Annotated in this window: 48 protein-coding genes (2 of these 48 running past the window's edge); 39 read left to right on the top strand and 9 right to left on the bottom strand. The window is 43.4% G+C overall.

The features are described from left to right. Positions 1-507: the 5' portion of an AraC family transcriptional regulator gene (locus tag AC0YN7_RS22260; RefSeq protein ID WP_475812219.1), read on the bottom strand. 357 nt of this gene lie to the left of the window's left edge; 507 of the gene's 864 nt are visible here — the first part of the coding sequence; its start codon is at positions 505-507; its stop codon lies off the left edge, out of view. 197 nt (positions 508-704) lie between these two features. Here AC0YN7_RS22260 and AC0YN7_RS22255 point away from each other — a divergent pair, with 197 nt between their 5' ends. From AC0YN7_RS22255 to AC0YN7_RS22240, 4 genes are all read left to right on the top strand, one after another. Beyond that, positions 705-1,880 carry a galactokinase gene (locus tag AC0YN7_RS22255; protein WP_475812218.1) on the top strand — a complete coding sequence of 392 codons (1,176 nt, stop codon included), beginning with the start codon at positions 705-707 and terminating at the stop codon, positions 1,878-1,880. A gap of 49 nt (positions 1,881-1,929) precedes the next feature. After that, positions 1,930-2,916, top strand: coding sequence for a UDP-glucose 4-epimerase GalE (gene galE / locus AC0YN7_RS22250; RefSeq protein WP_475812217.1), 987 nt, complete (start codon positions 1,930-1,932; stop codon positions 2,914-2,916). 50 nt (positions 2,917-2,966) lie between these two features. Further along, positions 2,967-4,535, top strand: a complete 1,569-nt coding sequence (locus tag AC0YN7_RS22245) for a UDP-glucose--hexose-1-phosphate uridylyltransferase (protein ID WP_475812288.1) — start codon at positions 2,967-2,969, stop codon at positions 4,533-4,535. Between the two features lie 203 nt (positions 4,536-4,738). Beyond that, positions 4,739-5,191 carry a hypothetical protein gene (locus AC0YN7_RS22240; RefSeq protein ID WP_475812216.1) on the top strand — a complete coding sequence of 151 codons (453 nt, stop codon included), beginning with the start codon at positions 4,739-4,741 and terminating at the stop codon, positions 5,189-5,191. 122 nt (positions 5,192-5,313) lie between these two features. Here the strand turns inward: AC0YN7_RS22240 and AC0YN7_RS22235 are convergent, their stop codons facing one another. Next, a complete protein-coding gene (locus tag AC0YN7_RS22235) occupies positions 5,314-5,538 on the bottom strand; it encodes a DUF1128 domain-containing protein (RefSeq protein ID WP_475812215.1) in 225 nt (74 codons plus the stop codon). Positions 5,539-5,721: 183 nt separating this feature from the next. Between AC0YN7_RS22235 and AC0YN7_RS22230 the strand changes: the two genes are divergently transcribed. The 11 genes from AC0YN7_RS22230 (at position 5,722) to tsaD (ending at position 16,721) form a co-directional block, all read left to right on the top strand. Further along, positions 5,722-6,585 (top strand): alpha/beta fold hydrolase, encoded by an 864-nt coding sequence (locus AC0YN7_RS22230; RefSeq protein WP_475812214.1) that lies wholly within the window; start codon positions 5,722-5,724, stop codon positions 6,583-6,585. Between the two features lie 57 nt (positions 6,586-6,642). Further along, a complete protein-coding gene (locus AC0YN7_RS22225) occupies positions 6,643-7,296 on the top strand; it encodes a DUF6483 family protein (RefSeq protein WP_475812213.1) in 654 nt (217 codons plus the stop codon). A gap of 10 nt (positions 7,297-7,306) precedes the next feature. Continuing rightward, on the top strand, positions 7,307-8,482 hold the full coding sequence (locus tag AC0YN7_RS22220) for a class I SAM-dependent methyltransferase (protein ID WP_475812212.1): 1,176 nt from the start codon (positions 7,307-7,309) through the stop codon (positions 8,480-8,482). Positions 8,483-8,614: 132 nt separating this feature from the next. Beyond that, positions 8,615-10,297, top strand: coding sequence for a histidine kinase N-terminal 7TM domain-containing diguanylate cyclase (locus AC0YN7_RS22215; protein ID WP_475812287.1), 1,683 nt, complete (start codon positions 8,615-8,617; stop codon positions 10,295-10,297). A 198-nt stretch (positions 10,298-10,495) separates the two neighbouring features. Then, entirely contained in the window at positions 10,496-11,578 is a 1,083-nt protein-coding gene (locus AC0YN7_RS22210) for an HD-GYP domain-containing protein (protein ID WP_475812211.1), read from the top strand. A 255-nt stretch (positions 11,579-11,833) separates the two neighbouring features. Beyond that, positions 11,834-12,700, top strand: coding sequence for a YitT family protein (locus AC0YN7_RS22205; RefSeq protein WP_475812210.1), 867 nt, complete (start codon positions 11,834-11,836; stop codon positions 12,698-12,700). A 24-nt stretch (positions 12,701-12,724) separates the two neighbouring features. Further along, positions 12,725-13,828, top strand: coding sequence for a thiamine-phosphate kinase (thiL, locus tag AC0YN7_RS22200; protein ID WP_475812286.1), 1,104 nt, complete (start codon positions 12,725-12,727; stop codon positions 13,826-13,828). A gap of 13 nt (positions 13,829-13,841) precedes the next feature. Next, complete coding sequence (tsaE, locus tag AC0YN7_RS22195; RefSeq protein ID WP_475812209.1) at positions 13,842-14,330, top strand: tRNA (adenosine(37)-N6)-threonylcarbamoyltransferase complex ATPase subunit type 1 TsaE; 489 nt, start codon at positions 13,842-13,844, stop codon at positions 14,328-14,330. Beyond that, positions 14,327-15,151 (top strand): tRNA (adenosine(37)-N6)-threonylcarbamoyltransferase complex dimerization subunit type 1 TsaB, encoded by an 825-nt coding sequence (tsaB, locus tag AC0YN7_RS22190; RefSeq protein ID WP_475812208.1) that lies wholly within the window; start codon positions 14,327-14,329, stop codon positions 15,149-15,151. Before tsaE ends, tsaB begins: the two co-directional genes overlap by 4 nt. Continuing rightward, a complete protein-coding gene (gene rimI / locus AC0YN7_RS22185; RefSeq protein WP_475812207.1) occupies positions 15,148-15,636 on the top strand; it encodes a ribosomal protein S18-alanine N-acetyltransferase in 489 nt (162 codons plus the stop codon). Before tsaB ends, rimI begins: the two co-directional genes overlap by 4 nt. A 38-nt stretch (positions 15,637-15,674) precedes the next feature. Then, positions 15,675-16,721, top strand: coding sequence for a tRNA (adenosine(37)-N6)-threonylcarbamoyltransferase complex transferase subunit TsaD (gene tsaD / locus AC0YN7_RS22180; protein WP_475812285.1), 1,047 nt, complete (start codon positions 15,675-15,677; stop codon positions 16,719-16,721). Between the two features lie 593 nt (positions 16,722-17,314). On the opposite strand, the gene AC0YN7_RS22175 is transcribed toward tsaD, so the two are convergent. Beyond that, positions 17,315-17,536, bottom strand: coding sequence for a hypothetical protein (locus AC0YN7_RS22175; RefSeq protein WP_475812206.1), 222 nt, complete (start codon positions 17,534-17,536; stop codon positions 17,315-17,317). A 178-nt stretch (positions 17,537-17,714) separates the two neighbouring features. On the opposite strand from AC0YN7_RS22175, the gene AC0YN7_RS22170 reads away from it, so the two are divergent. The 7 genes from AC0YN7_RS22170 (at position 17,715) to AC0YN7_RS22140 (ending at position 25,262) form a co-directional block, all read left to right on the top strand. After that, positions 17,715-19,271, top strand: coding sequence for a 2-isopropylmalate synthase (locus AC0YN7_RS22170; RefSeq protein ID WP_475812284.1), 1,557 nt, complete (start codon positions 17,715-17,717; stop codon positions 19,269-19,271). A gap of 600 nt (positions 19,272-19,871) precedes the next feature. Then, positions 19,872-20,618, top strand: a complete 747-nt coding sequence (locus AC0YN7_RS22165; RefSeq protein ID WP_475812205.1) for an ABC transporter ATP-binding protein — start codon at positions 19,872-19,874, stop codon at positions 20,616-20,618. Between the two features lie 58 nt (positions 20,619-20,676). Further along, complete coding sequence (locus tag AC0YN7_RS22160; protein ID WP_475812204.1) at positions 20,677-20,910, top strand: hypothetical protein; 234 nt, start codon at positions 20,677-20,679, stop codon at positions 20,908-20,910. Positions 20,911-20,958: 48 nt separating this feature from the next. Beyond that, positions 20,959-21,894, top strand: a complete 936-nt coding sequence (locus AC0YN7_RS22155; protein ID WP_475812203.1) for a polyprenyl synthetase family protein — start codon at positions 20,959-20,961, stop codon at positions 21,892-21,894. Between the two features lie 128 nt (positions 21,895-22,022). Then, a complete protein-coding gene (gene comX, locus AC0YN7_RS22150; protein ID WP_475812202.1) occupies positions 22,023-22,196 on the top strand; it encodes a competence pheromone ComX in 174 nt (57 codons plus the stop codon). 38 nt (positions 22,197-22,234) lie between these two features. Next, a complete protein-coding gene (locus AC0YN7_RS22145; protein WP_475812201.1) occupies positions 22,235-24,634 on the top strand; it encodes an ATP-binding protein in 2,400 nt (799 codons plus the stop codon). Then, positions 24,612-25,262, top strand: coding sequence for a response regulator transcription factor (locus AC0YN7_RS22140; RefSeq protein ID WP_475812200.1), 651 nt, complete (start codon positions 24,612-24,614; stop codon positions 25,260-25,262). Before AC0YN7_RS22145 ends, AC0YN7_RS22140 begins: the two co-directional genes overlap by 23 nt. Before the next feature lie 29 nt (positions 25,263-25,291). On the opposite strand, the gene AC0YN7_RS22135 is transcribed toward AC0YN7_RS22140, so the two are convergent. Together AC0YN7_RS22135 and AC0YN7_RS22130 are read right to left on the bottom strand one after the other, a co-directional pair. Beyond that, positions 25,292-26,233 (bottom strand): phosphotransferase family protein, encoded by a 942-nt coding sequence (locus tag AC0YN7_RS22135; RefSeq protein ID WP_475812199.1) that lies wholly within the window; start codon positions 26,231-26,233, stop codon positions 25,292-25,294. Between the two features lie 46 nt (positions 26,234-26,279). After that, positions 26,280-28,217 carry an ABC-F family ATP-binding cassette domain-containing protein gene (locus AC0YN7_RS22130; RefSeq protein ID WP_475812198.1) on the bottom strand — a complete coding sequence of 646 codons (1,938 nt, stop codon included), beginning with the start codon at positions 28,215-28,217 and terminating at the stop codon, positions 26,280-26,282. Positions 28,218-28,370: 153 nt separating this feature from the next. Here AC0YN7_RS22130 and AC0YN7_RS22125 point away from each other — a divergent pair, with 153 nt between their 5' ends. The 11 genes from AC0YN7_RS22125 (at position 28,371) to groL (ending at position 38,014) form a co-directional block, all read left to right on the top strand. Next, complete coding sequence (locus AC0YN7_RS22125) at positions 28,371-28,979, top strand: 5-formyltetrahydrofolate cyclo-ligase (RefSeq protein ID WP_475812197.1); 609 nt, start codon at positions 28,371-28,373, stop codon at positions 28,977-28,979. Positions 28,980-29,017: 38 nt separating this feature from the next. Further along, positions 29,018-29,497 carry a cyclic pyranopterin monophosphate synthase MoaC gene (moaC, locus tag AC0YN7_RS22120; RefSeq protein WP_475812196.1) on the top strand — a complete coding sequence of 160 codons (480 nt, stop codon included), beginning with the start codon at positions 29,018-29,020 and terminating at the stop codon, positions 29,495-29,497. Positions 29,498-29,524: 27 nt separating this feature from the next. Beyond that, positions 29,525-30,019, top strand: coding sequence for a MogA/MoaB family molybdenum cofactor biosynthesis protein (locus AC0YN7_RS22115; RefSeq protein ID WP_475812195.1), 495 nt, complete (start codon positions 29,525-29,527; stop codon positions 30,017-30,019). Then, entirely contained in the window at positions 30,016-31,071 is a 1,056-nt protein-coding gene (locus tag AC0YN7_RS22110) for a molybdopterin-binding protein (RefSeq protein WP_475812194.1), read from the top strand. The genes AC0YN7_RS22115 and AC0YN7_RS22110 overlap by 4 nt, the downstream gene beginning before the upstream one ends. A 53-nt stretch (positions 31,072-31,124) precedes the next feature. Continuing rightward, the gene (locus AC0YN7_RS22105) at positions 31,125-31,358 is read left to right on the top strand and encodes a twin-arginine translocase TatA/TatE family subunit (RefSeq protein WP_475812193.1); all 234 of its coding nucleotides are present in this window, start codon (positions 31,125-31,127) and stop codon (positions 31,356-31,358) included. Positions 31,359-31,488: 130 nt separating this feature from the next. Then, positions 31,489-32,241, top strand: coding sequence for a twin-arginine translocase subunit TatC (gene tatC, locus AC0YN7_RS22100; protein WP_475812283.1), 753 nt, complete (start codon positions 31,489-31,491; stop codon positions 32,239-32,241). A 148-nt stretch (positions 32,242-32,389) separates the two neighbouring features. Next, entirely contained in the window at positions 32,390-33,547 is a 1,158-nt protein-coding gene (locus AC0YN7_RS22095; protein WP_475812192.1) for a YhgE/Pip domain-containing protein, read from the top strand. Then, complete coding sequence (locus AC0YN7_RS22090; protein ID WP_475812191.1) at positions 33,544-34,134, top strand: TetR/AcrR family transcriptional regulator; 591 nt, start codon at positions 33,544-33,546, stop codon at positions 34,132-34,134. The genes AC0YN7_RS22095 and AC0YN7_RS22090 overlap by 4 nt, the downstream gene beginning before the upstream one ends. A 225-nt stretch (positions 34,135-34,359) precedes the next feature. Then, positions 34,360-35,604 (top strand): DUF2264 domain-containing protein, encoded by a 1,245-nt coding sequence (locus AC0YN7_RS22085; RefSeq protein WP_475812282.1) that lies wholly within the window; start codon positions 34,360-34,362, stop codon positions 35,602-35,604. Positions 35,605-35,916: 312 nt separating this feature from the next. After that, positions 35,917-36,198: a co-chaperone GroES gene (gene groES / locus AC0YN7_RS22080; RefSeq protein ID WP_475812190.1), complete on the top strand. Its 282-nt coding sequence runs from the start codon at positions 35,917-35,919 to the stop codon at positions 36,196-36,198. Positions 36,199-36,376: 178 nt separating this feature from the next. Next, complete coding sequence (gene groL / locus AC0YN7_RS22075; protein ID WP_475812189.1) at positions 36,377-38,014, top strand: chaperonin GroEL; 1,638 nt, start codon at positions 36,377-36,379, stop codon at positions 38,012-38,014. Positions 38,015-38,226: 212 nt separating this feature from the next. On the opposite strand, the gene AC0YN7_RS22070 is transcribed toward groL, so the two are convergent. The 3 genes from AC0YN7_RS22070 to AC0YN7_RS22060 all read right to left on the bottom strand — a co-directional run bounded on the left by AC0YN7_RS22070 (position 38,227) and on the right by AC0YN7_RS22060 (position 40,700). Further along, a complete protein-coding gene (locus AC0YN7_RS22070; protein ID WP_475812188.1) occupies positions 38,227-38,778 on the bottom strand; it encodes an IS110 family transposase in 552 nt (183 codons plus the stop codon). A gap of 746 nt (positions 38,779-39,524) precedes the next feature. Next, positions 39,525-39,923, bottom strand: a complete 399-nt coding sequence (locus tag AC0YN7_RS22065) for a hypothetical protein (RefSeq protein WP_475812187.1) — start codon at positions 39,921-39,923, stop codon at positions 39,525-39,527. A 39-nt stretch (positions 39,924-39,962) separates the two neighbouring features. Further along, the gene (locus AC0YN7_RS22060) at positions 39,963-40,700 is read right to left on the bottom strand and encodes a carbohydrate ABC transporter permease (protein ID WP_475812281.1); all 738 of its coding nucleotides are present in this window, start codon (positions 40,698-40,700) and stop codon (positions 39,963-39,965) included. 267 nt (positions 40,701-40,967) lie between these two features. Between AC0YN7_RS22060 and AC0YN7_RS22055 the strand changes: the two genes are divergently transcribed. Together AC0YN7_RS22055 and AC0YN7_RS22050 are read left to right on the top strand one after the other, a co-directional pair. Then, complete coding sequence (locus tag AC0YN7_RS22055) at positions 40,968-44,363, top strand: discoidin domain-containing protein (protein ID WP_475812186.1); 3,396 nt, start codon at positions 40,968-40,970, stop codon at positions 44,361-44,363. 998 nt (positions 44,364-45,361) lie between these two features. After that, positions 45,362-49,366, top strand: coding sequence for a glycosyl hydrolase family 95 catalytic domain-containing protein (locus tag AC0YN7_RS22050; protein WP_475812185.1), 4,005 nt, complete (start codon positions 45,362-45,364; stop codon positions 49,364-49,366). Between the two features lie 1,025 nt (positions 49,367-50,391). Here AC0YN7_RS22050 and AC0YN7_RS22045 read toward each other — a convergent pair. After that, complete coding sequence (locus AC0YN7_RS22045) at positions 50,392-51,369, bottom strand: tRNA dihydrouridine synthase (RefSeq protein WP_475812184.1); 978 nt, start codon at positions 51,367-51,369, stop codon at positions 50,392-50,394. A gap of 638 nt (positions 51,370-52,007) precedes the next feature. Between AC0YN7_RS22045 and AC0YN7_RS22040 the strand changes: the two genes are divergently transcribed. The 4 genes from AC0YN7_RS22040 to AC0YN7_RS22025 all read left to right on the top strand — a co-directional run. After that, entirely contained in the window at positions 52,008-53,777 is a 1,770-nt protein-coding gene (locus tag AC0YN7_RS22040; RefSeq protein WP_475812183.1) for a cache domain-containing sensor histidine kinase, read from the top strand. Between the two features lie 34 nt (positions 53,778-53,811). Next, complete coding sequence (locus AC0YN7_RS22035; protein ID WP_475812182.1) at positions 53,812-55,428, top strand: response regulator; 1,617 nt, start codon at positions 53,812-53,814, stop codon at positions 55,426-55,428. A 233-nt stretch (positions 55,429-55,661) separates the two neighbouring features. Next, positions 55,662-57,005 (top strand): ABC transporter substrate-binding protein, encoded by a 1,344-nt coding sequence (locus AC0YN7_RS22030; protein WP_475812181.1) that lies wholly within the window; start codon positions 55,662-55,664, stop codon positions 57,003-57,005. A gap of 87 nt (positions 57,006-57,092) precedes the next feature. After that, positions 57,093-57,671 carry the 5' portion of a carbohydrate ABC transporter permease gene (locus tag AC0YN7_RS22025; protein WP_475812180.1) on the top strand. It continues 312 nt past the right edge of the window, so the window shows 579 of its 891 coding nt (coding positions 1-579); it begins with the start codon at positions 57,093-57,095; its stop codon lies beyond the right edge, outside the window.

Below are 57,671 nucleotides of genomic sequence, written 5' to 3'. Positions count from 1 at the left end.
GCCGCTTAGCGCAAACAGCACGGATTTATATTCAGCCATCAGCAGATGCAAGTATCCAGCAGCCATCAAATGCGCTGCTGCACTACCGCTGCGGAATGTCTCATAGATCTGTTGATAATATTGTGCTGCTTGCTCACCGTCTGAGCAATATACGATTTGCTGCTCTGCGGTAAAGCCCGCCGTTTCAACGAGCTCGGCCGCTTGTGTGCCATTAAATGCGACCCAGCGGTAACGCCATGGCGATTCGCCATCCGATTCGTAGCTGATTAATTGTTCTGGTTCAATCAGAAAGGTGTGTCCGGCATGCAAGGAATGACTCTTTCCGTCACAGGTAAATACACCGCAGCCTTCGAGGACGATATGCATTAAATAGAAATCATACACCTTTGGTCCTAGCCGATGTAAAGGTTTAGTCTGGCTCTCACCAGCAAATATGACGTTCAAATGTCGATTCTCGCCATGCGCAATAATGGGGTTAGAGGCAACCGTATACATGTCCGGACGCATTGATCTTTACACCTCCTTCATATGTGATTGATTTCGAACGTAAATACAGCATTTTCAATATCATAGCATGTAAGAACAATAGTTTGAAAGTCACATTAATCCATATAATAAGCACTTGGCGCCATATCGTTTTTGAGTTTGTTACTTTATACTGAATAAGAAAATGACTCTATCAAAAAAAAGGAACGTGATAGCAAATGGCAAACATTGAGGCGCTAACACAGCAATTTATACAGCAATACAGCGGAGACGCGAGTGACATCGCAGTATTTCATGCTCCTGGACGTGTGAACTTGATTGGCGAGCATACCGATTATAATGGCGGCTACGTATTTCCTGCCGCATTGACGTTTGGAACGACACTGTTGATTCGCAAACGCGAGGACAACCTGCTTGGCCTGGCGTCGACTAACTTTTCAGCAACGAAGCAGTTTTCACTTGATACTATTGTATTCGACGCTTCGGATGATTGGATGAACTATCCAAAGGGAATCGTGAATGAATTACAGCGAAGCGGTGTGACATTCTCGAACGGCTTCGATTTGCTATACCATGGTGAAATTCCGAACGGCGCAGGCTTGTCATCATCAGCTTCCATTGAGGTCGTAACCGCGTACGCGCTGCTCTCCTTAGAAGGATTGCCGACGGATACTGTGAAAATCGCACTTCTATCACAAAAGTCGGAAAACGAATTCAATGGAGTTAATTGCGGCATTATGGACCAATTCGCTGTCGCGAACGGCAAGAAGGATCAGGCTATTTTGCTTATGTGCGATACGCTGGAATACGATTTGATCCCATTTGAATCCGGCAATTATAAGCTTGTTATCGGCAATACGAACAAGCGCCGCGGTCTGGTTGATTCAGCCTACAATGAACGCCGCAGCCAGTGCGAACAAGCTGTGAAGGATCTGCAAGCCGCATTTCCTGATCTAACGCTGCTTGGTCAAATTAACTTAGAGCAATTCAACTCCGCTAAACATCTAATCAAGGATGACATCGTACAGAAACGCGCGCAGCATGTTGTGGAAGAAATCGATCGCGTCCTTCGATCAATCAAAGCGCTTAAAGCTAACGATTTGGAGAAGTTCGGACAATTGATGAACGGCTCGCATGATTCGTTGCGCGACTTGTATGAAGTAACCGGAGACGAGCTGGATGCTATGGTTGCAGCAGCACGTCAAGTACCAGGCGTACTGGGCTCACGTATGACTGGAGCGGGATTTGGCGGCTGTACTGTATCCCTTGTTCATGAGGATAACATAGAGGCATTCAAAGCTGAAGTTGGACGCAGCTATTTCGAAGCAACCGGCTTAACGGCTGATTTCTATGTTTGTACGATCGGCAATGGCGTTGAACGTCTATCGGTATAAGTGAAAGTTTGTTTTAAATTATTTGTTCATAGGAGAGGGGAAATTTACAATGGCAGTACTCGTAACCGGCGGAGCTGGCTATATCGGATCGCATGCAGTGGCAGCCTTACAGGAGCGTGGCGAGGAAATTATCGTAATCGACAATTTGCAGCAGGGGCATCGTAAAGCGTTGTTAGGCGGGAAGCTATATGAAGGAGATCTACGTGACGCGGCATTTTTGGATACTGTATTTAAAGAGAATGAAATAGATGCCATCATTCATTTCGCGGCGAACTCACTCGTTGGTGAAAGCATGAAGGACCCAGGCAAGTATTATCACAATAATGTCTTCGGTACGCTTTGCTTGTTGGAGAAAATGAATGAATATAATGTTCGTAAAATTGTTTTCTCATCTACAGCGGCAACCTATGGTGAACCGGAAAATGTGCCGATTGACGAATTCGATCGTACGCTTCCGACAAATGCATATGGTGAAACCAAGCTTGCGATGGAAAAAATGATGAAATGGTTCGACATAGCCCATAACATCAAATTCATCTCGCTCCGTTATTTCAATGCTGCAGGCGCACATGAAAGCGGCAAAATTGGCGAGGATCACAACCCGGAAACGCATCTTATTCCAATCGTATTGGAAGCGGCACTCGGTCAGCGTCCACACATCTCCGTTTTTGGCGAAGACTACGAAACGCCGGACGGTACTTGTATCCGCGATTACATTCACGTCAGTGATCTTGCCGACGCGCATGTTCTAGCAGTAGACCGTCTCCGCAGCGGTGCGGATAGCGCCGTCTACAACCTTGGTAATGGTACGGGTTTCTCTGTAAAAGAAGTGATAGATATCGCTCGCAAAGTAACAGGCAAAGAAATTCCTGCAGTTATGGAAGCCCGCCGTTCCGGAGACCCGGCTATTCTCGTTGCATCATCGGAGCGTGCTCGAACTGAACTTGGTTGGAAACCGAAAAGAAATAAGCTGGAGGATATTATCCAAAGCGCTTGGAACTGGCAAGAAGCGAATCCAAACGGATATAACGATTAGGCTCGCTGCATATGTGAAAGGAGCTGCATCTCGTGGCCAATGAACGACAAATGCAGGCGTCAGCCGACGCCTTGCTTCAAATAGAACGACTGCTGCAATTCGCGTTGCAGCGCAGCCTCATACACACGCTTGATGTGAATGAGACGCGCAACTCGCTGCTTGACTTGTTCGGGTTTACCGAGCCTCTCGAAGGGAGCTTACCAGCGGAAAACGTGGAAAGCCCTGTTCAAATTCTTGAGCCGCTGCTCGATTATGGTGCGTTAATTGGACTTATTCCAGATAATACGATTACGTATCGTGATTTGCTTGATGCCCGTATCATGGGGCTATTGATGCCGCGACCGTCTGAAATTGCGGCTGCATTCGAGCGGACTGTGCGAGATAAGGGTCTTATGGCGGCGACAGACGCCTTCTATAGTCTAAATGTAGATTCCAACTATATTCGAATGGATCGCATTCGCAAGAACAAATATTGGCAGCATGATACAGACTTCGGCAAACTGGAAATTACAATCAATTTGTCGAAGCCGGAGAAAGATCCTAAAGAAATTGCTTTACTCAAAACGATGCCTCAGGCCCATTATCCAAAATGCTTGCTCTGTGTCGAAAATGTAGGCTATGCGGGTCGCGCTGATCATCCCGCGCGACAAAACTTGCGCGTGCTGCCGCTCACGCTGCAATCGGAGCAATGGTTTTTTCAATATTCTCCTTATGTGTACTACAACGAGCACAGCATTATCTTTAAGGGCGCTCACGAGCCGATGGTTATTTCACATTCCTCGTTTGCGAGACTTCTCGATTTTGTGGAGCAAATGCCGCATTATTTTATCGGGTCCAATGCTGATTTGCCGATCGTAGGGGGATCAATCTTAAGTCATGATCATTTTCAAGGCGGTAGACATGTGTTTCCGATGGAAATGGCATCTATAGATAAATGGTTTATCGATCCTCAGCTTTCAGGCGTTCGATTTGGCATCGTAAATTGGCCGATGTCTGTTGTCAGAATCAACGGTACTTCAAAAGCAGATGTTCAGCTCGCAGCTTGTCGCTTGCTTGATGAATGGCGGGGCTATAGTGATGAGTCAGCGGATGTGCTAGCCTTCACGAAGCAAGCGGACGGATCTCGTACGCCTCATAATACGATTACTCCAATTGCACGGCTTCGTGACAGCGGTGAATATGAGCTAGATCTTGTGCTTCGCAACAACCGCACAAGTAAGGAGCATCCGGATGGCATATTCCATCCACACCAAAACTTGCACCATATTAAGAAAGAAAACATCGGATTGATTGAAGTGATGGGACTAGCTGTGCTTCCCGGCCGTTTGAAGGATGAGCTTGAGCAAATTGCAGCTTATTTAACTGGCGAAACGTCAGTAAATGCCGAGCAGCTTAAGGATGCGTCTCATCCTTTGCATAAACATGCAGATTGGCTCTTGTCACTCGTCAAGCGATTTGGTTCAGAATGCTCTGCGGAGCAGGCAAAGACAATTGTAGAATCCGAAACTGGAGATATATTCCTTGATGTACTGAAGGATGCCGGCGTATACAAACGTACGGAAGCAGGCCTAGCCGCTTTTGAACGTTTCCTAACTATGATTGGTCTGCAGCAAGAATAATGAGTGAAAGCCTCCGTTTATACCACTTGCTGGTGTATGGCTGGAGGCTTTTTTTTCGTTAGAAGATAATACAATGAATAATCATGTATTGTGAAATTATATTAATTTGTAAATGGTCGATTTTTATGGTATTTTTTATAGGATAAAAAAATCATTCATCTAAAAAAATTATAAGTTATACACTATTCATCGGAGGGGTCAAAATGCCCGAAAAAATGTTGCCGTTAGATGAGTTTCTGCAGCTAAGCACGGATGATCAAGTTGAGAAGCTTAAGCGATGGAAGATGGATTATACGCTGAAGGATATTCGTGAAGCATGGAATTTTAAGCACTCTGCACAATATTATATGCTGCTAAAGAAGCTGCGTATCTACGAGAGAGTTGTTAACAAATCCGATAAGTTCTACCCTGTTCAAGATCAAGTCATTTCACAATCAGCTAATAACGGAGAGCGTAATTGGAGAAGTCAAAACTCATATATGCAACAGAATCCGCCATCTGACAGCTTCGATTATCATTTGAATACAATACTAAGCGGTCCGGAGCTGGCTGATAAGCTGGAGCGAATTGCTAATTTTTTGAAGGGCGAACAGAAAAATGTCGTCATTAAGCTGTCCATTGAAACGGCAGAAGAGCAAGTGGAAGAGCAGGAATAATCGCGATCCAAAATAAAGAACCGAGATTGACGATAGCGTCGCACTCGGTTCTTTATTTTTTGACGATTAATGAAAATTAATGTCTGTTTTTGGTATAAAATGTTTGTTAATATTAATAATTATTATAAACGAAGACTACCAAGCTCAGAAACGATTGCTTCTACTTCGCTGATGCTGAATTTATCTTTGGATGAAACAATGTCGTACAGCTCTTTGATATCGTCGTAGCGTTCAATGTTGAATTGAGAAGCTTGCATGGCAGCTGCGGAAGCCATTTTCAGCTTAGTTTTAATTGTATCGATCATAAATTCAACATTTTCTTGTGTTTGCAATTGTAAATTAGTCATGGAATGCCTCCTAATGGTTTTGCTTAGTGAATAAAAGATATCGTAAACAACGGGTATTGCTTAACGTTTGCTTTCTAAATAATTGTACCATGATTCAAACGGAAATAACCATAAATTGAACAGCACTTTAAAATTCGGTACAATTAAAGATAGTCAATAAACAAATTGAGGAGTGTGCGGCATATGACCAGAACAATGGACGATAGTATTGAATCGATCGCACAGCGCAGGCTGTTATTGAATAATGGCAATAAGCTAGCTTATTACGATTCACATCCGGATGATGGAGGTGCGGAAGCCGGAATCACAGAGGTGGTTGTACTATTGCATGGCTATTGCGGCAGTTCTGCTTACTGGGAGTATATCGTGGAGGATTTGGAGCAATATGTACGTGTTATAGCTCCTGATTTGCGCGGGCATGGACTAAGCAGCGCTCCTTCTGATGATAAATATACGATGGAATTATATGCGGAAGATATAGCTCAAATGCTAATCAAGCTGCAAATTAATAACGCGATATTGCTGGGGCACTCTTTAGGCGGCTATATTACGCTCGCTGTAGCGGAGAAGTATTCCAAGAAGCTGTCTGGCTTTGGTCTGATCCACTCTACTGCGCTAGAGGATAGTGAGGCGGCCAAAGAAAATCGTGATAAAGCTGTGGCGGCACTTGAACAAAATGGGATTGAGGTATTTGTTAATGGCTTAATTCCTAAGCTGTTTGCGCCTGCTCATTTAGAAGACATGACGACGAATGTGGAGCATGTCAAACAAATCGGATATGGTACAGCGTTGAATGGAGCAATTAGCACCGCAAAAGGAATGAAGGATAGACCAAACAGGGCTCACATTATCGAGCAATCCTCACTGCCGGTACTGATTGTTTCCGGAGCGAATGATCAAGTAATTCCAACTCAAAGTACGTTTGCAGCGGTTAATGGAGCAACGAAGAAGGTTGTACTTGATACAGCAGGACATATGGGAATGATCGAGCAGCCAATGGAAATGACCGAAGCGATTTTAAGTTTTGTAAAATCTGTGCGCGGATAATTAAAGTTGTTAAAAAAAGCATGACGCTTGAACAGTTGGATGAGGGGGGACAAGCGGATGTTTCAACGCGATTTTTTCATGAGAATGATTGAGCAGATGACCGAGGCTGTCGGTCAAATCATGAATTTGAAGCGACAGCATAAGCAGGAAGAGGCGCTTCTCGTTATCGACGACTTACTGGATAAGAGGTTTCGGATAAGCAGCAAGCTTATCCGCTCTTTAACAGATGAGGATTTAATGAAGGTTATGACGACAAACGGATTGGTTGAAACGGATCATTTGCAAGCAATCGCAATTTTGATGAAGCAAGAGGCTGAGCTTTATGATGAATTAGGCCGTGAGGACGAAAGCTTTGTCGCATATGTTAAATCGTTGCATTTGTTCATGAGATTATCGTTAGTCGGCGCCGAGCCAACGTTGGTTGAGCCACGCGAGCAAGTGGATGAATTGCTTGAACAATTGCGTCCTTATGAGCTGTCAGCACCTACGAAGCGTTTGCTTGTAGAGTGGTACGAAGCTGAGGGAAGGTATGATTTAGTGGAAAATGTTATTCATGAGCTGCTTGATGATGAAATGCTGTCCCCATCGGACGCAGCTGATGTATATAAGCGTATGCTGCTTCAAAGTGATGAGCGGCTGTTGGTCGGCGGCTTGCCGCGTGATGAAATTGAGCAAGGGCTTACCGCGCTTTTTGCAGCAGAGAAGGAATGAGGGATAAGTTATGATGGAGCAATGGCAGCAGGATATTAATGACTGGATGAGTAATGGAGAGATGCTCCAAGCAACGATGAGTCAATTGCGTCGGAAGGATGGCGCTGCATCACCGAAGACGATCGTTCGTCCGATTCAACTAAAAAACGGACTTCATTATCAATTTGAATATCATTTTGCAAACAAGGTTACGCATGAAAATGTTGCAGAAGGTCAGGCAGCTGAGCGTTTAATTGAACTGCTGCAGCAAAACTACCGTCAAGCGCTTGTGAAAACACCAGCAGCTGATGTGCAGCTGTTGTTCAACAAAAAAGGCAAGGCGGCTGTACTCTCAAAGCCCCCTACAGGCGGAGAGCGTCAAGCAAGCCTACAGCATAATCGGCAAAAGCAGCGGGTTCTTCAGGAAGGCAAGGCAGCTCCTTTCCTTGTTGAACTGGGCATTATGACGCCGGAGGGTCTTGTGCATGCTAAGAAGCAGGACAAGTACCGTCAAATTAATCGTTTTCTAGAGATGGTTACAGATGTGCTTGCTTATTTGCCAAGTGATCGGGAGATAACGATTGTTGATTTTGGCTGTGGCAAATCTTATTTAACGTTTGCGCTCTATCACCTGCTGGCTGTGGAGCAGCAGCGGAAAATCAATGTTATTGGTCTCGATTTGAAAGCGGACGTAATCGCGTTTTGCTCCCAGCTTGCTGAGAAGCTAGGCTATGATCGGCTTCGATTCCTGGTGGGCGATATTGCCGAATATGAGGAGCTGCAGGCAGCTGATATGGTTGTCACCTTGCACGCATGTGATACAGCGACAGATGCTGCTCTTGCCAAGGCTGTAAATTGGGGGGCATCGGTAATTATGTCGGTACCCTGCTGTCAGCATGAGCTGTTTCGGCAAATTAGCAACGATACATTGTCACCGCTTCTATCTCAAGGCTTGCTGAAGGAGCGATTTGCCGCGCTTACAACCGATGCTGCGCGAGGAACATTGTTAGAAGTGCTTGGCTATAAGGTGCAGATGCTTGAGTTCGTTGATCCTGAGCATACGCCAAAAAACTTGCTTATCCGTGCTGTACGAACCGAACAGCAAGAGCTGTCATTGAAGAAGTGGGAGCAATACGAGCAGTTCCGTCAGTTTTTGAGTATTTCTCCCTCTTTGGAGCATATGTTGTCTGATCGTTGGCCGAAATGACCATAAAAATGGTGTGAGATAATGCGTGTAAAACCTGTTATTATTTGGATCAGACAATTGTCGTTCTATTCGACATTTGCTACAATGGAAGAAGATGGCTACAAAACGAATGGGTGAACCGTATTGGATTTGATGTTATGGCTGGATTTTGTAATGTTTCTGTTGCTTTTAGGCTTATTTTTTTTCGTGTTTGCCTCTAGTTCGGTTACATTATTGCACCGGATTTACTTGTTATTGCATATCATATTCATGGTATGGCCACTCTTTCAGTTTGTTTCACAGACCGTTTCTTCCCCCTTCTTTAAGTTATTTTATTTAACAGGTTCATATATAGGACTTTCCTTGCTAGGAGTAGGTTGGTTTATATTTATTATCTTTCTAACGGGTCAGTCCTATGTCGTACGAAAGAATCGTTTGTTTATGGTGTCTATACCTGCTCTGCTATCTGTTGCTGCAGTTGTTGTTAATCCAAATGGTATGTTTCTAAGCATTGTTGATCAAGCAGGGCCTATAAAAAATATTCAGGCGGGTCCTTTGTATTGGCTCATGATTGTGCAATTGCTGCTCTATATGTCAGTGTCTGTTATTATTATGGTGTACAAGCTTAGAGTTGCGGACTCTGACAGACAACGGATTTTGATTAAAACAGCAATGAACGGTATGTTTTTCTTACTTTTGTTCACGATTTGTGATTTAGTTATAAATGTGGTACTTGTTGATCCTTATACATCGTACATTCCGCTAACCTCTGTCGGCTTAGCATTCGCGGCAATATATTTGGTTCATGCAATAGGGCGCAACAAGGTGTTTAATATCATTCAAACCGTTCAGCGAGATGTAATGAATACGATGTCGATGGGAATTATCGTGCTTGATGAGAAAGATGTAATTATAGAAGTGAATAAAGTAGTGAAGCCGTTAATGCGACTTCGAATCGGTGAGAAGATTAATCTTGATTTACTAGCATCGTATTTTAAAGAAGAAACTGCGCGTGAATTCGAGTTATTTATTGAAGCTCATTGGGAACGTCCGCTCGAGCGTTTGGAGCTAGAGCTAGAGCTTGCCATTGATGCGGACAGATACCGCCATTTCATTGTGCAGTCCACTCCGATCTTGAATCATAAGAAAGCTCCAGTCGGCCGTCTGCTAACCTTTCAAGATGTCACTGAGCTCAGACTTCTTGTAGAGGAAACAAATAATCAAAATGAGCAGCTGCAGGACCGAAACCGTGATCTGCTAATTATGCAGGATGAGCTTTATCAAGCGAATAAGAAACTTGAGTATATGGCGATAACGGACGGATTGACCGGTTGTTATAATCGTCGCTATTTACTTAATCAGCTGGAGCAGGAAGTGCTAAAGAACATTCGTTACGGCAACTCGTTTTCGATCTTTCTGTTTGATCTCGATCATTTCAAAATGATTAATGATAGATATGGTCATTTAGTAGGAGACGAAGTATTATGCAGCACAGTTGATGCTGTTCGCAGATCGTTGCGGTTGACCGACGTGCTGGCACGTTATGGCGGAGAAGAGTTTACTGTCTATTTGCCTCATACCAATCGCGAGCAAGCGGATATAATTGCTAATAGGGTTATGGAATCAGTGGAGCAGAACAAAGTTAAGACAGGAATTGGCGAACAAACGGTATCCGTTACGATCAGTATGGGGGTTCTTTCTATTGAGCATTTTACGGCAACAACAATAGAAGATCCGAAGGCCTTTATACGCAATCTAATGGCTCAAGCGGATGCGGCTTTGTATGAGGCTAAACACAATGGCAGAAATCGCATCGTAAAACGTAAACTGGCTTAAAAGTCTGAGCGGCAGCGTTCAGGCTTTTTTGGTTGAATAGAAACAGTGTTTTGACCGTTTTTTTACAATTTCTCGACAATTTCTAAACATTTTTTTATCTACTTGCGGCTGCTGACATGGTCAGCATGTGAGAGTTCTGATAATATATAAATATTCCAGTTACAAGTGCTATAACTATCGAAGGCGGGAACTAATCTAATGAGAAAAGTGCAAATTGGAATGGTAAAGCCGGGAGATATGATTGCAAAAACCGTTTTTCAAGAAAACGGCAATGTGCTTCTTGGAGAGGGAGTAGAGCTTAATGCTCGTTACATCGATCGTTTACAAAGCTTAGGCATCGATTTTTTGTTTATAGAGGATGGAATGACCGAGGATCTAATTCCAGAGGACACCATTCGAGAAGAAACGCGTAAACATGCTGTCGATACTATATACAAGACGATGAACTCTTTCAAAGACCAAACCATAACCAAAGGAAGAACCATAGCTCCCGACATGGGACGAAATTTCAGAGCGGTCTTCGGCGAGATTATGCAGGATCTTGCTACGAGGCCTAATATGCTTGTCAATTTAACGAGTATTCATTCCATGGGTGCTTATTTGTTTCAGCATTCATTCAACGTGGCTGTGCTCGCGGGTATTATGGGGATTGCAAAGGGCTTCAATCGCATACAGCTAGAGGAGCTTGGAATTGGTGCACTGCTGTTCGATATTGGTATGACTAAAGTTCCTGCCAAAATATTAGATAAGCAGGGTGCGCTTACAAAGGATGAGTTTTCAGTAGTCCAAAGTCATGCCAAGGATGGATTTGAAATCATTCGTAAAAACCATGACATATCGATCGTATCAGCGCATTGCGCCCTGCAGCATCATGAACGGTTTAATGGATCTGGATATCCAAGAGGCTTGAAACAGGATGAAATACACATGTATGGTCAAATCGTAGGGTTAGCGGATATGTTTGATGCGCTTACTTCACCAAGACCCTATCGCAAGCGGCACACGACAAGCGAAGCGATCGAGTTTTTATTTGCTGCAGGAGGCACCTATTTTGATTTGGATCTAATTAAGCTGTTTTGCAAACATATATCGATTTATCCGGTCGCCTCAACACTTCAGCTTAGTACAGGACAAGTTGGAGTTGTTTCCGAGAATACCGAGCTCGCTTTGCATCGACCGCGTTTGCGTATTATTAAAGAGGCGGACGGCAGCGTGCCAAATTCTCCTTATGAGCTGGATCTGAAAAATGAGCTTCATATTACGATTGTGAAGGAGCTTTAACAGGGCAGCGGTTCATAGTTAAATACATAACAGAAAATGTCCATACCGGTAACTCTTCTTACGCCTACCTTGTTGTAGATGCGATAAGGAGTGATAGCATGGCTAAGCGAATTAATAAACCTTTCCTATAACGGTTATTGCACCGTTGTTCCGGGAGGTTTCTTTTTTTTGAGACTGAGTAGTTTTACTTTGAATATGAAGGCGATTCATGTAAAATAATTAGAAATAGACCTAATAGGAGATGTGTATGCTTATATGGGAACTGTTCACCATAGGCTATCTAGGCTCGAGGTGCTGCGCAGGTGGCTTTTTATTACGTTAGGTGCAGTTCTTGTCTCGGTTGGATTAGAAATATTTCTAGTTCCAAATCATATTATTGACGGTGGTATTGTTGGTATATCCATCATTGCTTCACATTTAACTGGACTTGCACTCGGTATTTTTCTATTTCTTTTAAATCTTCCGTTTTTGTTTCTTGGCTATAAGCAAATCGGCAAAACGTTCGCGTTGTCTACGCTCTATGGCGTCACAATTATGTCGATTGGCACATTTCTGCTGCATCCCGTACCACCGCTTACAGTAGAGCCCTTTTTAGCATCCGTTTTCGGAGGAGTTATACTGGGTATAGGCGTTGGGATGGTTATCCGTTTTGGAGGGTCGCTGGATGGGACGGAAATTATCGCTATTTTGTTTAACAAGCGACTGCCATTATCGGTAGGCGAAACCGTTATGTTTTTCAACTTGTTCATACTCGGCAGCGCCGGCTTTGTATTTGGTTGGGATCGGGCGATGTACTCGCTAATAGCTTATTACATAGCGTATAAGATGATTGATATTACGATCGAGGGCTTCGATGAATCGAAGGCAGTATGGATCATCAGCGACGAAGCGAATGAAATAGGCGCAGCCATTATGAATAGGCTTGGTAGAGGCGTCACGTTTTTACACGGGGAGGGCGGTTTCTCAGGCGGCAGCAAAAAGGTTATCTTTTGCGTAATTACACGGCTTGAGGAAGCGAAGATGAAGTCAATTGTTCATGAGCTGGACCCTGTGGCTTTTCTCGCTGTCGGCAACATTCATGATGTAAAGGGCGGACGGTTTAAGAAGCGGGATATTCATTAATTCTGTAGTATGAATGAGGGAGATATTGCTTTGGATGAGTTTGAACGCATTCAGCATTGGACAGCGGCTGGGCAATCAGCGGAGTGGCAGCGGCAGCGCGGTGTTGTGGCCGGCATAGGAGATGATGCCGCGGTTGTTGATCCAGCCGCGGCGAAGGATGACGTTGCTGAGCCGAAGCGGCTGCTGCTGGCGGTCGACACGATGGTGGAGACCGTCCATTTCAATGATACGACGATGCGGGACGAAGATGTCGGGTATAAAGCACTAGCCGCCAATATTAGCGATATTGCTGCAATGGGCGGCGTACCGCTGCATGCTCTCGTGTCAGTCAGCGTACCTCCGTCATACGATACGGAGCGTATGCGACGGCTGTATGAGGGGTTGTACGCGTGCGCCGAGCGCTACGGGGTTGCAATTGTCGGCGGCGATACGACGTCGTCGCCGATGCACTTAGTTGTTGCGGTAACGGTGATTGGAACCGTTGAAGCGGGTCTTGAGCTGCTTCGCACGGGCGCAATGCCGGGTGATGCGGTGTTTGTGACCGGCGCGGTCGGCATGTCGGCGGCGGGGCTGCATGCCTTGCTCGCGCAAGGGGCGGAGGCGGGGCAAGCAGCTGAACTGCGCGAAGCTCGGGGCGGTGAAGAAGGTGTTAGGTTAGCTGCGCTGATTCAGGCGCATCAACGACCGACACCATCCGTTCGAGCCGGGCGGCTGCTCTTGAAGCGGGGAACCTGTCACGCTTTGAATGATGTAAGTGATGGACTGGCAAGCGAGGCTTGGGAAATTGCCGAAGCGTCAGGCTTGAAAATTGTGCTAAATGAGCGTTTGCTGCCAAAGAGCGGAAGCATGGCTTCCTACGCTTCAACAGCAGGCATTGATCCGCTGGAGTGGATGCTGGGCGGGGGCGAGGATTATGTACTGCTTGGGACGATGGCTGCAGAAGATGCGGAAGCCATGCGTCTTGTTTTTCAGCAGGAAGGCCTTCCTTTCTTCATCATTGGAGAAACGGAGTCAGGCAAACCGGGAGTGGAATTAATTCGTCATCTTGATGCGAAGCTTCATAATGGCATGCATCTGGAAAAGCGAGTGAAGGTTGAGAAACGAGGATATAATCATTTTAAGTCATGAACGGGTGGATGAAATGCATCAACGGAAAAGCGTGGCCACTTGGATAGCGCATACGGAGCAGGATACAGTTGTCTTGGCGGAGCAGCTTGCTGCTTGGTCTAAGCCGGGCGCCATACTAGCGTTGGACGGTGATTTAGGCGCGGGAAAAACAAGATTTTCACAAGCATTTGCGGCAGCGATTGGCGTAAAAGGGATCGTGAATAGTCCTACCTTTACGATTATAAAAGAATATGAAGGGGAAATAGTCCCCTTTTATCATATGGATGTGTACCGGCTTTCGCTAGAAGAAGCGGACGAGCTTGGCTTGGATGATTATTTTTATGGAAATGGTGTGACGATAGTAGAATGGGCTAGCTTGATTAAAGAGCTGTTGCCAGTAGAGCGGCTGGAGCTGTATATCGAGCACTTGGGTGATGATTCTCGGCGCATACAATTAACTGGTATTGGTGAGCAGTATGCCGACTGGTGCGAAGCGTTAAAGGAGAGGGGAGAAGACAGATGAGTTTAGAGCAGAAGCACCAATCCGGCCCAATATTGGCATTTGATACTTCAACAGCATCAATGGCAGCTGCAATTGTACAAGGTAGCGAGGTACTAGTAGAGATCCAATCGTTAGCGGAAAGAAATCATTCCGTTCATATCATAACGCATATCAAGCAGCTCCTGGAGGACAGCGGTATCGTAGATAATAATCTGGATGCTATTGCGGTTGGCAACGGCCCGGGCTCTTATACAGGAATGCGAATTGCTGTTGCAGCAGCCAAAACACTTGCTTGGGTATGGAACAAACCGCTTGTGGGTGTCTCGAGCTTGGAAGCGCTTGGTTACGGTGCTTGGCATCGCGGAACTGGTACACAGTTGGGCTTGGACGCATCAGCCAAAGTCGCAGGTGAGCAATGGGTATTTCCGATTATGGATGCTAGACGCGGACAAGTATATACATCAGCTTTTGGAATATCGTGTGAACAGGGTTGGTTCCGCTGGGCAAATGATGGTGTTCGTCTGATGAAGGATTGGGTTGACTATATAGCAGAGCAATTGGCTGATCCGGCTAAAAGCAAAGTAAGCTGTATTTGGCTTGTAGGCGATTTGTCGATACATGAAGCGGAAGCGGAGCGTTTGCAGCAGCTTGGACAAGCAGCTGGCGTTGAGGTATTTCTATATCCGTTTGTTCAAGAGGGACAGTGGATTGCGCATTTAGGACGTATACGTCTTCAAGCTGGCTTGACCGATGACCATCATACATTAATTCCAAACTACACGCAGTTGACTGAAGCAGAAGTAAATTTAAAGGCGAAGCAAGCAGGTGAAGCTAAGGTATGAAGTTGGATAAAACTAAACTCATTTACCGATCGATGACGATGGCTGACATACCTGATATCGTCGCCATTGAGTTGGAGGCGTTCTCCAGTCCATGGTCGGTTGAAGCTTTCACGAACGAGCTGATGAATAATTTATTTGCAAGATACATGGTGATGGAATATGACGGAGAAGTCGCTGGTTATGGCGGGATGTGGGTCATTATGGATGAAGCGCATGTGACTAATATCGCCATACAAGCGGATTTTCGCGGACAAGGCTTGGGGCATAGTTTATTAGCGGAACTGCAGCGAACGGCAGTGTTTTTTGGTGCTGTAAAAATGACGCTTGAGGTTCGTCCCTCTAATGAAATTGCACAGCAGCTATACAGAAAGCATGGCTTTGAGCCAGCAGGTATTCGACCGCGTTATTACTCGGACAATAATGAGGATGCACTTATAATGTGGGCGGAGCTTAACCATGAACGGTTGAAGACAGGGGAGCAGTGAACGTGAGTCATTCGGAGCATAAAAAAAGCAATGGCATAATCAACGACATAAGCAACGATGCATTAAATGACATTATTTTGGCGGTGGAAACGAGCTGTGACGAAACGTCTGTAGCTGTTATTCGCGGTGGAAAACAAATACTGTCCAATGTTATTTCGAGTCAAATTGAAATTCATGAGCGCTATGGCGGCGTTGTACCCGAAATTGCTTCACGGAAGCATGTTGAGATGATCACACTCATTATCGAACAAGCGATTAAGGAGTCTGGCCTGACTTTGAAGGATATGTCCGCTGTAGCAGTGACGCAAGGCCCTGGTCTTGTAGGCGCGCTGCTCGTTGGTATAGTAGCTGCAAAAAGCTTAGCGATGGCGCTCGATATTCCATTAATCGGTACGCACCATATCGCGGGACATATTTACGCGAACGAGCTTATTCATAATATTGAATACCCATGTATGGCGCTAGTCGTATCGGGAGGACATACGGAGCTCGTCCTGATGGAGCGTGAAGGAGAATTCCAAATCATAGGCCGGACAAAGGATGACGCTGTTGGAGAGGCTTATGATAAGGTGGCGCGCGCGCTTCATTTGCCATATCCAGGCGGTCCACATATTGATCGCATGGCAATCGAAGCGAAGGAAACGATTGTATTGCCTCGAGCATGGCTCGAAGCGGGAAGCTATGATTTTAGCTTCAGCGGATTGAAGTCAGCCGTACTGGCTGTTATTAATCAGACGCGTATGAAGGGTTTACAGCTGGATGAAGCCGCGCTTGCGCGGGGGTTTCAGGAATCAGTTACTGAGGTGCTTGTCACGAAAGCGCTGCGTGCTGTTAAGCAATTCGGTGCGAAGCAACTGCTGCTATGCGGCGGAGTTGCCGCTAACCGCGGCTTACGCTCCTCTCTAACAGAGAGCTGTGAGAAGGCTGGCATTCCACTGCTCATTCCGCCGAATACGCTCTGCACGGACAACGCGGCCATGATTGGCGCGGCCGCGCAACTAAAGCTTAAGCGGAAGCAGTTCTCGGACCTTGATTTGAAAGCTGATCCTGGCTTGTCACTTGAGGCATGGTCGGTAAGTAATTAACATTCTAAAAAATAGGTATCAGAAAAAAAAGTTGGATTGGAATTGACAGACTATTTGCTAACGCATATAATAAGCAACAATACTTCAAATCTCATACTAAACAAACGCAAAGAACAGGAATAGTAAAGTTAGTCCGGGACTATCGATTGCCTTCATTATTTATGAAGTGCTGAGATACAGAGAGCTGCGGGTTGGTGCAACGCAGTCAAAGGATACTTGAAACTCGCCTGGGAGCGGAGCAATGGAAGCAGCGGGAGACCAAGAGAATGGTCAAAGCTAATGCGGGTACATTGTTACGGTTAACCTCCGTAATCAGGTACATGTGAGTCAGCATCCGGAGCTGGCCATATGTTTAAGGTGGGCATCCCCGTTCGGCAATGAACGATTAGGGTGTCAACAAGGGTGGTACCGCGCGGGTCTTAATAGCCTGTCGTCTCTTGAATATAGAGACGACAGGCTTTTCTTGTTGTCCTCTAAGCGAAGTATATGAATGATTACAGTAAGGCAAGAACTAACATAAAGCTGAAACGCTATGAACAGGAGCAGTAGAACAAGAAGCTGGCAAAGCGAATAACGAAGCTTGCTTACCAATTTTATGGTAGGTAAGATAATCGGAATCGTGCAGAGAGCTGCGGGGTGGTGCGACGCAGTCGAAGCTGAGGTTTGAATCTCGCCTGGGAGCGGAACGTTGGAAGCAGATTGTCCTCGGACATATGCGTGTACATCGTTACGGTAGCCGCCGTAATCGGGCATTTAAGCGGGTTTGAATCCGCAGCAAGCAGCTTAGACTGTCGTAATGATGACAGCTTTGCCAAGGCTTCTGCACAAAGGATCCAACCAATTAGAGTGGTACCACGGCAGCGTAAAAGCTTGTCGTCTCTTACTAGGAGACGGCGAGCTTTTTTTTGTACCTAAAATTAAGGATTCAAGCGATTTTGCTTCACAAAACTCAGCTTCACAAAACTTTGGGAGGTTACAAAAATGACAATCGAAATGAAAAAAATCCAAATATTTGATACTACTTTAAGAGATGGTGAGCAATCACCGGGAGCATCCATTGACCCTGAGCGTAAGATCGTTATTGCTAGGCAACTGGCTAAGCTAGGCATTGATGTCATAGAGCCGGGCTTTGCCATTTCAAGTCCTGGTGAATTCAGCGCCATTCAGCAAATATCCCGAGAGCTGCAAAATGTAGAAATCGCGGGCTTCGCTAGAGCGGTAAAAGTGGATATAGACGCAGCGGTGAAGGCGACTCAGGATGCTGCAAAAAGAAGGCTGCATCTGTTCATTTCATCCTCGGATATTCATTTAAATCATCAGCTTCGCAAATCACGCGAGCAAGTCGTACAAATCGCTCGCGAGATGGTGGCGTATGGCAAGCAATTTGTTGACGAGATCGAATTTTCCGCAATGGATGCGTCTCGCTCTGGTCGTGATTTCGTCATTCAGCTGGTGGAGGCAGTTATTGCTGAAGGGGCTACTATCATTAATTTGCCGGATACGCTTGGCTATGCAATGCCCGAAGAGATGAGTGACCTGTTCCGCACGGTACGTAAGGAAGCGCGAGGCGGAGATCGTGTTAGGTATAGTGCGCATTGTCATAATGATCTGGGCTTAGCGGTAGCTAACAGCCTAGCAGCTATCAATGCTGGAGCGACGCAAATAGAAGTAACGGTCAATGGCATCGGCGAGCGGGCAGGAAATTGTTCTCTAGAGGAGCTTGTGATGGCAATCGAAACGCGTAAGGATGCTCTGCATGCGGAAACGAATATTCAAATAAATGAAATTTACGAAACGTCCCGCTTGGTTAGTCGTTCGATGAACTTCCCAATTGCCTACAATAAGCCGATCGTCGGACGTAATGCATTCCAGCACGAATCAGGCATCCATCAGGACGGACTGCTGAAAAATCGAAGTACGTATGAGATTATGGACCCTGAAGCGATGGGCATATCAAGAAACATGATTATTCTTGGCAAGCATTCAGGTAGACATGCGATTAAGCATCGCCTGACTGAGTATGGAATTGCTACGACCGAGGATCAGCTGCAGGATGTGTATAACCGATTTAAGGAAAAAGCGGATGAGCAAAAAATCGTCACAGACGATGAGCTAATCCGAATCGCGGGTGAGCTAACACAAACGCAGCCAGACCCATACGTGCTTGTTGATCTACATGTGCATGCTGGTACGCAGCGTTCCCGTACAGCATCCGTAACGATTCGCGAGAATGAGAACAACTCAGAGCAATCATTCATTGCAATGGGGGCTGGCCCGATAGAGGCAGTCATCCATGCGATCCAGCAAGCTATTCCGGTCGCAGCCGAGTTCGAGGATCTGGAGCTGCACTCGCTATCAACAGGCGAAGATGCGCATGGTGAAGCTGTTGTGAGTATTGTACACAACAATAAGCGATTCCGCGGAACGTCTGTTCACAAAGATATTATTCTAGCGGCGGCACAAGCCTACGTTTCTGCTTGCAATCAAGCGGTAATGACTACAGGAGTCAGAGCAGCGGATATGATCTCAGATCAGGCTGCAAATGGATAGAGCCTAATCAACGCCATCTAAGCAGTTTGTCCTAGGAAAGTCCGCACACTTATTATTTGTCGGCAATAAACTATGAATTGTATTCCTGCAAAATTTTGTGTTGTGCACAAAGTTATCCACAAAAATTTCGGTTTTGTGGATAAAGATAAGAAATGCCTGAAAACACTGGGTTTACACAAATAAAACATTGTGTGCGAATCGGGGATATTTTTTTCATAAGAAAGCTGTGGATAATGTGTATAACGTGGATAAAATCTATGCAGATACGAATGTTTATATTTGTATAAACGATTTTTGTGAAAATAGTACGTATTTCCTCGTTTATTATCGACAGAATTAACTAACAATTTATACAGAGTTGTGGATATGTCTGTGTATAAGTGTAAATAGCGAAAATAGACCTATATCTTCAGAAATACTCCATTTGCGCTTGTTTTGCGGGCACGCAAAATGTTTGCGTGAATTACGAGTGATGTTTTCGGTGAAAAAAAATTAGGGATGCGTTATGTTAGTACTATATCGTATTCCCTATATCACAAGAATCACCTTACAACATCAAACTCAAACAACGCTTAAGCGTGAATGGAGGTTAACCGAGGAATGGATAAACAAACGGTCATTCAGGTAAGCTCGATCAGCAAGTATTATGGTGCCAATAAGGCAGTAGCGGAAGTATCGTTCCAGGTGAAGCAAGGAGAGATTTTTGGCATTATCGGAACAAATGGTGCAGGCAAAACAACGCTACTGGAAATTCTGATGGGACTTCGTATGCCGGATCGAGGTTATACTCGAATACTTGGAATGGATGTTGTATTTGAAGCAGAGCTCCTGAAGGAAGAAATCGGAATTTATCTGCAAAGCACATCCTTATTCGACAAAATGAATGTTCGTGAAGCATTGGAGTTGTTCCAAGCCTTTTATAAACGTAAAAATAATTTGGATCATATTATCGAACAATTTGGGCTTCTCCCTTATGCGAATAAAATGGTGAAAAGGTTATCAGGCGGTTGGAGACAGCGTACTGCGCTTGCCATTTCGACTGTGAATGACCCGCAAATTATTTTTTTGGACGAGCCGACAACCGGTTTAGACCCGCAAGCCAAAAAGGATTATTGGGCGTTGTTGCTTGAGTTGAAGCGACAAGGCAAAACAATTGTTATTGCTTCACATGATATGGAAGAAATTCAACGTAATTGTGATCGTGTATGTGTCATGCGGAATGGTGAACTGATGGCATGCAACAATCCATCCTCTCTAATCAAACAGTTGCCAGGAGGCGGATTGACGATGGAAGCTGTCTATATGTACTATGCGGTTGATATGAAGGGGAGTGTTAGCGTCGTATAAGCAAGTCGTTTATACAGATAAAGACACTCTGTTTATGTGAACCTCAAGGAGGGCTTTTTTGAAAATGGATCACAGCGATCACATCAAAAGTCCGTCAGTCGAGCGCAGAAAAGTACTGGAGAAAAGAATGGAGATGATTGCACTTCTGATCAATCAAATGCATGAAGGGGGTAGTAGTGAGGAAACAAGTGAAAAAGAGGAAAAGCGCAAATGGATTAACGACTGTAACGGCATACTAACATTCAAATGGTTTGGAAGATTCGTAAATATGGTTCAACGTATGTTTCCATAATTAAATTAATAGTATAATAGAATTATGTTAAACTTACGGAGGATTATTGTGATTGATAGTGTACCACTTATCGCGGAGCAAATGCGAGAGCAGGTTAAACGCTGGTTTACTGCGGAGCCTCTCGCGAGATTTGCACAATTATTTATTGAGGAAAAGCTTAAGGAATCGATAAAGTTTAGTCAATTGACGGTTATTCATTATCGAATGTTTGGCGGTACAGAAGGTAACGTCTATCAAGCGGCTGCAGCGGTAGAGCTGTTTATTTTGGCCTCTGATATATTGGATGATCTGCAGGATCAAGACTCTCCGTCAAAAGTGTGGATGCAAGTCCCTTTGCCCAAAGCTATACATGTAGCATCTTCACTTTTGACCTTGTCACAGCAAGCTATGCTTGATTGCACTAAAGACAGTATGACGCGGTTAGCATTGGCTGCAATGATGAATGAACAGCTTCTTCTAGCAGCAAATGGTCAAATGATTGACATAATGAATGAAATTAATGACGAACAGTCTTACATAGATATGGTAAAACAAAAGTCGGCAGCTTTGATGCTTCTTTCATGTATGACTGGCGTTATTCTTGCTGGTCATTCGAAGCATCCCATCGTTGCGGATTATGCAATGGAAATTGGGATAGCCGCGCAAATCCGAAATGATTTGCGTGATTTGTTGCGTTGGGATGATAAGAGCGACTTCTTGCAACGCAAGCGTACGTTACTTACACTTTTCCTAGTTGAAGGTGCTGCTGCTGCTGATGAGGATAGATGGATTGTTGATTACTTCGAGGGACGCTTATCGGTCGAAGGTATTACGTCTTATCGCGAGCGATTTGAGGAAGCCTGCGAGCGATCAGGAGTACTTTTATATGGATCTGTCATGAGTCGCATGCACTACAATCGTTTTATCGAATTACTGGATACAATGCAGGAAGCAAGTCCTTGGAAAGAAGTGTTTTTGCAGGTAATCACACAAGAAAATAACTAAAAACAAACCACGCAAACAGTCTTTCGGTAAATACGAATCACTTTTGCGTTTTATGTCATATCATTTCCTGTTATAGTAGAAAAGTATTAGTAGCAACTAAAATTTGGTAGAGAAGCGGAGGAGTTAGAATGTTAAAAGAAGCGATTCGTCAATTAGCTAGCAGCAAGGAAAAGATGTCAATGGTAATGGGTGGTCAAATGCAGTTAGCGGGAGTTTCTGTAGCGGAACACAAGGCTCTTCTTGGTGAACTGAAGGATAAAAACGACAAAAAAGAAAACTACCGTCTATCGTTCTGGGGATAACATCAAGTTATACTCGTATTGGTATCAGGAGGAGAATTATGAAAAGAAGTCTAGTCAGCCGGATGTTTCTTCCTGTATTCTTAATCATTTTAATAACGGTCTTCGCGTATCTGACAATTACAATTGTAGATGAACCTTTTATCGGTGCAGATATTATTCAAGCGGATAGCGGAGAGTACGTTGTGAAAAGAGTTGAGCCTGCCGGACAAGCTGTGATCAAAGGCATTCGTGCTGGTGATGAACTGTTAATGGTAAACGGTGAACCGGCAGGTCAATACGAGAATACTGATAAATTTAATTCAATTGAAATGGCAAACTCGGTGTTAGTTAGACATACTAATGGAACAGAACAGCTGATTACGTTTACTGGAGGCTGGTCTGGAGATCACACGGGTTTGGAATTATTAATACAGCTATACATACCTCTTGCGTCATTTGTATTATTTTCAGCGTTATCCTTTTTCTTGTACTTTAAAAGTAAAGATGAACCCGCAGCAATAATGCTAGTGTTGTTTTTTATTGTTATTGGTCTCAGTTATTATTCTTCAGCAGCATCTTATCGCAGTGATCCTGTTGGTTTATCGATCATTTACTCAGTCTTACCATGCATACCAGTAATATTTATTCAGTTTATGAATAAATATTTGGAGAGATACCAAGTGACCTTTATCAGTAAAAAAGGTCTTATTATGCTGTCTATTATTGTTGGAATTGTTGGAATAAGCTGTCTTGTGTACGTATGGACAGACTTAATCTCACATACAATATTTTCGGATATTAAATTTTTCTATTTTGGGTCTTTAATATTAGGCAATTTTATTGTTATTTATCAATTAATTAAAAAGTTCATAAATCATAGGAACACAAAGCTTAGATCATTATTTACGATTACACTCGTAGCACATCTTGTAGCCTTTACGCCATTTACTACTATGAACCTGCTGCCGTTGTTAGTAGGAGGAGGTCAATTATTACCCGCTGCATTTACAGCGCTCTTTCTATTGATCCTTCCAATCGTTTATATTTATTTATTGACTTCCAATCAACTATTTGACATTGACTTTATCCTAACAAGGTTTAAATATTACACGTTGCTTACCCTTCTTCCATCACTAGCATTGGCAACTTGTTTGGTGTTTATATTAAGCAATGCGAATTATATGCCTTCATGGAACAGATGGCTAGTTATGTTTATTGTAGTTTACGTTGGATTGACTCTGTTTTTGTATGCCAAGGAACAAATTGATCATAAGTTTCGGCCAAGGCTATTCAAAGCGATGTACAGCTATCAGGATAGCTTGGATCGATTTTCTCGTAAAATAGCTCGAGTTATGAAGCAAGCTGATTTAGAAGCTGTGCTTAAGCAAGAAATTAGTGAGCTTCTCCCTGTTAATCGAATTAGCTTTTTGCTTGTGGATCAAGCTGAGAATGTCGTATTCCCAATAGGCGAGGGCTCGGAGGAGCTTATTACTGGAGAATTTCTGCTAGGAACTGTGAGTTCACTGCAACTAGGAGAAATGATTGATCTGCCTTACGGATTGGGGCTTGTTATCGGCAGGCAGCGTTCGAGGTATCATGTTTTATGGATTGGTATGAAGACGAATCATACGCGTTTTAACTCGGACGAGCTGCGTTGGCTTAAGACGATGTCCAATTATTCCAGCATCGTTTTTGAGAATTTATATTTAATTGAAGGATTGATCGAGGACTTTGAGTCTGAGGTTCGTAAAGAGCACAGCACCTCACCATGGGTTCTTCGTCTACTCTTCTGCTTATCAGAAAATGAGAGAAGAAACCTTGCGGCAGATTTGCATGATTCTGCACTTCAAGATCAGCTTCTATGGTATCGTAAGCTGGAAGCTATAACGATGGATCATCCAATGACCGATAAGCTCGGAGTCGAGCTGAAAGAAATCAAAGAAGGCTTGCTTGATGTAATCCACCAAATACGAGAAACATGTAATGAGCTTCGTCCACCGCTATTGAAAGAGATGGGCGTGGTAGAAGCTGTCGAATCTATAATTGAACATACGCAAATGCGTGTAAATTTTGCAGTTGATTTTCGCGCTAAAACATTTCATCGACCGCTTAATGAAGAGCAAATTACGGCTATATATAGAATCGTGCAAGAACTTCTAAGAAATGCGGATAAGCATTCGCAGGCTAAACTAATAACGCTTGAGCTAGAGCTTCGCAAAGGAACGATCTATTTCCGCTATCAAGACGATGGTATTGGTATGGATGTTAACGAAATGAATGAGTCGTTTGATCATATGGGCCTATCAGGTGTAAAAGAGCGGGTAACGGGTCTAGAAGGAGACATTTCATTTTATTCTCAACGCGGTAGCGGTCTTGAGATTGTTATTTTGTTGCCAGAAGCGATGACAACGGGCCGATCTGAAAGGGGTTTATCGCGTGATTCGTATCTTATTAGTTGATGATCATCCTTCTATTGGAGAAGGGACTAAGATCATGATTGAACAGGATTCTGAAATGGAGGTTTCAGTTGTTTTATCCGCGGTTGAAGCGCTTGAGATTGTACAGCATAAGCAGTTTGATCTCATTTTATGCGATTTAAATATGCCTGGGATCAGTGGATTAGAGTTGACTAAACGTTTAATTCACCAAGAGCCTGAGCGCAAGGTTATCATTTATTCTGGTTATGAAATAGGATCGCATTTTAATTTGCTTATTGAATCTGGTGTATCTGGATTTATTTCTAAGACGGTATCGAGAGAACAGCTGCATAACGCTATACGCAGTGCTATGCGAGGGGATGCAGTCATTCCAATTTCTCTACTAAAGCAGCTTAGAAGGCATGAGGTTACCATTGGACGCTCGGAGCTATCGATTGAGGATGTATCGATAAATGAAAAAGAGCAGACGATTTTACATGAAGTGGCATCAGGCATTAGCAATAAGGATCTTGCTGTAATGCTGCATGTTAGTCAACGCAACGTGGAGTATCAATTGTCGCGAATATTTGATAAGTTAAATGTAAGATCACGTTCTGAAGCGATTAAAGAAGCGCAACGTTTGGGACTAATCAGTTTAGAGCAATACTAACTTTTTAGGTGAATAATAGAGAAGGCAGCTCAAGTTGATTCTTGAACTGCCTTTTTGTATAGACTTATCATATAGTTGTCTAGTCGTTCTTCCATTAACTCATTGGTCAACCCTGTCATTCCGAAAGCTTCCCAACCGGGATACACCTGAGGCGGGCCACCTAGAATCTCAATTAAGCTTATAAGGTCCCAGTATGGCTCATAGATGAAATCAGAACCTGCAAACTTTTGATAAGAGGCCAAAAAGGCATCAGCGGTGTAGACATCGTATAACAAGGCAAGATTTAATCGACAATGGCCAATATCAATTCCAGCTGGACCCTGACAAGCATTTACCCAATCGACAACACCGCTCACGTTACTGTCGACCCATAGTACATTCGTAGGATGATAGTCGCGATGGATAAAGCAAGGTTTTACTTTAGGTGGTGGACTATTAACTAAGCGAATGACTTGCATCCACATGTCCGGATATTTCGACCAAAACGGGACCTCTAAAGCGGCAATGTTGTTGTAAGTAAAGTATGTCCAAGGGAATTGTCCTGCATCGACTTGATGGACCCGAACGAGAGCTTGAGCAAGACCACTTAGCCAATGGTCCATATGCTGTGGCTTAAGGACAACTGAGCCATTAAGTTGTGTCATAAGCACAGCTGGAATGCCGCACTCACTGCCAGTTTTATCATAGGCTATAATTTGAGGTGTCTTAACGTAGGCCTTGGAAGCCCATTTGAGACTTGCTGCTTCATGCAGCGGTAAATCAGGCTCATTGCTAAGCCACTCTGCATTGTCAAACTGTCTTAAGACTAATTGCCGCTCTGTCTCATTGATTTTTAGGGTGATGCTATGAACGATGGATGACATACCGCCTTGCAATCGCTTAATGGATTGAATAGATGCAGAAGCATCTGTAGAGTCTATGATCCACCTCACCATGCGATCCGATAGTTGGTTCCCTAAAACTGAATGCATAGGCTTGTATTCCTTTCTAATGGACCTACCGTTATATAATAGACAACTACATATACTGCTCCCAATCCTCATAGGCAGCTGCAAGGGATGCTTTGCGTTGTTCAATATCGGCCTGAATTTCTTGAATCCGTATATAGTCGTTGAAAATAGAAGGATCAGTGAGCTGTTCCTCAAGCTTGCTGATATCGTCCTCTAGACTTGCAATTTCTTGCTCTAATTGCTCCAGCTTCCGCTGACGAGTCCGTTCATCACGTTTTGCTTGCTTATCTGCCTCATAAGAGCTAACCGGTGTTTTGTCAGAGATAGCGGATGATTTCGAATTCCCTGCTGTTTGTTTAGACAGTGATTCTAGTCGAGTCTCTTCGATTTCACTTTTTTTCTCCATCATTTCGTCATAATTTCCTAGGAAATGATCGACGCCCTGCGGTTTAAGTTCGACAATTCGCTCAGCCATCTTATTTAAGAAGTAGCGGTCATGTGAAATAAAGAGAAGTGTGCCTTCATAATCAAGCAAAGCAGATTCCAATACTTCCTTACTGAATAAGTCGAGATGGTTGGTAGGCTCATCCAAAATCAAAACATTCGCTTGGGCTAGCATCAGCTTTGCTAGTGATACGCGAGCCTTCTCGCCGCCGCTAAGAGAGGAGACACGCTTTAAAACATCTTCACCGCTAAACAAGAAATTGCCAAGAACGGTACGGATTCGGGCTTCTTCCATATGGGAATAGCTGCCCCATACTTCCTCAAGTACGGTATTTTGACCATTAAGACGGGTTTGTTCTTGATCATAATAACCGACATTCACATGGGTCCCGAAACGAATCGTCCCGGTTGTTGGTTCATTCTGTCCGACAATTGCTTTGAGCAAGGTTGATTTTCCTATTCCGTTAGGGCCAATTAAAGCAACGGTCTCACCACGCGTAAGCTGGAAGGAAACATTGCGGAATATCGGCTGATCATGGTTAGGAAAAGTAACGGATACATCGCTGACTGCTAATACATCCTTGCCTGTGGGACGCTCTATCTCAAAGGTGAAATGAGCTTTCTTCAGGTCACCCATAGGCTTGTCCAAGCGATCCATTTTGTCCAAAGCTTTACGTCGGCTTTGAGCCCGCTTGGTCGTGGAGGCACGTACGAGATTACGCTGTACAAATTGCTCCATACGAGAAATCTCATCCTGCTGCTTCTCGAATTTGTTCATATTTATTTCGTATTCCGCGGCTTTAAGCTCCATATAGCGGCTATAATTCCCGGTATAGCGCTTGGAGGTATGCCTTTCAATTTCGATTATCGTTTGGGCTAGAGCATCTAGAAAATAGCGGTCATGGGATACTACGAGAATAGCACCGGAATATCCGCGCAAATAGGATTCAAGCCAAGTAAGTGTTTCGATATCCAAGTAGTTGGTTGGCTCATCCAGCATAAGCAGGTCTGGAGCCTGCAGTAGAATGCGAGCTAAAGCGAGCCGTGTTTTCTGACCGCCGCTTAGTGTCGAAATAAGTGTATCGGCAGGAAACTGTCCGAAGCCCATTCCGTGAAGCACGCTATTTATGCGGGTATTAATCTCAAAGCCGCCCTGCTCTTTAAACCAATCGGATCTTTTGGAATAACGCTCCAGTGTATCGGCATATTTTTTGGCATCCTCATAAAGCTTTGGATCGGCAATTTTCACTTCCAGCTCGCGCAGCTCTTGCTCCGCATCAAGTAAATGTGAAAACACGGCAAGCATTTCCGCATGAATCGTTCTTTCGGAGTTTAAGCCGCTATTTTGAGCTAAATAGCCAATTTTTGTTTCCTTTGCTTTATGGATATCTCCGGAATCTGCGGACATCTCACCGGCAATAATTTTTAACAAGGTTGATTTGCCTGCACCGTTGACACCGACGAGACCAATTCGTTCCCGTTCTTGAACTTGAATTGAGATATGGGATAATACGACATTTACGCCGTAGCTTTTTGTAATGTTCGAAACCTGCAGCAGCATTTAGAAACCTCCACCAAATAATTGCAACTTTTCGTCGCTTCCATACCACTCTAGTGTACCATAAACGAGGGTCAGCATTGGCGAAAGTTGCATAAGAGTGGTAAACTACAATTAATGAAAGAAAATGAGGGGAAGTAGAGAAGGTGACTGCCCTTGACTGAACGAAATCACTCGATAGATAAAGCGGATATGAGAAGACAGATGGCTCAGAAAAGGAACAGCTTTTCTATTGAAGAGCGTAAGCTTTGGTCAGAAGCTGCTTGCAAAAAAACAGAAGCTTTTTTGGACAATTTGTCCATACAGACTTTCATGGTATATATACCATTTCGAAGTGAACTCGATTTGTCGGCGCTTATTGAATGGGGTTGGCGAACAGGGAGGGACGTGATTGTTCCTCGTTGCCTCGCTGATGATCGTTCGATGACACTCCATTTATTGCGAAGCTGGGATGAGCTTATCCCGGGCGCGTATGGAATCATGGAACCAAATCCTCTTTTGACACCAGCAATTAACATAGAACTTATACCGAAAATTGTATTTGTTCCTGGATTGGCCTTTGATCGTAATGGCGGAAGGCTTGGTTATGGCGCTGGTTATTATGATCGCTTTGCGACGTCTCTTCTTAAACAGTCAGATGCTGCTCTAAAGATCTTATGGATCGGCACGGCTTTTGAAGAACAGATCATTGACAAAGTGCCGATGGAGGAACATGATTTACCGCTAGACGGAATATTAACAGAGCAAGGCGTTTATATGATATAAGAAAGTAAGGAATATATACGAAGCTTGGGGCGATAAAATTGGAACTGACACATTTTAACGAGCAGGGTCGAGCGCGTATGGTAGACGTCTCTGATAAGGTAGACACTGCGCGTATGGCAATCGCTCAAACGATGGTGAAGATGAACCCTGAAACATTAACTCAAATAAAAGCTGGCAAGATTGGCAAGGGTGATGTGCTTGCGGTAGCTCAGATTGCAGCAATTATGGCTGCCAAGAAAACATCAGAGTGGATTCCAATGTGTCATCCACTTCCGCTCACAGGCATCAATGTGATATTCAGTGATAATGGAACAGATGAGCTTTATATAGAAGGAACCGTGAAGACAACAGGTAAAACAGGCGTTGAGATGGAAGCGCTGACTGCTGTGTCAGCCGCGGCACTAACAGTTTATGACATGTGTAAAGCGTTACAAAAAGATATGATCATCGGACCGACCCAGCTTGTATCCAAAAGTGGCGGGAAAAGCGGCGATTATCAAATTTCGGCAAACCCATGATCGGACTTGGGATGGGAGGAATGGAACATGAGGTGGAAGGTAGCTATACTTACTGCAAGCGATAAAGGGTCACGTGGGGAACGCGAGGATACTAGCGCGCAGGTAATTCGGGAATTAATTGAGGAAGAGCTTGGCGGTGAAATTGTAGACTATCGAATAGTGCCGGATGAGCAGGATGAGATTATGGCCGCGCTTATCGAAATGACCGATTATTTTCATGCGGATCTTGTACTTACTACAGGTGGAACAGGCCTTGCTGCGCGCGATATTACACCAGAGGCGACGATTAAGGTCATTGACCGTTCCGTGCCAGGGCTGGCAGAAGCTATGCGGATGGGTGCGCTACTGAAGACGAGAAGAGCAATGCTCTCGCGCGGGGTATGCGGCATAAGAGGAAGTTCATTAATTGTGAACCTGCCAGGAAGTCCAAAGGGTGTACATGAGAGTCTAATGGCCATTATGGACCAGCTGCCGCATGCACTTGGCATTTTATCGGGACAACTGGGAGAACATAACGCATGAGTGTTACGAATAATCATTCAGATGAGAGAATCATACAGCATGGCACGACTTTGTTAAAGGAAGTTTCTGTTTATGATGCGATTGGGATGCGGCTTGCACATGATTTGACGCGGATTATTCCTGGACAATTCAAGGGCCGTTTGTTCAAAAGGGGTCATATTGTTACGGAAGCCGATGTTCCAGCCCTTCTTGATATCGGAAAAGAGCATATTTACATTATGGAGCTTGGCGCAGACGAGCTGCATGAGGACGATGCGGCTATTCGGATGGCCGAAGCGCTTTATGGTGATCAATTGATTCTTTCTGAGACGCATGAGGGTAAGGTTAGCATTAAATCCTCGTTGCTTGGATTGGCGGAGATAGATCCGAATATCGTATCTGCTATTAACGAGCTAGGAGAAATCGCACTTGCCACTGTGAAGACGAATACCGTAGTCAAGCCGAATCAACCGATTGCAGCAACGAGAGCTATTCCGCTTGTTGTAGCGAGAAAAAAGGTAGAAGAGGTAGAACGGCTCGCCGCCGAATATCGGCTTGCAAATGGCGGGGCTGCGCCCGTTCGCGTTCGAGCGTTTAAGAAGCTGCGAGTTGGATTGCTCACAACCGGCGGGGAAGTTTTCAATGGTAGAATCGAAGATAAGTTCGGACCCGCTGTTCGAAGCAAGCTCGAAGCGTTAGGCTCCGAGGTTGCTGAACATCGATTCGCTCCTGATGATAGACAAATAATTGTTAAGGAAATACACTATTTACAGGCGCAAAGGTATGATATGATACTAGTAACTGGCGGAATGTCAGTTGATCCAGATGATCGTACACCGGGAGCAATAAAAGCTTCAGGGGCGGAAATTATAAGTTATGGGACACCCATGCTGCCAGGCTCCATGCTTATGATGGCGTATTTGAATGGAATTCCTATTTTAGGTTTGCCGGGCTGCGTCATGCATGACCCCTACACGTCTTTTGATGTGCTTCTTCCTCGTATTTTAGCGGGAGATAGAATTGCTCGTGAAGATATTGTAAGTATGGGGTATGGCGGATTAAATAGTTGTTAGATTAGATGGACGAAGTGAGATTTACTTCGTAAAAAATGAAGGAGGCTGGTCAAATGTCAGGTATAGGTACAACGGGGATTATACTGCTCGTACTCGTCGCTTTGCTGCTATTCGGACCGAATAAACTGCCGGAGCTGGGACGTGCTTTCGGTCGGACGCTTCGTGAGTTTAAATCCGGGGCTAGAGAAATGATGGACGATGTCGATCGCAAGGATAAGGACTCCAACCGTGTAGAAGTGAGTCGTTTAGAAAAAAATGATACTGACAATAAGCGGCTTCCGGACTGACCGGGCCCGCTTTTTTCTTGAAGAAAAGGTCGTGAGCGTTAGGCGAGGGAGGTAAATGCAATTGGGTTCGGAGTCAAGCAATAAGTCCGAGCAGCCGTCAAGAATAGGGTTGCTTAGCGAAGAAGGGCTTATGCCGCTTCTGGAGCACCTCGGTGAGCTGCGTAAGAGACTCATCTATATTTTAATCGTTGTTACGGTCGGCCTAGTTGTTGGTATCATATTTGCAGAACCGGTGTATAACTTTCTAATGAGTCAGAAGCCAGCAAACACAGTTTCGTTACATACGTTCTCGCTATGGGACGGTATCGGCATGTATATGAAGTTTGCTTTTGTAATCGCGTTGCTAGTGGCGCTGCCTGTTATAGCATATCAGCTATGGGCATTCGTCAAACCGGCATTACGTAAAAATGAACAGCGTTCGACTTTGAAATATGTACCCTTTGCGCTGATTATGTTTTTAATCGGATTATCGTTTTCCTATTTTGTCGTTTTTCCGCTTGCTTTTGGCTTTACAAGATCGGTTTCCGCACATTTAAACCTGGAAGAAACGTATGGCATTGCGCAATATTTTTCGTTTATGTTCAACTTATTAATACCTATCTCACTATTGTTCGAGCTGCCGCTTGTCATTATGTTTCTAACGGCAATTCGTCTGTTGAATCCAAAGCGGCTTCGTAAAATGAGAAGACTATCTTATTTCATCATGGTAGTCATAGGGGTAATGATTACGCCGCCGGATTTTATATCTGATATTTTAGTGGCGATACCTTTAATTTGTTTGTATGAGGTTAGTGTGTTTTTATCCGGGACAGTGTATAAAAAGCAGCTTGCGGCTGATGCCAAATGGGAAGAAGAATTCGGTGAATCAGCAGAGAATGCGTAGAAGAATAAGAATAATAAGAAGATGAAGAAGACGAAGAAGAGGAGAAATTCTCTTCTTCTTTTTTTGTTATTGACAAACCAAACTGTAATCTTTTATCATTTAAACAGTTGTTTAAAACGGTTGTTTAATTAGAGAGAGCGGAGTGGTAATGATGAGAAATGCCTTACAAGCTTTTATGAAGCGCCCAACTACTTGGGTCGGAATTATTACAGCGTTGATGTTCCAAGTTATATTCTCAGTTATATGGATGACTGGCTATAACGGAGTTACAGATCACGTAGATCATTTGAGGATAGCTGTAGTTAATGAAGATCAGCAAATGGGACAAAAGATTGCGGGCAATCTTGTAAACAATTTGCCGTTTGATATGACGCAAATAGATCAGATTGAAGCAGCAAAGCAGCAGCTAAATGAGCGGGAGCTGCAAATGGTCGTTTATATACCGGCTGATTTCTCCCAGAAGGCAACCGTTGCTGACGGGCAAGCTTTGATTCAATATTTTATAAATGAGTCTAATCCTGCGATGATCAAAAGCATCATGAGTGGCGCAGCTGCTCAAATTACGACTGAGGTTAATAAGCAAGCCGTTGCTGGCGGTATTCAAACGGTCCTTAGCGGTATGAACCTAGCTGCTGAGCAGGCTGCTCCAATGGCTCAGGGGTTATCACAGCGTGTAACGTCTGATATTCAAACCACAAATGTGGTGCAAGGCATGAATAATCAAATGGTGCCTATGATGATGGTTCTTGCTGCTTATGTGGGCGCAATGATTATGGGTATGAATTTTGAACAATCTTCGTTGGCGGTAAGTAATAGTGTCGGTAGATGGGAACGTTTTGCAACTAGAAGTATCCTTAACGTAGTTGCAGCTGTCTTCGTATCTTTAACGGGATCTTCGATGCTAGCGGCGTTTGGAGGGCAAATGGAGCAAGGATTCATGAAGCTATGGCTGTTCCAGTTGCTGTTCTTGCTTACGTTCATGTTCGTATCGCAAATGTTTCTATATCTGTTCGGCATGGCAGGTATGCTGTTTAACATTATGGTGCTCTCGGCACAGCTCGTTTCTTCAGGGGCCATAGTACCGCGCGAGCTGCTGTCAGATTTCTACATTAAGCTGGGTGACATGCTTCCGGCAACCTATGCGGTCGAGGGCAGCATGAATGTACTGTTCGGAGGACCGGGAGTTGGCAGCGATGTGCTGGCATTATCTGCAATTGCTATAGTCGCAATAGCGGTAAGCGCACTAGCTGTTACGTTAAAACGACAAACGGTTAAGCAGCCTTCAGCAGTAAGAGGTACGGCATGACATTAGCTGAGGCGGATATTAAAATAAGAATTTTATTAGCTGCTAAAAAAATGTTCGCTAAATATGGTTTCGAAAAAACGACCGTTCGCCAAATATGCGAAGAGGCTGGCGCTAATATTGCGTTAGTATCATACTATTTTGGCGGTAAGGAAAACATGTTTGGCGCATTGTTTGAGAACTTTTTTCCCAATGAGGAGCTTGCTGGTGTGGATGCTGCATTAGAGCCGGTAAAGGGTGTCGAATTAATCATTCAGCAGGTGACCATGTTTCGTTACCGTGACTATGAGCTTATTCAAATTATACAGCAAGAGATCGTAACGAATACGCCTCGAACTCAAATAATAAGCAAGCATGTTATGCCGTTGTGGAAATTACTGCGTCATTGGCTGGAGCAAGGGCGAGAGCAAAATCTTTTCCATTTTCGTTCATTGGATCGAACATTAATGTCTATTGTAGGCACCTTGTTATTTTACCGCCAGGCCGATTATTGGATCCCTCTTCTTGAAGAGGAGCTGCCGTCGGTTGAAATAATGATCGAGGATTTTACCGATTTTATACTGAGTGGGCTGCATTATACAGGCGAATAGCGATAGTAAAGGAAACCGCATGCGAGTAATCGTGATGCGGTTTTTTGATATGCGGGTGACAAAATATTAAAGTCGCTATACGAAAACTATGGCGCCTAGGAGGATATTAATGAAGAAGGTTTAATATTAAATGGTACAAGCCATATCCAGGAGTGAAGGAATATCGATGTTCCGCTTTTTTGGTTAGAGAACTTAATAGTCAATATTACATAGTCGAGGAGAATGATGGATATGAGCAGTGAACTATTCAATCAAAATGGTGTATCCGATCGTTCCTATTGGATCGAGCAATTGATAACTATTAGTGATCCTGTATTGAAGGCGTTGTCTCAGCGTCGTCTGAAGCAAAGCATGCCGGTTGAATGTGGTGGGTTGACGAATGATGCGGGGGCTGGAACGAATTCAGCTGCTGCATATGAACAGGCGTCATTAGCAGCTATAGAAAGATCAAAATATACGCACTTAGAGGCATTAGGACGATTATTGTGTGGAATCGCGCCATGGCTTGAGAATGCTGAAGCAGGCGGCTCAGAGGAGGAGAAGCTGCGAAGACATTATTCTGAGCTCGCACGTGAAGCAATCGCTGCAGGAACAGATCCAGCCTCGCCTGATTATATGAACTTTAAGGATGGCATGCAGCCCATTGTTGATACAGCTTTTCTAGCTCAAGCAATACTGCGCGCACCTCAAGAGCTATGGTTTAGGCTTGACCAAGAAGTGAAGAACAATGTCATTGCAGCATTGAAGCAAACGCGAACGAGGAAGCCTGGATTCAACAATTGGCTCCTGTTCTCAGCGATGATTGAAGCGGCATTATATGCTGTGGGGGAAAGTGATTGGGATCCTATGCGAATCGATTTTGCATTAAAGCAGCATGAGCAGTGGTACCTTGGTGATGGCGCATATGGAGACGGTAAGGATTTTCACTTTGATTATTATAATAGCTATGTTATACAACCCATGTTGGTAGATATTCTGACTGCTGTGGGCGATAGGGATGAAGGCTGGCGCTTGATGTGCGATGACGTATTCAAACGTGCTCGCCGCTACGCAGAGGTGCAGGAGCGATTTATTGCAAGCGACGGTACTTATCCGCCGATTGGTCGTTCGCTAGCCTACCGTTTCGGAGCATTCCAAAGCTTAGCGCAGAGCTCTTTGCGGGATGATCTGCCAGACAGCTTGTCAGCAGGGCAGGTTCGCTGCGCACTTACCGCGGTCATAAGGCGAACGCTTGAGATGCCTGGAAATTTTACAACTGACGGCGGGTGGTTGACGATCGGATTTTGTGGACATCAGCCTGCTGTTGGGGAGTCTTATATATCTACCGGCAGCTTGTATTTGTGTGCGGCGGTATTCCTTCCGCTTGGACTGTCAGAAACACATCCATTTTGGAGCAGTGCGCCCGAGGATTGGACTGCCCGCAAGGCTTGGTCTGGGGTTTCTTTTGGAATAGATACAGCATTGAAATAACTGAAGGATTTCTCTTTAATTAAGCTTCTCTTACTTGTCTCATATTAGAGGGAAATGAAACATATTCTTTCAAAGGTGAGATCAGAAGTAGATTCATTTACATAGCGTTTCAATTAAATGCTGTTTGGCAATACCAGAAGGAGAGGTTTATTGAAGTGATTCGGCATTAACTGTAAAATTACTGTGAAAATGAATCTAAGCACTTGAAATTAAGATCGAAAATGAGTATGATAAAACTAGTTGTTAGCACTTGAGGTAATCGAGTGCTAACGGAATAAAATAAGCGATAAATTTTGAAGGAGGCTATTTTCAATGATCAAACCTTTAGGTGAACGCGTATTAATCGAAGCGATAGCGAAAGATGAAACAACAGCTAGCGGTATCGTATTGCCGGACACGGCGAAAGAAAAGCCACAAGAAGGCAAAGTGATAGCAGTTGGCAGCGGTACGCTGAAGGATGGCGTTCGTGTTGCATTGGAAGTTAAAGAAGGCGACCGCGTTCTTTTCTCCAAATATGCGGGCACAGAAATTAAATTCGAAGGCAAAGAGTATTTGATCATGAAAGAAAGCGACATTCACGCGATCTTTGAATAAGCAGCTCAATTTTGAGACACATAGAGGGCAATATACTACACGTTATATAGAATTTATAAGTTTCACACTCATACAATTCTATATAACCACCGCGAAACGGGCCTATGCCGCAAGAACGGCGACAGCCGTTTACGCTTGCTAATTAATACTTAAAATTATTTTGGGAGGTTTACCGATAATGGCTAAAGAAATTAAATTTAGTGAAGACGCTCGTCGCGCAATGCTGCGCGGAGTTGATGCTCTTGCAAATGCGGTTAAAGTAACATTGGGTCCAAAAGGCCGTAACGTTGTTTTGGAGAAAAAATTTGGCAGCCCGCTCATCACAAATGACGGTGTATCCATTGCAAAGGAAATCGAGCTTGAAGATGCTTTCGAAAACATGGGCGCTCAGCTTGTTAAAGAAGTAGCAACAAAAACAAACGACGTAGCAGGCGATGGTACGACTACAGCTACAGTTCTTGCACAAGCGATGATTCGCGAAGGCTTGAAAAACGTAACTGCAGGCGCTAACCCTATGGTTATCCGCAAAGGTATCGAAAAAGCGGTTAAAGCTGCTGTTGAAGAGCTTAAAGCGATTTCGAGACCAATCGAAGGCAAAGAGTCGATCGCACAAGTAGCATCGATCTCATCCGCTGACGATGAAGTGGGTCAATTGATTGCAGAAGCTATGGAAAAAGTCGGCAACGACGGCGTTATCACAGTTGAAGAGTCGAGAGGCTTTATTACTGAGCTTGAAGTAGTTGAAGGTATGCAATTCGACCGCGGCTACCTTTCCCCATACATGATCACGGATACGGACAAAATGGAAGCAGTGCTTGACACTCCTTACATCCTTATCACTGACAAAAAAATTACGAACATTCAAGAGATCCTTCCGGTTCTTGAGAAAGTCGTACAATCCGGCAAACAGCTTCTAATCATTGCTGAAGACGTTGAAGGTGAAGCGCAAGCTACACTGATCGTTAACAAATTGCGCGGTACTTTCACTTGCGTAGCTGTTAAAGCTCCAGGTTTTGGTGACCGTCGCAAAGCAATGCTGCAAGATATCGCTGCTTTGACTGGCGGCCAAGTAATTACAGAAGAGCTAGGACTAGACCTGAAATCAACTACGGTTGAACAGCTAGGTTCTGCTCGCCAAGTACGCGTTACAAAAGAAAACACGATCATCGTTGATGGCGCTGGCAACTCTGCTGATATCGTTGCTCGTGTTAACCAAATCCGCGCTCAACTGGAAGATACAACTTCTGACTTCGACCGTGAAAAACTGCAAGAGCGTCTTGCTAAATTGTCCGGCGGCGTTGCTGTAATCAAAGTCGGCGCAGCTACTGAAACAGAATTGAAAGAGCGCAAGCTTCGCATCGAAGATGCTCTGAACTCAACTCGCGCAGCGGTTGAAGAAGGTATCGTATCCGGTGGTGGTACAGCTCTAATTAACGTATACAATGCAGTTGCTGCTGTTAAAGCAGATGGCGACGAGCAAACTGGCGTTAACATCGTACTTCGCTCCCTAGAAGAGCCACTTCGTACGATTGCAGCGAACGCAGGCCAAGAAGGCTCCGTAATCGTTGAGCGTCTGAAAAACGAAAAAGTAGGTATTGGTTACAATGCTGCAACTGGTACATGGGTGAACATGTTCGAAGCAGGTATCGTTGACCCTGCTAAAGTTACTCGTTCTGCTCTTCAAAATGCAGCTTCCGTAGCGGCTATGTTCTTGACAACTGAAGCAGTTATTGCTGACAAGCCAGAACCAAAAGGCGCTGGCGGCGCTGGCATGCCTGATATGGGCGGCATGGGCGGAATGGGCGGCATGATGTAATTCATACATCAAAAGCCTGTAATAACATTGAAAACGGGACCTTTCGGGGTCCCGTTTTTGTGTTAGAGTCACAAATCCTTGCTGAGTGGTGTCCATCAGAATACTCGAGAAGTAATGCTAAGCTTATCTGCAGAATCCCAATTTGATCTCTTGGCGCTTAGTGAATGTGTCCAACGAATATTCTATATAAGTGATTGGATTGGCTCAGAATATCAGTTCATATGCACCCTGAACTGAGCAGGGCTGAGACCAGTTACGCTTTTAAAGCTTTTACTGAAGTGGAATGGATCGGTGAATCCAACCTTTTCGGCAATTTCCTTTACTGATAGGTCGGTATCGATCAGCAATTTTTTAGATATCTTCAAACGCTGGTCTAATAAATATTTTCCAGGTGATAAAGGCTCCAGTTCTTCTTTGTAGAACATATCACCCAACTGGTATGCGTCAGCAACATCCGTTTTCACCTTACGTAAATTCATCTTTTTCGCTTGGTGAGAAATTAACGGATTGATAACGATATACAGATATTGATGCTCATCTAGAAACTGAATAACCGGACTATGATAATGGCCCGTTGCTTCTAACACAATGGCCGGACGCTGCCCAGCAAAGGACTCCACGTTTTGAGCAAAGCGGAGGAAGGACGCTAATCCCTCAAGATTGTGCTCAAATCGAAAGGTCTTTCCGTAGGGCGATCCTCGATCTGAAAAAGCTTGTGCATGACTTTCCCCTTTAGATACATCTAATCCAATGACAGGGTTCATTCAATCACTCCCGATATTATATTCGCCGGCAACCCCTAACCTTCTTGTCGTCCACATTATCGCATGTGATTCGGGATCATGTCCCAACCAGCCTAATCATGGTTTAACAAGTAGGGGGGATGAACGGTATAGCTCTCGGGATCCAAGTCCCACGGGCAGAAACGTTCGATCCCCGGCTACCGCTATCTTACGACCACGCAAAAATGAGGTCCACCTGAAAGATCTGGTGACCTCATAATACGAACGGGCAGGATAGTTCCAATATATGGTACTATTGATTAGGAGGAATAAAGTGAAGTATTGGACATATTTTGGTATCCTTTCATCATTAGGAACTATAGCACTATGGCTAATCCTAAACTTCTATAACCCATACAATTCTGAACCAGCAAGTAATGTCGTTTTGATAAGAGCAGGGTTATTTCTTTTAGCCCCAGCATTTGTAGCAGTAATAGGTGCGATTGTTAGGAAGCGTGTCATTATGCTCATCGCATTTTTCTGGTCGCTCCCTTTAAGCCTATACTTAGCGATGACGCCCAGTATCTTTAAGTTGTTTTTAGTTACCTCTCTTTGTTATCTTTTTACCGGGATTCCGATGAGAAAGAACACTAGTAAAGGGTTAAACTAACTGGGAACGTTAGTGTGTAGGCTGCCGCGAGGAAAGCTCCTTTGACCATTGAAGTAACGGGCAGATTTGCTTAACAATCTGGCGGGATAATAAATTGAGAATATATCACCTGTTCAGATTAATTTGCTTCAACCCCCAGTAGTTCCAAAGCCAACTGGACACGGAGCTGCTCCGCTGTTGTTAAGCTATCATGAATCGTGTCTATCCGAAGAATCGGAATGACAATCCGGTTTATGCCAAGTTCATAATTGTACTTTATGATCCACTCCCAATTCATCTCATTCAAATGAACTCCCGGCTTTATACCTTCATGCGCAGCAATTGGGTTCAAACCTAGCTCGGCAAGCTTCTTCTTCAAATCGGGAAATGGGATTGAATCGCTAAATCGGGCGCCGTACTTATTGGTAGCTATCAACTCGACGTTTCTGTAACCACACTCAGCTACCCGTTCCAGAGTTTTAAAATAATCCTCATTTAAGGCTTGATTCACAGAAAATAAATTGATTCCCATTTCCATCCCTTATCGAACTCCTATCCTATAAATTAAGCTCCAGGCTTATTTCACGTCTCCTCCAGTCAATCCGGTTACGATTTTTTCCTGTACAAGGAAATATACGAGCAGGATCGGCAGGCTTGCCATCGTCAAAGCCGCCATTAAGGCTGGAACGTTCACGGTCAGCTCGTCGTAAAACTTTTGCATCCCGAGAGGAAGCGTCATGTGTTCAGGACTATTAAGTAATATCAGGGCAAAACCAAACTCCGTCCAGATATGAATAAAATTGTAAATGATGATCGTAGCTATAGCGGGAGTCAGCATGGGAAGAATGATGCTCCAGAAAATACGGCCATGCGAACAGCCGTCGATTTCTGCCGCTTCCTCCACCTCTCGGGGCAGCTCAGACATAAACTGCGTTAAAATGAATATCGATATTGGCAGCCCAAAACCGACATACGGCCCCACGAGTGCCATTAAGGAATCGTAAATGCCCATATCTTTCGTCAATTTAAAGATCGGAATTAATGTGGAGTGAATCGGCAGCATCATCCCGGCCACAAACAGCATGAAAAGCGGCTTGCTTAATCCGAAACGCATACGGTTTATTGGATAGCTCGCCCAGGCGGCTAACAGCACGATCAATAACACGGACAATGCCGAAATATAAACGCTGTTCATAAAATAGCCCGTGAGGCCCATCTTAAACGCAAGCAAATAGTTGTCAAATCGAATAGATGTAAATAGGGAGAACGGATCCGTGAAGAACATCTCCTGCGTTTTGAAAGACGTCATGACCATATACAAGAAAACGCGTCATTTCAAGCCATTTGAGGACACGGTATAAATTAACTGCAATTGAAGTAAGACAGGAGGAATTTGCTAGAAATGGTGAGGATATTCTATTTACCTCGATAGATTTAATATCTATCATATTGATATACTGGTAATTTATGGGGGGGGATATGAATGTTTTCAATCTTGTTCAAGGCTTCAAATGAAAGCGTACACAAAAACACTTAGTTTAAAACAGCATCACAATTCAAAAATTGAAAGGTGGAATTTCTCTTGCTGAAAAAAATTCTCTTAAGTAGACAATTAGCCTTAAAACTTTTGCCATTATCTATCTTCATTGCTGCTATTACGTTTGCGTCTCAAGCTCATATTACGCATGCTGCAAATAATTATACCCAAAGCAATGAAATAATAAGTGGCTCTAATTACTCTGTAATTACGGTTAATTACACCGGAGATGACGCAGGTCCAGCAGTGGCTGAAGCTATTGAGGCCGCTAAAAATGCTCCCAAACCGGTTATTCTGGATTTCCCTTCTGGTACTTATAACTTTAAAGATGCATCTGCTATCAGAGCTGATTACTTTATCTCCAACACCCTAAAAGGAAGTAATTCTGGGGCATTGAACAGAAAGATAGGAATCCTGTTAAAAGATATTAACGACGTCACTATCCGGGGCAATAACTCAACGATGATGTTCCATGGTGTCATGACGCCTATCGTATTTGACCACGCTACGAATGTAAATATGCAAGATCTTAGTTTTGATTTCAAGCGGCCAGTTAATTCCGAACTTACTGTTCGCGCTGTGGGCAGCACGTATATCGAAGCGGATATACATCCAGATTCTTTGTACAGCATATCGAACGGTCAGTTTAAATGGACAGGAGAGGTAGACAGCAACGGCAATCCACTAGATAACTGGACTGCTCAAGGTTATGCAAACATCACATGGGCTCAGGAGTATGACCCGGATACCACAAGGGCTGAGTGGAGAAGAAGCCCATTCTCTGGCATGACGAGCGTTCAAGATTTAGGAAACAGAAGAGTTCGGTTTAATTATAAAAGTGCTCCTGCCCTTACAATTGGACATACCTTTCAACTGCGAAATGACATTCGTAAAGAACAAGGCGCTTTTATTTACAGAAGCAAGGATATCACATGGACAAGGGTAAATTTCCATGATGCCCCAGGACTTGGCATTGTCGCGCAATATAGTGAAGATCTAACCTTTGAGCAATTTAATTTTGCGCCTAAAGCGGGAAGCGGTCGTACAATCGCATCTATGGCTGATTTCATGCAGATTTCCGGTTGTAAAGGTGAGATTAAGGTCAACAACTCCAACTTCTTCGGAGCGCATGATGATCCGATTAATGTGCACGGAACACATCTTAAGATCGTAGACAAACCGGCTCCCAATCAGATTAAAGTAAAGTTTATGCATAATGAGAGTTGGGGCTTCGACGCTTTTGATGTTAACGACACAATTGATTATATTAACGCTTCCACCTTGCTTCCGGTTGATAGTGCTGTAGTGACAGCGGTTACACGCATTGACAACTATAATATCCTTCTGACATTGGATAAAGATGTTCCCACTTCCGTAACTTCAAATAAATTTGTTATTGAAAACGCAACCTGGACCCCGAATGTCACGATTACAGGTTCTACGTTTGCATCCACTGGGCAGAGAGGCATTTTGGTGACAACTCGTGGGAAAGTGGTGATCGATAATAATACATTTAATTATATAAGAGATAGCGCTATTAAGATAGCTGACGATGCTAACAGTTGGTATGAATCAGGTATGGTCAGGGACGTGACCATAAGCAATAATACATTTAATAACACTGGGAATCCTGTCATTAATATTACGCCAAGTTCGTCTTCCAAGCATCCTGATAAGACCGTGCATAGCAACATCAATATTAGCGACAATACATTTTATATGACGGGTGGCACTACCTCGATCAATGCTAGAAGCGTCAACGGATTCAGCTTTACCAATAACACTGCTCAGGAAGGCGGATTTAAAATCAATGCCGAAGGTTCAAAAAATGTAACTATAACAGGAAATGCGTTTGCACAGAGTGGGGTAACCAAAGATATAACTTTGTCCTATATGTATACGAATACCGACACAATTGACACGTCTCAAGGTTTTACGGTGACTAGAGACAACAATATTGACCCTCCTAATCCTAGCTACATCCCGCAATCACAAATGACAGCCACTGCAACCAGCCAGCGTAGCGGTAATGAGGCAAGCAATGCGCTAGACCATGACAGTTCGACGTTCTGGCATTCCGAGTGGGATCCAATGGCCAATCTTCCTCAGTCCATAACGATTAATCTTGGAGGTACTTACAGCATTGCGAAATTAAAGTATCTACCAAGACAAGATAGTCTTTCCAACGGCAATATTACGGGCTATACCATTTCTACAAGCACAGATGGCGTTACATTTACGGATGCAACCTCCGGAACGTGGGCAAACGATAAAACAGAAAAGACGGCAACTTTTACAGCAGTATCTGCAAGATATGTAAAATTGACTGTTACCAGTGGACATGGAGGCTTTGCTTCAGCTGCCGAGTTGAATGTACCGAATGAAGAATTGGTAAAGACGATTGTAGATTACAAGTCGGTTGCTGTGGATACGAACTTAGGCGTAATACCATCACTGCCAGCACAGATCGAGGCTGTATACAATGATGGAACAACTGGATTAGTTGACGTTGCATGGGATGAAATTACTGAGGAAATGGTTGCTGTGGAAGGAGTCTTTACCGTTCATGGAACAGTAGAAGGAACAACGTTAAAGGCAAAAGCGACTTACAGAGTAGTTGGGGTTGAGCCGGAGGCAAGTCAAGCTACTCTGAATAGCGTGCAGCAGGCGACCTCGGGCCAGACATTTGATGTAACGATGGGATTGAACGTTACGCAAAGTATGTACCAGTCGGTGTATGGTCAAGATTTGACGGTTCACTTTGATCCGCAGAAATTGCAGTTTGAATCAGTGACTTCCCTGAAAGACGGGTTCCAAGTCATCGATAAAAAGGAAACAGCTCCAGGAGAAATCCGAATTGTGGTTGCCAGCGTGGGCGTGAACGTGCCTGCCCAAGGCGATTTGCTCGCAATCCAATTTAAGGCTAAATCTGTAGCAGCCAATACAACAATTTCTGTAGACCATGTCGTGATTGCCAATGCAGAGGGGAATGAACTGCAGGTTGGCGGAGCTTCCCGCGAGATCCAAATAACTATACCTGTAGATAAGTCTCTCTTGAATGCAACGATCGCGAACGCTCAGGCGAAGTACGATGCAGCTGTGGAAGGCAATGAGGACGGACTGTATGTGACTGGCTCCAAAACGCAATTGCAGTCGGCTATTAATACGGCTACTGCAATAGCGAATAATTCGAATGCGACTCAGCAGCAGGTAGATGATGCGAAAACTGCATTAGCAGCGGCAATTCAAGTGTTTGTAAGCAAGAAAATAACCGCAGATATTAATGGAAATGGCGTCTCGGTCGGAGACCTGGCAATTGTTGCGGCAGCTTATGGCACCGAGCAAGGTCAGCCTGGCTGGAATGCGAGAGCAGATGTGAATAAAGACGGTAAGGTTGGTATTGAAGACCTTGCAATTGTAGCTTCGGCGATCTTGAAATAAAAAAAACCATTCCAACAGTGGTATGAACAGGTTCATTGCAGGTTGGGAACAGCTCATGGAAGGTTGGTACTTTCATGAGTTGTTTGTTTTTTATATCGATAGAATGATTCTAAAAAGGTGGTTTACTCGATGTTAAAAAGATTAGTTGCACTCTGTCTGACACTTCTTATGACCGTGTGTATACTTTTTCAACACGTTATATATGCGGTTTAAAAAGACAGAACCCAAGTTTGTTCCATTATTTAATAGAATCTTAATTTTTATTTGCGAGATTAAACTTTAATGAACTTCGTTTTAGGTGCTTAACTTTGACTGATTAGAGTCAATGCTAAGCACTTACCGAAAATCATCAAGATCATCCACGACATCCACGACATCCACGACATCCACCTCATCAATTGTAATTGCTTACATATAGTAAAATTCCAACTATTCAATTTCTTCTTTAAATTCGAAGACTACCAATTTCACTTATCGCCGCATATGCTACATACTTGGTCAAATATGGAAGTAGTATCGCTTGGAGTGATCTCCCACACCTTCAAAGCTAGGAGAGTGTTACCGTAACCGAATGTGTGCACATATAAAACAAATTAGTGGCCTTAGGGACACATTCGTTCATTTCATGCTTGAAACTCACTACACTATGAAATTTATGGCTGGTTCTGGATGGAAGCGGTGGATCAAACACAAATGAAGGGAGTGATGTGTATTTCTTGAGTTTTTATGAGAGTTTTGCAGATTTGAAATTTGAAACAGAAGTGTTTAAATGTAATATTGGCAAGCGGTATGTTGGCAACATAAGGGTGAATTTCTATGAGGATAAGAAAACGATTTGTTCTTAGTTTGGCGTTGCTTTTGCTTCAATTTCCCCATGACGTTATCCATGCAAACATATTTATCTAATGAGATGGAACTGAATCAATTTAGCAGGAGTGCAAACTTTTAGGCCGTTTCATCTGCATATTTCGAGAAAAAACAAGGAGGTATTTCCCAGTATGGTATTAAAAAGAAAAGCAGCGACATGGGCATCAATCCTTTTGTCTGCTGTCTTGCTCGTATCGAGTATTCCGACGGTAGCATCGACAATATCGGCAGCATCGGTCGAGGTGGTCTCGCCGAGTTCTCCCCAGCCGGATAGTCAGAAGACGCTTTGGTTCGGCGCACCTGCAAATAACGATTGGATGAAGGCTATTCCGGTTGGAAACGGCCGGATCGGCGGTATGGTTTTCGGTGAGGTTGCCAAAGAGCGGATTCAATTGAATGATGAAAGCCTCTGGGCGGGGAATAAGCTGGACGATAACAATCCGAATGCTCTCGCCAACTTATCCGAAATCCAGCAGCTGTTGTTAAGCGGAAAATCGGAAAATATTGAGAAAGCGTCTTCGATGGTTTCCAGTAATATGTTGGCCACGCCACTGAGTGTCCGTTCTTATCAGACTTTTGGCGATTTGTATTTGGATATGGGGCTTCAAGGGAGCGCACAAAACTACCGCCGGGAATTGGATATGGAAAATGGCATCGCAAGAACCAAGTTCACCTTGAATGGAGTAACTTATCAGAGAGAGGTATTCGTGTCGGCGATTGACAATGTCATGGTTATTCGTCTGACTAGTGATGCGTCAGGAAAAATTAACGCAAACGCATCGTTGACCCGTTCGAAAGACGCCACATCGTTGACTCTAGCAAACAATGAGATCGCGCTCCGGGGGCAAGTCGTTGACGTGAATAATCCGAGCGAGGGACCAGCTGGGAACCATATGAAATTTGAAAGCCGCTTAAGAGCGGTTCCAACAGGTGGTAATGTTACGAGTTCAAACGGCCAATTGCGAGTTGAAGGTGCGGATTCGCTCACGCTGCTCTATACATCGGCTACCGATTATGATTACGTGAATATGGATTTCGATCGCAGCAAAGATCCCGGTCTGCTTAGCGAAGCCATTCTGAATCAGGCAGCGGTCAAATCTTACGAGCAATTGAAAAGCTTCCATACGGACGATCACAAGGAATTGTTTAATCGTGTCGAGCTGAATCTGGGTCCTAGTCGATATGCGTCGATGGCAACGGATGCGCGTCTGAATGCCATGAAAGCCGGAACCGATGATCCACTCCTCATTGCTCAATACTTTCAATTTGGTAGATATTTGCTGATGGGCAGCTCCAGGGCGCCCGGCGATTTGCCTGCTAACTTGCAAGGAATATGGGCCGAGGGTTTGCAAAATCCATGGGATGCGGATTTTCATACCAATATTAATTTGCAAATGAACTACTGGCCTGCGGAAATTACGAATCTAAGGGAAACGACACAGCCGCTGATCAATTTTGTAAAACGTTTGCAAGTGCCCGGAGCGAATGCCGCTAAAAAAATGTATGGCGCCGATGGCTGGGTCGTCCATCATTTGACGGATGCATTCGGCCGTACGGGAATGCATGACGGGGCTCAGTATGGCGTTTTCCCAATGGGAGGCGCTTGGATCTCTATGCCGCTGTGGGAGCATTACGAATCCACGCAGGATGTCAACTTCTTGGAAACGGAAGCCTATCCGGTCATGAAAGGTGCTGCCGAATTTGTGCTGGATTTTTTAATTGAAGACAGCAAGGGCAGGCTCGTGACAGCACCGTCGACTTCGCCCGAAAACAGATACAGGCATCCGGTCACAGGTAAATCGTTTTCGTTAACTTATGCCCCGACGATGGACATTGAGATTATTCACGATCTGTTTACCAAAACATTGAAAGCCGGAGAGATCGTAGGCGGCGATAGCGTTTTCCTTGAGGAAGTGCAGCATGCTCTCGATCGTCTGCCGCCGCTGCAAATAGGTAAAAACGGAACGATTCAAGAGTGGATCGAGGATTATGATGAAACAGAGGTCGGCCATCGGCACGTCTCGCATCTCTATGCACTACATCCCGGCGATCAGATTACAAAAGCGACCCCTGAGCTATTCGAGGCGGCGAGGAAAACGATCGATAGACGGCTTTCGGCAGGAGGAGCAGGAACGGGCTGGAGCCGTGCGTGGACGATCAACTTTTTTGCACGATTTAAAGATGGTCAAGAGGCCTATAAGAATGTCACGGCGATGATCAAACAAAGTACGGCTTCCAATTTGTTCGATTTGCATCCTCCGTTTCAAATTGACGGGAACTTTGGCGGAACGGCCGGAATCGCCGAAATGCTCATTCAGAGCCACGACGGCCAAGTGGATGACCGTATACTCGATATTTTACCTGCCTTGCCTACTGCTTGGCCTGAAGGCAGTTTCAAAGGGCTGCGCACCCGCGGTAACTTTGAGTTGGACGTGGAATGGTCCGATCGCCGCGCAACCGAAATCAAGTTGAAATCGGAGTCGGGGAAAACGGCAAAGCTGCACTATAAAAAAATAAACGGTGTAAAGGTACTCACATCCGGAGGCCAAGAAGTGTCCTATACCGCAACTGGCCAAGACTTGATCGAATTTCCAACTCAAGCTGGCGAAACGTACACGTTATCTGAATTGCCACCACCGTATCTCATGAGCATAACAGCGCCAGCTGACATAACAGAGGTGGTAATCGGAACGGCGAAGACAGCGGAAGCCCTTGGATTGCCAAAGACATTATCTTTGGTATCCGATTCAGGCAGGATGGATGCCGATGTGACATGGAATGTAGATGCTTCAATCTATGATCCCACTGTAAAGACTGCACAGACCTTCACTATAAAGGGAACTGTAACTTTGCCAACTGGGGTGGCAAATCCCAATAACGTGCCTTTGACAACAAGCATTAGAGTAACTGTTGATACACCAGCTTTTATTCAGGCAGAAAACTATACCTCCATGAACAATGTACAGAAAGAGAATACGGGTGACATTGGTGGGGGACAGCATCTTGGATATATTGGTGCGGGTTCTTGGATGGAATACAATAACATTGATATTCCGACGTCTGGAACTTATACCCTGCAATACAGGGTGGCTGTCAATAAGGCGGCAGGATCCGGCATCACATTTATCGTAGACGGAGTTCCACTGAAGACAACGACATTGCCGTATACAGGAGGGTGGAATAGTTGGTCAACAGTGTCCGATAAGGTTACACTAGCGGCCGGGAAGCATACAATAAGGCTTCAGGCAACTACGGACGGATTTAATATCAACTGGTTCAAACTATGGAATCCAATAAATCCAAATCCTGAGTCTACATTGACAGGTTCACAGGAGGTAACTCCTGGTCAAACATTCGATACAACGATGGGGATAAGCAACGTTACGCAGAGCGAACACCAGCAAATGTACGCTCAAGATTTGACGCTTCATTATGATCCGGCGAAATTACAGTTCGAATCGGTTGAATCACTAAAAGACGGATTCCAAGTTATTGATAAAAAGGAGTCTGTGCCTGGACAAATCCGGATTGTGGCTGCAAGCGTGAAAGCGAATCAAGAAGTGGTTGGCGTACCTGTACAAGGCGATTTACTCTCATTCAAATTTAAGGCTAAATCTGCAACTCAGGCGGCCAATACGACAGTTTCTGTAGACCAGGTCGTTATTGCCAACGGACAGGGGAATGAACTGTCGATTAACGGATCTTCTCGCGAGATTAAAATCAGTATAGCGATAGATAAATCGCAATTGAATGCGTTGATCGCAAGCGCTCAGGCTAAGCACAATGCAGCTGTGGAAGGAAATGAGGACGGCTTGTATGCGGTTGGATCTAAAGCGCAATTGCAAACGGCAATCGATGCAGCTAGTGCGATAGCGAACGATGCGAATGTCACTCAGCAGCAGGTAGATGATACTAAAGCTGCGTTGGATGCGGCAATTCAAGTGTTCGAATCCATGAGAATTAACGCAGATATTAATGGACAAAGCGGTATCACAATCGGAGACTTGGCGATCGTTGCAGCAGCTTACGGTAAGCAAGAAGGTCAGCCAGGCTGGAATGCGAAAGCCGATGTCAATCATGATGGAAAAGTAGATATTGAAGACCTTGCAATCGTAGCTAAAGCGATTTTGCAATAATCAGTTTAAAGAAGCCATTGATTCCATTTTAAATGGGGTCAATGGCTTCTTTAGTACAGGAAAATCGCAAAAATAACAATCTTAAAGAAAAGTGTTATTTTGAAGAAGGGTAAGTGGGTGCTTTAACTCATGCTGCCCCAGCTCACAGCTACTTTGTTGATCCGAATTTCTCTGCCCACTTATGGGCGGAAAGAGCAAATCGTCAAGGGTAATCCTTAGTTTCGGTTGAATCAGTACAAGCAAGGTGTCACCATGTCAATAGACAGGGCAGTGATGCAGTGATGATTAAGAATGCACTCTTAAGTAGTAAAGAAGTTGTAATACTTAAACCGTCGCCCCTATTCTATACAGAGTGTCGGCTTTATAACATTAAGATAAAACGTTTAGTTAATTTTCACTATAAAGCTGTAAAAGTTCGGTAGTCAGATGTTCATATGATGGGGGCACATCGTATAAGATTTGTTCACACTGAACACTCAACACATGTGGAGTGTGTCGCTTGGTTGGAGCTGGAAATGTAGATCTACCGCCTCCATGTGAAAAACACGTCAATCAAGGCACATCCTAGGTTAATATGTTCCCGCATACCAAACATATGATTGGATAATTGCATGACCACATTTTGACCACGAACACTGCAAACACATCATATTGACTTGGAAATATAGGACTGATTTTTAAGGGGATTCGGATAGAAAACCTATGATAAGACCTAAAACTCACCTATTATCATGGGCGGCATGATGTAGGGTTTCGACCCTTACATTTGTGAAGTAGTCTAGGCTATTTCAGCCCAGTTCGAGAACTGGTCACGCTAAAAAACTTTTTTATAAAGTATAGACTACTTCCTAAAAACAGGAGGTAGTCTTTTTTATGTTGTTAAAATTTGCGTTTCAGGATTTTCTCGATGACAGCAGCTTCAACACGTTGCCTAGCTTTTTTTGTAATTGTCCTTACAAAGAGTACATTTTAAAAGACTTGTTTTAACAGCAAGTCTTTTTTAATCATGCACAGGTGGGTACGCCTCAATCTAATTCTTGATCTAAAACACGATTAACTAAACGACGTACGTCATCTGTTGACGTGGTATCCATTAATTGGTTTCTTAGTTCGCTTGCGCCTCTAAATCCACGAATATAGATTTTGAAAAAGCGAAGAAGTGATTTAAATGGACGTGGTTCGGTTTCTTTTGAATATTTATCGTGAAGATCCAATTGTAAAAGTAGTAAATTGAGAAAATCCTTCACGTTATGTTCTTTAGGTTCTTTTTCAAAAGCAAATGGATTGGTGAAAATGCCGCGGCCAATCATGACACCATCAACGCCGTATTGTTCTACTAATTTTAATCCTGTTGCGCGGTCAGGAATATCTCCATTAATGGTTAACAACGTATTTGGAGCAATTTCATCTCGTAATTTTTTTATTTCAGGGATTAGTTCCCAGTGTGCATCTACTTTACTCATCTCTTCTTTTGTACGAAGGTGAATGGAAAGATTCGCAATATCTTGTTTCAATAAATGTCCTAACCAATCGTGCCACTCGTTAATATCAATGTAACCCAATCTTGTTTTAACACTAACTGGTAATCCACCTGCTTTTGCTGCTTGAATAATTTCTGCTGCAACTTCGGGACGTTGTATTAATCCAGCGCCTTTTCCATTGGATGCTACGTTTTGTACGGGACATCCCATGTTTAAATCGATACCACGAAAACCAAGTTTTTTCATATCAATACTCATCTGTTCAAAAAATGCAGGTTTATCGCCCCAAATATGAGCGACAATCGGTTGCTCATCTTCTGTGAACGTTAACCGACCACGTACACTGTCTCTTCCTTCAGGGTGACAATAACTTTCTGTATTTGTGAATTCGGTGAAAAATACGTCGGGTTTTGCAGCTTCACTAATGACGTGACGAAATACAACATCTGTGACATCTTCCATTGGTGCTAATATAAAAAACGGCTTCGGCAAATCAAGCCAAAAATTATGTTCGTTACTCATTTTATCTTCTCCTTTTGCAACATATAAAAACGATTTTAGCTATAGCAAAGCCCTTTAACCATCATAAATAGTATCATTTATTTTCGTTTGATGCACGTGGAACCGGCAATGGACAAGCTGTGATTTGGCGTGGCTGAAGCTGACGATTCTGCAGACGCTCAAAGGGGAGTCAGTGCAAGTCGACGTCGATGATCCCGATAAGCGAAGTAGAAAAGTAATAAAACCGCCTACCTGTTATGGGCGGCATGATGTGATGAAATCATTTCACAAAGAGAGAAAACTCATTGGACTATCCGGGGTTTTATACGTAAAAGAGCTACTGGAGATTATCTAAAAGCCCAATACTACACAGAACCCTCGATAATTCAAACTGGAATCGCCATTAAAAAAAGTTGTCTGAATACTGTTGACACACGGAACTACAGCCTATTTTCCTTGGGATGGGGGTTTAGGTAAATACAGAAAAATATCATGTTATAATAATAAATATCATTCAAAATAATTTTTTCAATCCGTAAACTATATTATAGTTATGTCAAGTGGTTGATAATGAAGGTTTGAGTGAGCTCGATAGCATATCTCTCATTTTGCTTAAGTAATAAGTGTTCGACCCGCTTATAACTGTGTGGAGGGTATCCATGTTCAGACGTAGAGATAAAGGGATTATTAAGCATTTTATTGGAACTTTTGTATTGATCATCATCGTTCCATTCATCTTATTTATCACAATATTTTATAAATATTATTCAACATCTTTAATTCAAAGGTCAATTGATCAAGTTGTTCAGCAACTGGATATAGCATCTAACAGTATGAACGCTGAGCTGAAACGAGCTTCACTTACCATTGCTACAATTGCTAATGTGAATGACAATGCGATATTAGATGCAGTCTCAGAGTGGAGCAGAAGCTCGACATCAGAAGAAAAAATCCAACTTGCGCGTGAGATCGATGCATCCTTGAATATAATCTCGAATTATAGTAATGAGATCGTCAGTGTTATTTTTACTTTTAAAGATGGAGGCTATTATTATTTCAAGCACCTTCCAACGATTTCCGATTCTTCAATTCGCGATCTGCCATGGTATCAAGAAGCGTTAAGGAGTAGCAATGGAGCAACAGTCATTGTTGATAGCCTTAACGGTATTACTTCAGATAAACAGGACATGTTTACCTTTTTACTTCAACCGGATCGATCTTTGGAAACAGAGGTTGAGATGATTTATTTGAGTACCCGAGCATCTCTTCCGGATTTCATTCGTTCTAATCCTGAGATTGAACAATTCATTATTGATCGAAACGGTAATCGAATTGTGAATCAGAACAATCATGATAAGGTAGACCCTGGAATCATGATGGAACTTACTAAGATGTTACAGAAGAAAAAATCTCATGATAATGTTGATGATTACTCCTTTGTTAAGATAAACGGAAAGCATAAGCTTCTTATGCTGTATTCGTTTGAGAAGACAGATTGGAGTATTGTCAATATTTTAGATGAAAGCATTGTTACGGGGGACGCAGACCAATTCTTAAAGATATCCATAATTTACATGTTTGGAAGTTTCGCTTTTTTTATAGTTTTTCTACTTTGGTTTTTCCAAGACCTACTTAGGCCGATACAGAATCTCATTCGAGCTATGAGAAAGGTGGAAATAGGTGATTTTTTGACTGAGGTAAAGACAGACGGAAGAGGTGAGATTAGGCGGCTGGGTCATTCCTTTAATCGCATGGTGTCTCAGATCAGAGATCTTATTCAAGAACGTGATTTGAAGGAACGAGCGCGCAGTCAGGCTGAGATCGAAGCTTTGCAGTCACAAATTAATCCACACTTTTTATCGAATACATTGAATTCTGTTCGAATTATGGCCATGATCGCAAAGACAGACAATATTCGTAAAATTATTGAGAGCCTATCTGCCCTTCTGACTCATGTATTTCGTGAACCAAACTCGCTAGCCCCGATCGGTCAGGAGATCAAAGTACTAGAATCATACGTACATATTATGCAGGTTCGATATGGTGGCAAGCTTAATATCCAGTTTAATATTGATGATACGCTTTTGAATTACAGCATGCCCAAAATGTTGCTTCAACCGATTCTTGAGAATGCCATTTTTCATGGACTTGATCAACAAAAAATGAACGAACTTATTGAGGTGAAGGCGGTTCGGCGTGAACTTGGAGTTTGCTTTACCGTCACTGATTATGGTAAAGGAATGACAGACGAACAAATTAGGGGATTGCTACAGCAGGGTGGAAAAGATCAGCGTGGGAATTTTAGTAGGTTAGGTGTACATAATGTGTTGAAACGAATTGAGCTTAATTATGGTTATCCGTACGGCTTGGAAATTGATAGCAGTTTAGGTAGAGGCACCACCGTTATTATTCTGCTTCCATTGATATGAACGAACATTATTTTTCATTGAAAGGACGAGCCGAATGATGAATATAATGATAGTAGAAGATGAGACGATTATGAGATTGGCATTATCTACTCTGATTGACTGGGAATCGAACGGATTTCGGATTGTTTTTGAAGCAAGTAATGGTTATCAAGCACTTCAGTATATAAAGGAAAATCGAGAGATTGACATTGTGATTACGGATTTGAAGATGCCTGTGATGGATGGTTTAGAACTTATTAATGAGCTTAATCAGTTGAATGGAACTTCTCCACATGTTGTCATTTTAAGTGCGTACGATGATTTTGAATTTGTCAGGATGGCATTTAAGAAGGGGATAATTGACTATATTCTTAAATCGGAGATGGATCCGAATGTTGTACTGGATCTCTTGAGTAGGATCAAGCATGATTGTGAAGTTGAACAGACGACGTCAAGACAGTCGAGAGAAAACTTTAATGGCGAACGGATACGGTTAAAACAACAAACCATTCGAGAATGGCTTGAAATTGGTGTGAATCCTCAGTTGGAGCCTCCTATTCTGGAGGATATGAATATGAGGTTGGAATGGACCAATATTACAGTTTCAATGATTCGATTAGAGGGCTTTGCTGAGGTGCAGGAGCGGTATGGTTCGTCTATTGGGGAGTTTGTAAGTTCCGTTTTAAAGTCTATTGATCAGGTGCTGACAGAGGTAGGTACAGGTGAAGTGATCAGCAGTAATCCGTATGAGTACGTGGTGCTCTTATCGTTTCAAACGAGTAGTTTAATGTATATCAGACAAAGTATTTCGCAGATTATGGATCAAATCATATTTGTACTGAAGGAATACATCAATATTCAAGTCACGATAGGAGTAAGTGAGCTGTGTGAAGATTTAAAACAAATCCCAGAGTTTTATCTTCAAGCTCGAAAAAATGCTGATTTGCGCTTTGTTATTAATAAGCATAGGATCATTTACCCAGAGGATGCTAGACAATTCATGAAGCATTCGGGAGAGACCTTGATCGGGAAAGAGCAAACCTTACTGGAGGCATTGAAGAAGGGGGAAGAGCAATCGGTGCTGCAAGAACTTGACAAAATGTTTACACTGATAAAGCGTTCTGCCTCCATGGGAAATGAGGTACTGCGTACCCGATATATGGAACTCTTAATGATATTAGTGAAGTTCATGAATGATAACGGTTTTGTAAATAACCAAGAAATTTATAAGATAGAGGGCTTATATCAAATGGCTTGGCAGAGTGACTCCGCCGATCGTTTGCAAGCCAGTATTTCAAATTTGGTTCAACAGCTTCTCCAAGAGATAGATAAGAAGGCGGGTCAGATGAATCGAGTTGTGGCAATAGCACAAGCATTTATTATGGAGCATTATGATGAAGATATTACACTTAGGAAAGTAAGTGAAATCGTGCATTTAAGTGAAAGTCATTTCAGCACATTGTTCTCAAAGACAGTAGGAGAGACTTTTAAGGAATTTGTTACAAAAGTACGTATTGAAAAGGCAATGGAAAGCATGAAGAAGGAGCCTTATCTAAAGATATATGAGATTGCAGAGCGTACAGGATATGCTAGTACGGAGCACTTTAGTCGGGTTTTTAAGAAGGAGACTGGAGTGAGTCCAAATCAATTTATGAAAACGGTCTCAAAATAGCTTAGCTGAAACTGTCACTTTGATTCTAGATATGCTTAACACAAAATAATAGGAGTGAACTTGAAGAAGATCATCTGCTCAATAGTGCAGGTGATCTTCTTACTTCTATCGAAAACCTAAAACTATATCATGATTTCGAATATTGTATCATTCAGACATCTTATTGGAAGCGCTATGATATAAGCAGCAGATAAGTAATAGTCTGCAACAAATAAGTATAGGGGGAATGTTAAATGTATAATGCTAGACCACGTATTACACGTATGCTAGGTATGATCATGATTTTGGCTTTAGTGATTTCATTGTTTGCAGGTTGTTCTAAGGAGGCTCCGGTTGCTAATCAGGCGCTATCTGTAGAACCGGAAAAGCAGCAGGAGCAGAAAGAAGAAAAGAAGGATCCTATTACATTAAAATTCCCAATATGGTCAACGATTACGGAGGACTTATTTACGAAGCTAGATCTTGTAAACGAATACAAAAAGGAACATCCCAATGTCACCATTGAATTGGAGCTGTTAAAAGATACGGAATATGAAAATACGATGAAGATCCGAAATGCTGCAAACGAATTGCCAGATATTTTGCCTCTAAAATCAGCATGGCTAATTAATTTCAAGGATAAAATTTTGCCTCTTGATGACTTAGAAGCAGCCAAGAACAATTTATTCGCAGCTGAATTCAAGGTGGATGATCATATTTATGGTGTACCAGAAAGCCAATTCAATGAGTTTGTCTGGTATCGTAAGAGTATTTTTAAGGAATATGGACTTGAGATTCCAAAGACCTGGGGAGAATTTGTAACCGCTGCCAGAAAGATTAAAGATGGTGGTAAATATATTCCGATTGCCATGGGCGGTAAAGATGCATGGCCGGATTATCCTTTTAACGAATTTATGCCTTCTCTTGAAGCAGGAGATGGGGATTACTGGTCAACTATGGCGACGATAGATGAACCTTTTACGAAAGGCCAAGCTTTCTATGATGTTTATGTGAAAATTCAGGAACTTTACGATGCTCAAGTGATGGGTCCTGATCCACTTGGTGTTGGTTTTGATCAATCCAAGCTGATGTTTGGTTCAAATCAAGCGGCGATGATTGCTCTCGGTCAATGGTTCGGCAGTGATTTGAAATCGATGACGGATGTAGATATCAATGATATAGGTGCCTTCTTGTTGCCGGTTCGAAATTCAGTAGATGAGCCATTCAATACGATTTCCATGGTAGATACGTTCTTTACAATTCCGAAAACTTCGAAGCATCCAGACGAAGCGAAAGAATTCATTAACTGGTTCTTCAGTGATGCTTGGTATTCTAAATATTTGTCCGAGGCTCAACTTCAATCGACGATGAAGGATATAAAGATTGATCTAGGTACAATGTTTGATGGTGCTTTTGATGTATCCAATCTGAATTATGTGCTTAATAAAGGCGGCAATGAGGATTATAAGAAAATCGAATCAGCGATTAAGTTCGATGTGAAGAAAATGGGGCAGGACATGATGACAGGCAAGGATTTCGATAAGATGATGCAGGATATGAATAACAGCTGGAAAAATGCCCGTTCCAAATTAAAATAAATCTCAATTCGAAAGATGAGTAATGAGGAAGGTGGCTCAGTGTAGATGAGCCACCTTCCTTATATGGAAAATAGTGGAGGGGTAGAAATGAAAACAATTTCTATGCAGAAAAACATACTGTTATTCGGCTTTTTATTTATTCCTATATTGCTGCTATTGATGTTTGTGCTTTATCCGCTTATAGAACTGATCAGAATAAGTTTTACCGATTGGAATGGAGTAGATACTAAGCAAGTTTATATAGGCTTCGACAATTACATTAAGATGTTTACGGATTCATCAGATGTATGGCTATCACTTCGCAATAACGGCATTTACTTCATTTTTCATTTGATTATGATTCCGTTTGAACTAGCAATTGCGGTTTTATTGGATAGTAAGATACGTGCCAGTAAGTTTTTTAAGAGCATCGTATTCATGCCTTACATTATCAATGGGGTTGCTATTTCGTATATATTCGCTTTCTTTTATAGTCCCATTAATGGTGGGTTAAATGGTATTTTGGAAGCGTTTGGACTAGAGGCGTTCATACAGAGGTGGTTGACAGATGAGGCTATCGTTAACCTAAGCTTAGTGTTCGTATCGATTTGGCGATTCTCAGGCTTCCATGTCATCTTATTCCTAGCTGGCATACAATCTATTCCTCAGGATCAATTCGAGGCGGCA

It is taken from the genome of Paenibacillus sp. J31R122 (assembly GCF_056269185.1).
The sequence above is the reverse complement of the archived record's forward strand: the minus strand, read 5'-3'. Positions and strand labels throughout refer to the sequence as shown.

Excerpts from the sequence above, each read along its gene's own strand:
- AC0YN7_RS22105 (WP_475812193.1), top strand. The coding sequence starts at position 31,125 with ATGTCAGGTATAGGTACAACGGGGATTATACTGCTCGTACTCGTCGCT.
- AC0YN7_RS22145 (WP_475812201.1), top strand. The coding sequence starts at position 22,235 with ATGAAAAGAAGTCTAGTCAGCCGGATGTTTCTTCCTGTATTCTTAATC.
- tatC (WP_475812283.1), top strand. The coding sequence starts at position 31,489 with ATGCCGCTTCTGGAGCACCTCGGTGAGCTGCGTAAGAGACTCATCTAT.
- AC0YN7_RS22095 (WP_475812192.1), top strand. The coding sequence starts at position 32,390 with ATGATGAGAAATGCCTTACAAGCTTTTATGAAGCGCCCAACTACTTGG.
- AC0YN7_RS22070 (WP_475812188.1), bottom strand. The coding sequence starts at position 38,778 with ATGAACCCTGTCATTGGATTAGATGTATCTAAAGGGGAAAGTCATGCA.
- AC0YN7_RS22165 (WP_475812205.1), top strand. The coding sequence starts at position 19,872 with ATGGATAAACAAACGGTCATTCAGGTAAGCTCGATCAGCAAGTATTAT.
- AC0YN7_RS22205 (WP_475812210.1), top strand. The coding sequence starts at position 11,834 with ATGGGAACTGTTCACCATAGGCTATCTAGGCTCGAGGTGCTGCGCAGG.
- AC0YN7_RS22060 (WP_475812281.1), bottom strand. The coding sequence starts at position 40,700 with ATGGTCATGACGTCTTTCAAAACGCAGGAGATGTTCTTCACGGATCCG.
- AC0YN7_RS22135 (WP_475812199.1), bottom strand. The coding sequence starts at position 26,233 with ATGCATTCAGTTTTAGGGAACCAACTATCGGATCGCATGGTGAGGTGG.
- AC0YN7_RS22210 (WP_475812211.1), top strand. The coding sequence starts at position 10,496 with ATGAGAAAAGTGCAAATTGGAATGGTAAAGCCGGGAGATATGATTGCA.
- AC0YN7_RS22220 (WP_475812212.1), top strand. The coding sequence starts at position 7,307 with ATGATGGAGCAATGGCAGCAGGATATTAATGACTGGATGAGTAATGGA.
- AC0YN7_RS22225 (WP_475812213.1), top strand. The coding sequence starts at position 6,643 with ATGTTTCAACGCGATTTTTTCATGAGAATGATTGAGCAGATGACCGAG.
- AC0YN7_RS22085 (WP_475812282.1), top strand. The coding sequence starts at position 34,360 with ATGGATATGAGCAGTGAACTATTCAATCAAAATGGTGTATCCGATCGT.
- AC0YN7_RS22240 (WP_475812216.1), top strand. The coding sequence starts at position 4,739 with ATGCCCGAAAAAATGTTGCCGTTAGATGAGTTTCTGCAGCTAAGCACG.
- AC0YN7_RS22230 (WP_475812214.1), top strand. The coding sequence starts at position 5,722 with ATGACCAGAACAATGGACGATAGTATTGAATCGATCGCACAGCGCAGG.
- AC0YN7_RS22035 (WP_475812182.1), top strand. The coding sequence starts at position 53,812 with ATGATGAATATAATGATAGTAGAAGATGAGACGATTATGAGATTGGCA.
- rimI (WP_475812207.1), top strand. The coding sequence starts at position 15,148 with ATGAAGTTGGATAAAACTAAACTCATTTACCGATCGATGACGATGGCT.
- AC0YN7_RS22255 (WP_475812218.1), top strand. The coding sequence starts at position 705 with ATGGCAAACATTGAGGCGCTAACACAGCAATTTATACAGCAATACAGC.
- AC0YN7_RS22170 (WP_475812284.1), top strand. The coding sequence starts at position 17,715 with ATGAAAAAAATCCAAATATTTGATACTACTTTAAGAGATGGTGAGCAA.
- comX (WP_475812202.1), top strand. The coding sequence starts at position 22,023 with ATGTTAAAAGAAGCGATTCGTCAATTAGCTAGCAGCAAGGAAAAGATG.
- AC0YN7_RS22040 (WP_475812183.1), top strand. The coding sequence starts at position 52,008 with ATGTTCAGACGTAGAGATAAAGGGATTATTAAGCATTTTATTGGAACT.
- AC0YN7_RS22215 (WP_475812287.1), top strand. The coding sequence starts at position 8,615 with ATGTTATGGCTGGATTTTGTAATGTTTCTGTTGCTTTTAGGCTTATTT.
- AC0YN7_RS22115 (WP_475812195.1), top strand. The coding sequence starts at position 29,525 with ATGAGGTGGAAGGTAGCTATACTTACTGCAAGCGATAAAGGGTCACGT.
- galE (WP_475812217.1), top strand. The coding sequence starts at position 1,930 with ATGGCAGTACTCGTAACCGGCGGAGCTGGCTATATCGGATCGCATGCA.
- AC0YN7_RS22050 (WP_475812185.1), top strand. The coding sequence starts at position 45,362 with ATGGTATTAAAAAGAAAAGCAGCGACATGGGCATCAATCCTTTTGTCT.
- AC0YN7_RS22030 (WP_475812181.1), top strand. The coding sequence starts at position 55,662 with ATGTATAATGCTAGACCACGTATTACACGTATGCTAGGTATGATCATG.
- AC0YN7_RS22245 (WP_475812288.1), top strand. The coding sequence starts at position 2,967 with ATGCAGGCGTCAGCCGACGCCTTGCTTCAAATAGAACGACTGCTGCAA.
- AC0YN7_RS22065 (WP_475812187.1), bottom strand. The coding sequence starts at position 39,923 with ATGGAAATGGGAATCAATTTATTTTCTGTGAATCAAGCCTTAAATGAG.
- tsaE (WP_475812209.1), top strand. The coding sequence starts at position 13,842 with ATGCATCAACGGAAAAGCGTGGCCACTTGGATAGCGCATACGGAGCAG.
- groES (WP_475812190.1), top strand. The coding sequence starts at position 35,917 with ATGATCAAACCTTTAGGTGAACGCGTATTAATCGAAGCGATAGCGAAA.
- groL (WP_475812189.1), top strand. The coding sequence starts at position 36,377 with ATGGCTAAAGAAATTAAATTTAGTGAAGACGCTCGTCGCGCAATGCTG.
- AC0YN7_RS22110 (WP_475812194.1), top strand. The coding sequence starts at position 30,016 with ATGAGTGTTACGAATAATCATTCAGATGAGAGAATCATACAGCATGGC.
- tsaB (WP_475812208.1), top strand. The coding sequence starts at position 14,327 with ATGAGTTTAGAGCAGAAGCACCAATCCGGCCCAATATTGGCATTTGAT.
- AC0YN7_RS22045 (WP_475812184.1), bottom strand. The coding sequence starts at position 51,369 with ATGAGTAACGAACATAATTTTTGGCTTGATTTGCCGAAGCCGTTTTTT.
- AC0YN7_RS22235 (WP_475812215.1), bottom strand. The coding sequence starts at position 5,538 with ATGACTAATTTACAATTGCAAACACAAGAAAATGTTGAATTTATGATC.
- AC0YN7_RS22090 (WP_475812191.1), top strand. The coding sequence starts at position 33,544 with ATGACATTAGCTGAGGCGGATATTAAAATAAGAATTTTATTAGCTGCT.
- AC0YN7_RS22130 (WP_475812198.1), bottom strand. The coding sequence starts at position 28,217 with ATGCTGCTGCAGGTTTCGAACATTACAAAAAGCTACGGCGTAAATGTC.